Origin of the sequence: Streptomyces subrutilus, from assembly GCF_008704535.1 — a bacterium.
Taxonomy (GTDB): domain Bacteria; phylum Actinomycetota; class Actinomycetes; order Streptomycetales; family Streptomycetaceae; genus Streptomyces; species Streptomyces subrutilus.
Genome location: NZ_CP023701.1, coordinates 2,736,498 through 2,793,001 on the forward strand (window position 1 = coordinate 2,736,498; position 56,504 = coordinate 2,793,001).

Annotated in this window: 49 protein-coding genes, 2 tRNA genes and 1 riboswitch (2 of these 52 cut by a window edge); of the genes, 19 read left to right on the forward strand and 32 right to left on the reverse strand. The window is 73.9% G+C overall.

Annotation, left to right across the window (positions count from 1 at the left end; all coding sequences use genetic code 11):
- The 3 genes from CP968_RS11620 to CP968_RS11630 form a co-directional block, all read left to right on the forward strand.
- Positions 1 to 136, forward strand: the 3' end of a protein-coding gene (locus CP968_RS11620) for a GNAT family N-acetyltransferase (protein WP_150517938.1). It extends 362 nt beyond the left edge of the window; only the last 136 of its 498 coding nucleotides appear in the window; its start codon lies beyond the left edge, outside the window; it ends in the stop codon at positions 134 to 136.
- A gap of 41 nt (positions 137 to 177) precedes the next feature.
- Positions 178 to 311, forward strand: a riboswitch (cobalamin riboswitch).
- A gap of 165 nt (positions 312 to 476) precedes the next feature.
- Positions 477 to 2,873 carry a ribonucleoside-diphosphate reductase subunit alpha gene (locus CP968_RS11625; protein WP_150517939.1) on the forward strand — a complete coding sequence of 799 codons (2,397 nt, stop codon included), beginning with the start codon at positions 477 to 479 and terminating at the stop codon, positions 2,871 to 2,873.
- On the forward strand, positions 2,873 to 3,889 hold the full coding sequence (locus tag CP968_RS11630) for a ribonucleotide-diphosphate reductase subunit beta (protein ID WP_150517940.1): 1,017 nt from the start codon (positions 2,873 to 2,875) through the stop codon (positions 3,887 to 3,889). The genes CP968_RS11625 and CP968_RS11630 overlap by 1 nt, the downstream gene beginning before the upstream one ends.
- Here the strand turns inward: CP968_RS11630 and CP968_RS11635 are convergent.
- On the reverse strand, positions 3,886 to 4,152 hold the full coding sequence (locus tag CP968_RS11635; RefSeq protein ID WP_150517941.1) for a hypothetical protein: 267 nt from the start codon (positions 4,150 to 4,152) through the stop codon (positions 3,886 to 3,888). The two genes, CP968_RS11630 and CP968_RS11635, sit on opposite strands and share 4 nt — an antisense overlap.
- A gap of 81 nt (positions 4,153 to 4,233) precedes the next feature.
- Between CP968_RS11635 and CP968_RS11640 the strand changes: the two genes are divergently transcribed.
- Both CP968_RS11640 and CP968_RS11645 read left to right on the forward strand, forming a co-directional pair.
- Entirely contained in the window at positions 4,234 to 5,202 is a 969-nt protein-coding gene (locus CP968_RS11640) for a helix-turn-helix domain-containing protein (RefSeq protein ID WP_150517942.1), read from the forward strand.
- 162 nt (positions 5,203 to 5,364) lie between these two features.
- Positions 5,365 to 5,559: a hypothetical protein gene (locus CP968_RS11645; RefSeq protein WP_150517943.1), complete on the forward strand. Its 195-nt coding sequence runs from the start codon at positions 5,365 to 5,367 to the stop codon at positions 5,557 to 5,559.
- Positions 5,560 to 5,640: 81 nt separating this feature from the next.
- On the opposite strand, the gene def is transcribed toward CP968_RS11645, so the two are convergent.
- From def to CP968_RS11685, 8 genes are all read right to left on the reverse strand, one after another.
- Complete coding sequence (gene def, locus CP968_RS11650; RefSeq protein ID WP_150517944.1) at positions 5,641 to 6,279, reverse strand: peptide deformylase; 639 nt, start codon at positions 6,277 to 6,279, stop codon at positions 5,641 to 5,643.
- Between the two features lie 81 nt (positions 6,280 to 6,360).
- The gene (locus CP968_RS11655; RefSeq protein ID WP_150517945.1) at positions 6,361 to 7,368 is read right to left on the reverse strand and encodes a tetratricopeptide repeat protein; all 1,008 of its coding nucleotides are present in this window, start codon (positions 7,366 to 7,368) and stop codon (positions 6,361 to 6,363) included.
- Positions 7,369 to 7,499: 131 nt separating this feature from the next.
- Complete coding sequence (locus CP968_RS11660; protein ID WP_150517946.1) at positions 7,500 to 8,792, reverse strand: HD-GYP domain-containing protein; 1,293 nt, start codon at positions 8,790 to 8,792, stop codon at positions 7,500 to 7,502.
- Positions 8,789 to 10,297 carry an HD-GYP domain-containing protein gene (locus tag CP968_RS11665; protein WP_150517947.1) on the reverse strand — a complete coding sequence of 503 codons (1,509 nt, stop codon included), beginning with the start codon at positions 10,295 to 10,297 and terminating at the stop codon, positions 8,789 to 8,791. Before CP968_RS11665 ends, CP968_RS11660 begins: the two co-directional genes overlap by 4 nt.
- A gap of 210 nt (positions 10,298 to 10,507) precedes the next feature.
- Positions 10,508 to 10,813 carry a mycothiol system anti-sigma-R factor gene (gene rsrA, locus CP968_RS11670; protein ID WP_150517948.1) on the reverse strand — a complete coding sequence of 102 codons (306 nt, stop codon included), beginning with the start codon at positions 10,811 to 10,813 and terminating at the stop codon, positions 10,508 to 10,510.
- Positions 10,810 to 11,454, reverse strand: a complete 645-nt coding sequence (locus CP968_RS11675) for a sigma-70 family RNA polymerase sigma factor (RefSeq protein WP_030709911.1) — start codon at positions 11,452 to 11,454, stop codon at positions 10,810 to 10,812. The genes rsrA and CP968_RS11675 overlap by 4 nt, the downstream gene beginning before the upstream one ends.
- Before the next feature lie 333 nt (positions 11,455 to 11,787).
- Entirely contained in the window at positions 11,788 to 12,447 is a 660-nt protein-coding gene (locus CP968_RS11680; protein ID WP_150517950.1) for an alpha/beta hydrolase family protein, read from the reverse strand.
- Between the two features lie 60 nt (positions 12,448 to 12,507).
- Positions 12,508 to 13,323: an SOS response-associated peptidase gene (locus tag CP968_RS11685; RefSeq protein ID WP_150517951.1), complete on the reverse strand. Its 816-nt coding sequence runs from the start codon at positions 13,321 to 13,323 to the stop codon at positions 12,508 to 12,510.
- Positions 13,324 to 13,376: 53 nt separating this feature from the next.
- Between CP968_RS11685 and CP968_RS11690 the strand changes: the two genes are divergently transcribed.
- The 4 genes from CP968_RS11690 (at position 13,377) to CP968_RS11705 (ending at position 17,015) form a co-directional block, all read left to right on the forward strand.
- Positions 13,377 to 14,090: a M50 family metallopeptidase gene (locus CP968_RS11690; RefSeq protein WP_150517952.1), complete on the forward strand. Its 714-nt coding sequence runs from the start codon at positions 13,377 to 13,379 to the stop codon at positions 14,088 to 14,090.
- Between the two features lie 53 nt (positions 14,091 to 14,143).
- Complete coding sequence (aroA, locus tag CP968_RS11695) at positions 14,144 to 15,541, forward strand: 3-phosphoshikimate 1-carboxyvinyltransferase (RefSeq protein WP_150517953.1); 1,398 nt, start codon at positions 14,144 to 14,146, stop codon at positions 15,539 to 15,541.
- A gap of 8 nt (positions 15,542 to 15,549) precedes the next feature.
- Entirely contained in the window at positions 15,550 to 16,560 is a 1,011-nt protein-coding gene (gene rsgA, locus CP968_RS11700) for a ribosome small subunit-dependent GTPase A (RefSeq protein WP_150517954.1), read from the forward strand.
- A gap of 131 nt (positions 16,561 to 16,691) precedes the next feature.
- On the forward strand, positions 16,692 to 17,015 hold the full coding sequence (locus tag CP968_RS11705; RefSeq protein WP_150517955.1) for a DMT family transporter: 324 nt from the start codon (positions 16,692 to 16,694) through the stop codon (positions 17,013 to 17,015).
- Here the strand turns inward: CP968_RS11705 and CP968_RS11710 are convergent.
- Positions 16,981 to 17,520 carry a TetR/AcrR family transcriptional regulator gene (locus CP968_RS11710; RefSeq protein WP_150517956.1) on the reverse strand — a complete coding sequence of 180 codons (540 nt, stop codon included), beginning with the start codon at positions 17,518 to 17,520 and terminating at the stop codon, positions 16,981 to 16,983. The two genes, CP968_RS11705 and CP968_RS11710, sit on opposite strands and share 35 nt — an antisense overlap.
- A gap of 135 nt (positions 17,521 to 17,655) precedes the next feature.
- Here CP968_RS11710 and hisN point away from each other — a divergent pair, with 135 nt between their 5' ends.
- Complete coding sequence (gene hisN, locus CP968_RS11715) at positions 17,656 to 18,459, forward strand: histidinol-phosphatase (RefSeq protein ID WP_150517957.1); 804 nt, start codon at positions 17,656 to 17,658, stop codon at positions 18,457 to 18,459.
- A gap of 229 nt (positions 18,460 to 18,688) precedes the next feature.
- Complete coding sequence (locus tag CP968_RS11720; protein ID WP_150521868.1) at positions 18,689 to 19,084, forward strand: CBS domain-containing protein; 396 nt, start codon at positions 18,689 to 18,691, stop codon at positions 19,082 to 19,084.
- A gap of 74 nt (positions 19,085 to 19,158) precedes the next feature.
- Here CP968_RS11720 and CP968_RS11725 read toward each other — a convergent pair whose 3' ends face one another.
- Positions 19,159 to 20,628, reverse strand: coding sequence for a catalase (locus CP968_RS11725; protein ID WP_150517958.1), 1,470 nt, complete (start codon positions 20,626 to 20,628; stop codon positions 19,159 to 19,161).
- A gap of 129 nt (positions 20,629 to 20,757) precedes the next feature.
- Here CP968_RS11725 and CP968_RS11730 point away from each other — a divergent pair, with 129 nt between their 5' ends.
- Positions 20,758 to 21,174, forward strand: coding sequence for a Fur family transcriptional regulator (locus CP968_RS11730; RefSeq protein ID WP_150517959.1), 417 nt, complete (start codon positions 20,758 to 20,760; stop codon positions 21,172 to 21,174).
- Between the two features lie 121 nt (positions 21,175 to 21,295).
- On the opposite strand, the gene CP968_RS11735 is transcribed toward CP968_RS11730, so the two are convergent.
- From CP968_RS11735 to CP968_RS11750, 4 genes are all read right to left on the reverse strand, one after another.
- A tRNA-Met gene (locus tag CP968_RS11735) sits at positions 21,296 to 21,369 on the reverse strand.
- 102 nt (positions 21,370 to 21,471) lie between these two features.
- Positions 21,472 to 23,328 (reverse strand): tetratricopeptide repeat protein, encoded by a 1,857-nt coding sequence (locus CP968_RS11740; protein ID WP_150517960.1) that lies wholly within the window; start codon positions 23,326 to 23,328, stop codon positions 21,472 to 21,474.
- A gap of 214 nt (positions 23,329 to 23,542) precedes the next feature.
- Positions 23,543 to 23,616: transfer RNA gene (locus CP968_RS11745), tRNA-Met, on the reverse strand.
- An 86-nt stretch (positions 23,617 to 23,702) separates the two neighbouring features.
- Entirely contained in the window at positions 23,703 to 26,588 is a 2,886-nt protein-coding gene (locus CP968_RS11750; RefSeq protein ID WP_229886768.1) for a UPF0182 family membrane protein, read from the reverse strand.
- Between the two features lie 139 nt (positions 26,589 to 26,727).
- On the opposite strand from CP968_RS11750, the gene CP968_RS11755 reads away from it, so the two are divergent.
- Entirely contained in the window at positions 26,728 to 27,288 is a 561-nt protein-coding gene (locus tag CP968_RS11755; protein WP_150517962.1) for a PPA1309 family protein, read from the forward strand.
- A gap of 27 nt (positions 27,289 to 27,315) precedes the next feature.
- Here CP968_RS11755 and CP968_RS11760 read toward each other — a convergent pair whose 3' ends face one another.
- The 4 genes from CP968_RS11760 to CP968_RS11775 all read right to left on the reverse strand — a co-directional run bounded on the left by CP968_RS11760 (position 27,316) and on the right by CP968_RS11775 (position 30,616).
- Positions 27,316 to 28,407: a YlbL family protein gene (locus CP968_RS11760; protein WP_150517963.1), complete on the reverse strand. Its 1,092-nt coding sequence runs from the start codon at positions 28,405 to 28,407 to the stop codon at positions 27,316 to 27,318.
- Positions 28,408 to 28,503: 96 nt separating this feature from the next.
- Complete coding sequence (locus CP968_RS11765) at positions 28,504 to 28,710, reverse strand: hypothetical protein (RefSeq protein ID WP_150517964.1); 207 nt, start codon at positions 28,708 to 28,710, stop codon at positions 28,504 to 28,506.
- 164 nt (positions 28,711 to 28,874) lie between these two features.
- Positions 28,875 to 29,336, reverse strand: coding sequence for a molybdenum cofactor biosynthesis protein MoaE (locus CP968_RS11770; RefSeq protein WP_150517965.1), 462 nt, complete (start codon positions 29,334 to 29,336; stop codon positions 28,875 to 28,877).
- Positions 29,337 to 29,458: 122 nt separating this feature from the next.
- A complete protein-coding gene (locus tag CP968_RS11775; protein ID WP_189828979.1) occupies positions 29,459 to 30,616 on the reverse strand; it encodes an SDR family oxidoreductase in 1,158 nt (385 codons plus the stop codon).
- A 193-nt stretch (positions 30,617 to 30,809) separates the two neighbouring features.
- Between CP968_RS11775 and CP968_RS11780 the strand changes: the two genes are divergently transcribed.
- A complete protein-coding gene (locus CP968_RS11780) occupies positions 30,810 to 32,321 on the forward strand; it encodes a zinc-dependent metalloprotease (protein ID WP_150517966.1) in 1,512 nt (503 codons plus the stop codon).
- Positions 32,318 to 32,860, forward strand: coding sequence for an NUDIX hydrolase (locus CP968_RS11785; protein WP_150517967.1), 543 nt, complete (start codon positions 32,318 to 32,320; stop codon positions 32,858 to 32,860). The genes CP968_RS11780 and CP968_RS11785 overlap by 4 nt, the downstream gene beginning before the upstream one ends.
- A gap of 52 nt (positions 32,861 to 32,912) precedes the next feature.
- On the opposite strand, the gene CP968_RS11790 is transcribed toward CP968_RS11785, so the two are convergent.
- The 4 genes from CP968_RS11790 to CP968_RS11805 form a co-directional block, all read right to left on the reverse strand.
- On the reverse strand, positions 32,913 to 33,668 hold the full coding sequence (locus tag CP968_RS11790) for an AIM24 family protein (protein WP_150517968.1): 756 nt from the start codon (positions 33,666 to 33,668) through the stop codon (positions 32,913 to 32,915).
- Between the two features lie 16 nt (positions 33,669 to 33,684).
- A complete protein-coding gene (locus CP968_RS11795) occupies positions 33,685 to 34,365 on the reverse strand; it encodes an AIM24 family protein (protein WP_150521870.1) in 681 nt (226 codons plus the stop codon).
- Between the two features lie 20 nt (positions 34,366 to 34,385).
- Complete coding sequence (locus tag CP968_RS11800) at positions 34,386 to 36,029, reverse strand: TerD family protein (protein ID WP_150517969.1); 1,644 nt, start codon at positions 36,027 to 36,029, stop codon at positions 34,386 to 34,388.
- Between the two features lie 128 nt (positions 36,030 to 36,157).
- On the reverse strand, positions 36,158 to 36,754 hold the full coding sequence (locus tag CP968_RS11805) for a M48 metallopeptidase family protein (protein WP_167536793.1): 597 nt from the start codon (positions 36,752 to 36,754) through the stop codon (positions 36,158 to 36,160).
- Between the two features lie 245 nt (positions 36,755 to 36,999).
- On the opposite strand from CP968_RS11805, the gene CP968_RS11810 reads away from it, so the two are divergent.
- Both CP968_RS11810 and CP968_RS11815 read left to right on the forward strand, forming a co-directional pair.
- Complete coding sequence (locus CP968_RS11810; RefSeq protein WP_150517970.1) at positions 37,000 to 38,142, forward strand: ThiF family adenylyltransferase; 1,143 nt, start codon at positions 37,000 to 37,002, stop codon at positions 38,140 to 38,142.
- Positions 38,143 to 38,216: 74 nt separating this feature from the next.
- On the forward strand, positions 38,217 to 39,545 hold the full coding sequence (locus CP968_RS11815; protein WP_150517971.1) for an ABC1 kinase family protein: 1,329 nt from the start codon (positions 38,217 to 38,219) through the stop codon (positions 39,543 to 39,545).
- Positions 39,546 to 39,777: 232 nt separating this feature from the next.
- Here the strand turns inward: CP968_RS11815 and CP968_RS11820 are convergent, their stop codons facing one another.
- From CP968_RS11820 to CP968_RS11835, 4 genes are all read right to left on the reverse strand, one after another.
- The gene (locus CP968_RS11820; RefSeq protein WP_150517972.1) at positions 39,778 to 40,107 is read right to left on the reverse strand and encodes a hypothetical protein; all 330 of its coding nucleotides are present in this window, start codon (positions 40,105 to 40,107) and stop codon (positions 39,778 to 39,780) included.
- Entirely contained in the window at positions 40,104 to 40,475 is a 372-nt protein-coding gene (locus CP968_RS11825; protein ID WP_150517973.1) for a WhiB family transcriptional regulator, read from the reverse strand. Before CP968_RS11825 ends, CP968_RS11820 begins: the two co-directional genes overlap by 4 nt.
- A 180-nt stretch (positions 40,476 to 40,655) precedes the next feature.
- Positions 40,656 to 40,973: a hypothetical protein gene (locus CP968_RS11830; protein WP_373304101.1), complete on the reverse strand. Its 318-nt coding sequence runs from the start codon at positions 40,971 to 40,973 to the stop codon at positions 40,656 to 40,658.
- 166 nt (positions 40,974 to 41,139) lie between these two features.
- Entirely contained in the window at positions 41,140 to 43,305 is a 2,166-nt protein-coding gene (locus CP968_RS11835) for an ATP-dependent DNA helicase UvrD2 (RefSeq protein WP_150517974.1), read from the reverse strand.
- A 144-nt stretch (positions 43,306 to 43,449) separates the two neighbouring features.
- Here CP968_RS11835 and CP968_RS11840 point away from each other — a divergent pair, with 144 nt between their 5' ends.
- Positions 43,450 to 43,710, forward strand: coding sequence for a mycoredoxin (locus tag CP968_RS11840; protein WP_150517975.1), 261 nt, complete (start codon positions 43,450 to 43,452; stop codon positions 43,708 to 43,710).
- Positions 43,711 to 43,770: 60 nt separating this feature from the next.
- Here CP968_RS11840 and nudC read toward each other — a convergent pair whose 3' ends face one another.
- The 5 genes from nudC to CP968_RS11865 all read right to left on the reverse strand — a co-directional run bounded on the left by nudC (position 43,771) and on the right by CP968_RS11865 (position 54,025).
- Complete coding sequence (gene nudC, locus CP968_RS11845) at positions 43,771 to 44,706, reverse strand: NAD(+) diphosphatase (RefSeq protein WP_150517976.1); 936 nt, start codon at positions 44,704 to 44,706, stop codon at positions 43,771 to 43,773.
- 112 nt (positions 44,707 to 44,818) lie between these two features.
- Entirely contained in the window at positions 44,819 to 46,225 is a 1,407-nt protein-coding gene (locus CP968_RS11850) for a dipeptidase (protein ID WP_150517977.1), read from the reverse strand.
- A gap of 10 nt (positions 46,226 to 46,235) precedes the next feature.
- On the reverse strand, positions 46,236 to 49,955 hold the full coding sequence (locus CP968_RS11855) for an ATP-dependent DNA helicase (protein WP_150517978.1): 3,720 nt from the start codon (positions 49,953 to 49,955) through the stop codon (positions 46,236 to 46,238).
- A gap of 68 nt (positions 49,956 to 50,023) precedes the next feature.
- Positions 50,024 to 53,449: an ATP-dependent helicase gene (locus CP968_RS11860; protein WP_150517979.1), complete on the reverse strand. Its 3,426-nt coding sequence runs from the start codon at positions 53,447 to 53,449 to the stop codon at positions 50,024 to 50,026.
- A gap of 219 nt (positions 53,450 to 53,668) precedes the next feature.
- Positions 53,669 to 54,025 (reverse strand): MGMT family protein, encoded by a 357-nt coding sequence (locus CP968_RS11865; RefSeq protein ID WP_229886762.1) that lies wholly within the window; start codon positions 54,023 to 54,025, stop codon positions 53,669 to 53,671.
- Positions 54,026 to 54,192: 167 nt separating this feature from the next.
- Here CP968_RS11865 and CP968_RS11870 point away from each other — a divergent pair, with 167 nt between their 5' ends.
- On the forward strand, positions 54,193 to 56,504 hold the 5' portion of the coding sequence (locus CP968_RS11870) for a lysylphosphatidylglycerol synthase transmembrane domain-containing protein (RefSeq protein ID WP_373304102.1). The gene runs 484 nt beyond the window's last position; 2,312 of the gene's 2,796 nt are visible here — the first part of the coding sequence; its start codon is at positions 54,193 to 54,195; its stop codon lies off the right edge, out of view.

The following is a 56,504-nucleotide window of genomic DNA, read 5'->3' on the forward strand; positions in this document are numbered from 1 at the left end:
GGTGGTGCTGTCCACCCAGCAGGGCATGGAAGGGGCCCACCGGATCTACGTCCGGCTGGGCTTCACCCGTACTCCGGAGCGGGACTGGGCGCCGATCGACGACCTCCTGCTGCTCACGTACCGGCTGAACCTGTAGCCGCGCCGACACTACATGTGGGGGCTTCCACAGAGAGGCGCCCCCACATGTATGCTCAGGGCTGCTGTCGCCGCAGGGGAATCCGGTGTGAATCCGGAACTGTCCCGCAACGGTATGAAATGCACCCATCGGTGCATCCGCAAGTCCGAGGACCTGCCGACAGCGCACCCGGCTCGACCGAACCGGGTGCCGATACGTCCGGGCCTCGCGGTTGGGCCGGTGGACGCCATGCGGTGCACGTACCGCCCACCCTGTCGGGGTGTGCGCGTGCGCATCCCCGCGTGCGCCCCTCGCACCCCGCCCCGCCGAAGACCGGGCCGAGCGAGGGAGAGCTCCCGCCGTGACCATCGCGCCTTCCGCACCGCGCGCCGAGTCCGTTCCGTCCACGGTCCTCACGGGACCGGGCGAAGGTCCCGGGGCCGCGATCCTGCGCACCCTCACCGAGCTGACGGCCGACCTGCCGGACACCGACCCGGGCCGGGTCGCCGCCGCCGCGCTGCGCGGCCGCAGCTCCGTCGCGGACGAGGCGGAGCTGCGCGGCCTGGCCACCGAGGCGGCCGCCGGGCTGATCTCCGAGGACCCGGCCTACTCCCGGCTCGCGGCCCGGCTGCTGACGCTGGCCGTGGCCGAGGAGGCCGCCGGCCAGGGCGCCACCTCCTTCTCCGCCTCCGTCGCCGTCGGTCACCGCGAGGGCCTGATCGCCGACCGCACCGCCGCCTTCGTGGCGGCGCACGCGGCCCGCCTGGACTCGCTGGTCGAGCTGGCGCTCGCCGAGGGCGCCGACGACCGCTTCGGCTTCTTCGGCCTGCGGACCCTGCACAGCCGCTACCTGCTGCGCCACCCGATCACCCGCCAGGTCGTGGAGACCCCGCAGTTCTTCATGCTGCGCGTGGCCTGCGGTCTCGCGGAGGACGACAGCGTGCGCGCCGTCGAGGAAGTGGCCTCGCTGTACCGGCTGATGAGCCGCCTCGACTACCTGCCGTCCTCCCCCACCCTCTTCAACTCCGGCACCCGGCACCCGCAGATGTCCTCCTGCTACCTGCTGGACTCCCCGCTGGACGAGCTCGACTCGATCTACGACCGCTACCACCAGGTCGCGCGGCTGTCGAAGCACGCCGGCGGCATCGGCCTCTCGTACTCGCGCATCCGCGCCCGCGGTTCGCTGATCCGCGGCACCAACGGCCACTCCAACGGCATCGTGCCGTTCCTGAAGACCCTCGACGCCTCCGTCGCCGCCGTGAACCAGGGGGGCCGCCGCAAGGGCGCCGCCGCCGTCTACCTGGAGACCTGGCACGCGGACATCGAGGAGTTCCTGGAGCTGCGCGACAACACCGGCGAGGACCAGCGCCGCACGCACAACCTGAACCTCGCGCACTGGGTGCCGGACGAGTTCATGCGCCGCGTCAACGCCGACGCCCCGTGGTCGCTCTTCTCCCCCGCCGAGGTCCCGGAGCTGGTGGACCTGTGGGGCGAGGAGTTCGACGCCGCCTACCGCAAGGCCGAGGCGGACGGCCTGGCCCGCAAGACCATGCCCGCCCGCGAGCTGTACGGCCGGATGATGCGCACCCTCGCGCAGACCGGCCAGGGCTGGATGACCTTCAAGGACGCGTCCAACCGCACCGCGAACCAGACCGCCGAGCCGGGCACGGTCGTGCACTCGTCCAACCTGTGCACCGAGATCATCGAGGTCACCGACGACGGCGAGACGGCCGTCTGCAACCTCGGCTCGGTCAACCTGGGCGCGTTCGTCCTGACGGAGACGGGCGACATCGACTGGGAGCGGCTGGACGAGACCGTCCGCACCGCCGTGACCTTCCTCGACCGCGTGGTGGACATCAACTTCTACCCGACCGAGCAGGCCGGCCGCTCCAACGCCCGCTGGCGTCCGGTGGGTCTGGGCGCGATGGGCCTCCAGGACGTCTTCTTCAAGCTGAAGCTGCCGTTCGACTCCCCCGAGGCGAAGGCCCTGTCCACGAAGCTCTCCGAGCGGATCATGCTCGCCGCGTACGAGGCCTCCTGCGACCTCGCCGAGAAGAACGGCCCGCTGCCGGCCTGGGAGCAGACCCGGACCGCGCGCGGCGTCCTGCACCCCGACCACTACGACGTGGAGCGGAACTGGCCCGAGCGCTGGGACGCGCTGCGCGCCCGGATCGCCGCGACCGGCATGCGCAACTCGCTGCTGCTGGCCATCGCGCCGACGGCGACGATCGCCTCGATCGCGGGCGTGTACGAGTGCATCGAGCCGCAGGTCTCCAACCTGTTCAAGCGCGAGACGCTCAGCGGCGAGTTCCTCCAGGTCAACGCGTACCTGGTGGACGAGCTGAAGCGGCTCGGCGTATGGGACGCCCAGAGCCGCGAGGCGCTGCGCGAGGCCAGCGGGTCCGTGCAGGGCTTCGGCTGGATCCCGGCCGAGGTGCGCGAGCTGTACCGCACGGCGTGGGAGATCCCGCAGCGCGGTCTGATCGACATGGCGGCGGCCCGCACCCCCTACCTCGACCAGTCGCAGTCGCTGAACCTGTTCCTGGAGACGCCCACCATCGGCAAGCTCAGCTCGATGTACGCGTACGCCTGGAAGCAGGGCCTGAAGACCACCTACTACCTGCGCTCGCGCCCGGCGACGAAGATCGCCCGCGCCGCGCAGGCCACCACCCCGGTGGCGCTCCCGCAGGCCGCGGCCGACGCGGACGCGCTCGCCTGCTCCCTTGAGAACCCCGAGTCCTGCGAGGCCTGCCAGTAATGAGCTCCAACGACACCAAGAACCTCCTGGACCCGGGCTTCGAGCTCACGCTCCGTCCGATGCGCTACCCGGACTTCTACGAGCGCTACCGCGACGCGATCAAGAACACGTGGACGGTGGAGGAGGTCGACCTCCACTCGGACGTCGCCGACCTGGCGAAGCTGACCCCCTCCGAGCAGCACATGATCGGCCGGCTCGTGGCGTTCTTCGCGACGGGTGACTCGATCGTCTCGAACAACCTGGTGCTGACGCTCTACAAGCACGTCAACTCCCCGGAGGCGCGCCTGTACCTGTCGCGCCAGCTGTTCGAGGAGGCCGTGCACGTCCAGTTCTACCTGACGCTGCTCGACACCTACCTGCCCGACCCGGACGACCGCGCGGCGGCCTTCGACGCGGTCGAGGAGATCCCGTCGATCCGCGAGAAGGCGCAGTTCTGCTTCCGGTGGATGGACTCGGTCGAGAAGATCGACCGGCTGGAGACGGCCGCCGACCGGCGCCGCTTCCTGCTGAACCTGATCTGCTTCGCGGCGTGCATCGAGGGCCTGTTCTTCTACGGCGCCTTCGCGTACGTGTACTGGTTCCGTTCGCGCGGCCTGCTGCACGGTCTGGCCACCGGCACGAACTGGGTGTTCCGTGACGAGACCATGCACATGAACTTCGCGTTCGAGGTCGTGGACACGGTCCGCAAGGAGGAGCCGGAGCTCTTCGACGACGCCCTGCGGCAGCAGGTCACCGACATGCTGAAGGAGGCCGTGGAGGCGGAGCTGCAGTTCGGGCGCGACCTGTGCGGTGACGGCCTGCCGGGCATGAACACCGAGTCGATGCGCGAGTACCTGGAGTGCGTCGCGGACCAGCGCCTGGTGCGTCTGGGCTTCCCGCCGGTGTACGGCTCGCAGAACCCGTTCTCCTTCATGGAGCTGCAGGGCGTCCAGGAGCTGACGAACTTCTTCGAGCGGCGCCCGTCGGCCTACCAGGTCGCGGTCGAGGGCACGGTCGACCTGGACGAGGACTTCTAGGCCGCCCGCTCCCCCGCTCTTGCGGACGTCGGCGCCCGGTGCGCCGTGTGGCCCCGGTGCCGCGCGGCGGACCGGGCGCCGCCGCGCTGTGGGGACCGGTCCGCGGCCGGTGCGGGGCCCCGCCCCGGGGCCGCCGGCTCGCCGCGGGCCGCGGCGGCGAGCTGCCGGTCGATCCGGCGCTCGCGCAGGGCTCCGTACAGGGCCGGGGCGAGGAGCGGTGCGGCCAGGGCGAGGACGGTGAGGAGGTTCAGGAGCGTGTTCACGGCTCCACCCTCGCCGGGGCGGATCCCACCCGACAGTGGCAGGACCGTCATGGATCTACGAATTACTGCCACACTGGGGTCATGCTGAACAACGTGGCCGTGGCCGTGGCCAACGGGGTCGCCCCCTTCGAACTGGGCATCTTCTGCGAGGTCTTCGGGGTCGACCGGAGCGCGGTGGGCCTGCCCGTCTACGACTTCGCCGTCTGCGCGGCGGAGGACAACCCGCTCGCGGTCGGCGACGGCCACTACGGCCTCACCCTCCCCCACGGCCCCGACCGGCTGGAGGAGGCGGACCTGATCTGCCTGCCGGCCGACCGCGAGGCCCCCGTCCGCGACTACCCGGCCGCCCTGCTGGCCTCCCTGCACCGGGCCGTGGACCGCGGGGCACGGGTGCTCAGCGTGTGCAGCGGGGCGTTCGTGCTGGGCGCGGCGGGCCTGCTCGACGACCGGCGCTGCACCACCCACTGGATGCACGCCCCCGCGCTGGCCCGCCGCTTCCCGCGGGCCCGGGTCGACCCCGACGTGCTGTACGTGGACGAGGGCCCGGTGGTCACCTCCGCCGGCACCGCCTCCGGCATCGACGCCTGCCTGCACGTGGTCCGCCAGGAGCAGGGCGCCGAGGTGGCCAACACGATCGCCCGGCGGATGGTCGTGCCCCCGCACCGGGACGGCGGCCAGGCCCAGTACATCCGGCGGCCGCTGCCGCGCACCTCCTGCGACACGGTCGGCGCGGTGATCGGATGGATGGCCCGCCACCTCGACGGGGAGATCACCGTCGAGCAGCTCGCGGAGCGCGCCCACATGTCCCCCCGGACCTTCGCCCGCCGCTTCCTCCAGGAGACCGGGACCACCCCGTACCAGTGGGTGCTGCGCCAGCGGGTCCTGCTGGCCCAGGAGCTGCTGGAGGCCACGGACGAGACGGTCGACGCCATCGCGGGCCGCTGCGGCTTCGGCAACGCGGCCGCGCTGCGCCACCACTTCCTGCGCGCCCTGGGCACCACCCCGAACGCCTTCCGGCGCGCGTTCCGGGGGCCGCAGGCCGTCGCCTGACCGCGGTGACCGGATCTGGGCCTGGCCGAAAGACGGGGAACACTTGTCCCGAACCCGTCGCCTGGGTAGCCGGACGATGACGTACGGTGAACGGGCCTGGCCCAGGAAGCCCGCACCGCACTCGGGCCCCGCGCCTCACCACCACAGCCCAGGGGGGCCTGTATGTCCCGCACCGCCCGCATCCTCACCGCCGCCGCGTTCGCCGCGCTGCTCGTCGGGGGCGCGACCGGCGCCGCCTCCGCGGACAGCGGCTGGGGGTTCGCCGCGCCCGCTCCGGCCCGCTCCGCGCAGCCGCCGGCGGACAGCGGCTGGGGGGTCGCTCCCCCCGACAGCGGCTGGGGTTTCGTCCGGAAGTAGCCGGCGCCGTCCACGGCACGCGGCGGGGCCCCGCTCCGGATCGGAGCGGGGCCCCGCCGCGTGCCGTGGTGACCGGGGCCGCTACGCGTTCGGGACGGTCTCGTAGCGCGGGGTGCCCTCTTCCATCTGCCGCAGCGCGTCCTTGCGGTCCCGCTTCGAGAGCCGGTCGATGTACAGGTACCCGTACAGGTGGTCGGTCTCGTGCTGGAGGCAGCGGGCGAAGTAGCCGGTGCCGCGCACCTTGATCGGGTTGCCCTGCGCGTCCTGGCCGGTCACCTCGGCGTAGTCCGGGCGCGCCAGCGAGGCGTACGCCGTCGGCACGGACAGGCAGCCCTCGTTCGAGTCGTCCAGGACGCGGGTGCCGGCCGGCAGCTCGACGAGCTTCGGGTTGACCACGACACCGGTGTGCCGGTTGCCGTCGTCGTCGGGGCAGTCGTAGACGAAGACCTTGGCGTCCACACCGATCTGGTTCGCGGCCAGGCCCACGCCCTCGGCGGCCTTCTGGCTGGCGAACATGTCGTCGATCAGCCGCGCCAGCTCGTCGCCGAACTCGGTGACGTCCTTGCACTCCCGGTGCAGGACCGGGTTGCCGACCACCGTGATGGGACGGGCGGTGCCACGCTCGCGGTGGGCGAGCTCGCGCTCCGCGCAGTCCTCGGTGTCCACGACGTACCCGTCGTTCGCCACGGCCTCGACAACCTCGTTCTCCTGCTGCGCCATGTCCGCCGTACGCCTTCCGTAAGTCCGTCACCGGCGGCAGCCGACGGCCACCGATGTGCCCGTACAGCCTACGGGCACGACTCAGCAGACTTCTTCGAGATCCCGCCACTCACGGCTGCCCGGACTGTCCGCGACCCAGCCGTCGAGCAGCCCGCGCACCAGACCGGGCGGCGCCGCGATCCCGCACTCCCGCTCGGGCACCCACAGCGAACCGGATCCGGCCGTCCGGTGCCCCAGCGGCCCGGGGTGCCCCGGCTCGCTGTGGTCGTGCGGGTCCAGGTGCTCCCCGTCGCCCTCGTCGCTCGGCATCTCGCTCTCCGAGCAGGTCCGGCACAGCAGCCGCACCGACGAGGACCAGTCCTCGGCGGCGAACCCGGCGTCCGAGGCCAGCTGCTCCAGGGCGTCCCGGTCGGCCTCGGTGGCCGCCTCCAGCAGCACCACCCAGGTCGGCACCGGGGACGGCGCCCACAGCTCGATCTCGTCGAAGACCGGGTACGAGGGGCCGGCCGCGGTGACCCGCTCCCCGTGCGGCACCCCGTCGTGGAGCACCACCTCGCCCCAGCGCCGGCCGGACGACGGCAGCGGGATCGACAGGACCTCCAGCCGGGCCGGGTCCAGCCGGCGGCCCCAGACCACCTCGGCCTCGCCCTCGGGCGACAGCCGCACGGCCGCGCTGCCCAGCTCCATGCCGACCGGTTCGCCGCCGCCCTTGGAACGGTCGCCCGCGCCGTGCGGATCGCCGGGAACCTTGAGCCCGTACGCCTGCCAGGCCCGGCGGGCCAGCGGCCAGTCCTGCAGCGCCGTCGCCGCGATCCCGACGTTCCACCAGTCCGGCGCGCCCGCCTCCCGGTCCAGCAGGGCCACCGCGCGCAGGCCGGCCGACCGGGCCTGCTCCCAGTCGTGCCGGAACTTGTGGAGCAGGGCCAGATTGAACCAGGACTCGGACAGCCACGGTTCCAGGTCCGCCGCTCTCGTCAGCAGCGCTCCCGCGTCCTCGTACCGACCGTCGCCGATCAGCGTGAACGCGCGGTCGGTGGCCTGCCGCCACGAGGCGGAGGGCCGATGCCGTACCTTCCCGAAGATCCTCACGATTCCCGCCTGCCTGGGGGCACCGCCCAGCGGTCGCTGGGGGACAACGGTGCAGCCTTGCGGACACCCTCACGGACACTCTCACTGGCATCCAACCATGCCCGCTCGGACGGCCGCTCATTACCCATGGGTTACCCAGGAGCGACGGGAACAACTCTGTCACGGCCACCCCTGGCCAGAACCCTCGCCAGGGACTCCACCACCTCGGGCTGGTAGTCGTGGCCCGTGCCCAGCCGCAGCTGCTCCAGGGCGGCCAGTGAGCCGCCCGGGTGACCGCCCCCGGCGGACAGGTCGTCGTAGGCGTTGACCGCCCGCACGATGCGGGCGGCCACCGGCTGCTCCCGGTACGGCTCGGCCTGCCGCTCCACCACCACGGCGACCTCCGCGGGCACCCCGGTCTGCCGGGCCACCTCCCCGCCCAGGCCGGCGATGCGGCGGGCCTCGTCGGCCGGCAGCCCGGCGGTGGCGCCGTCCGGGACCGGGTCGACGAGGGACAGCTGCCCGATGTCGTGCATCAGCGCGGCGTACTCCACCACCGTGAGCTCCCGCTCCGACAGCCCGAGGTCCCGCCCCACGGCCCGGCTCAGGTCGGCGACCCGGCGCGCGTGCCCCGGCCGGGTGCAGCCGGCGATCTCGGTGGCGCGGGCCAGGGAGGTGATGGTCTGGCGGTAGGTGGTGCGGACGGCGGCGATCCGCCGGAAGGAGAGCTGGGTCAGCAGCAGGGGCACGCTGAGGACGGGCAGCGCCCACAGCCCGGCGACGGCCACGCCCAGGGCCATCACCACCCCGGTGGCGCAGATCGCGGAGCCGATGCCGAGCCGGGCGCGCAGCTCGTCGCGGAGCAGGGGCCCGTACGGCCATCCGGTCCGGGCCCGGGCGAGGGTGGCGGCCAGCACGGCGTCGCACAGGGCGGTCAGGCCCAGCAGGAGCAGCAGGAAGAGGACGAGGTACGGCCCCCGGCCGGCGCCGGGCCGGAGCAGGCCGGAGCCGTACAGCGGGGCGAAGCAGACGGCGGTGAAGGCGACGGTGAGCACCCGGCTCGCGACCTGGTCGACGTCGGGTCCGCGACCCCGGGCGATGTGCGGGACGGCCCCGGCGAGGGCGGCGGCGACCACGACCGCGATGACCTGGAGCACCCCGTGGTGGGTGGGCCGGCCGGCGTTCTCGCCCAGCAGGGCGTACGCGAGGGCCCCGGCGGAGCCCAGCGGGGCGGGCTGGCGGTCCTCGGCCGGGATCCGTCCGGCGGCCCCGGCGCGGTGGACCGTACCGCGGTCCCGGCGGGCGAGCTCGCCGACCGCGACCAGCGCGCCGAAGGCCAGGGCCGCGCCGGGGTCGGACACCCCGTTCCACAGGGTCGCGCCGAGGGCGGCCGCGGTGAGCAGTCCGGCGCCGGCGCGGACCGCCCACGCGGCGGCGCTCCTCACGCCCCGCCCCCCGGCCCGCGCCGCCCACGGCCGGGCGGCGCGGGGGCGGGCGGCCCGGCGGCGGCCTCCCGTGCCTGGGCCGGCAGCCCGGCCGCCCCGTCCGCGCCGGTCCCGGGAGCACCACCGGGGCCGGCTACGGCACCGGCACCGGGACCGGTCGTCTGCCGGTCCTCGTCGGAGGTGACCACGGGGTGCCACCCCTGCCGTGCGACGGCCCCGGTCAGCGCCCGCACCATCGCCGGGTCGAACTGCGCCCCCGCGCACCGCTCCAGCTCGGCCAGGGCGGTCGGCACCGGGCGGGCCCGGCTGTAGGAGCGGGTCGAGGTCATCGCGTCGAAGGCGTCGGCCACCGCCACCACCCGGGCCAGCACCGGGATCTGCTCCCCCCTCAGCCCGTACGGGTAGCCGGAGCCGTCGACGCGCTCGTGGTGGTGCAGGATCGCGGACCGGGCCTCCCCCAGGAAGCCGATGCCGCGCACCATCTCGTGCCCGTACTCGGGGTGCAGCTCGATGACCCTGCGCTCCTCCGGCGTGAGCGGGCCGTCCTTGCGCAGCAGCCGGGTGGGGACGCCGAGCTTGCCGACGTCGTGCAGGATGCCGGCGATGCGGACGACTTCGAGGCGCTCCTCGCCCATGCCCAGCTCGCGGGCGATCATCGCGGAGGCCTGCCCGACCCGCTCGCTGTGGCCGCGCGTGTAGCGGTCCTTGATGTCGACGGCCTGCACGAGGGCGCGGATGGTGGAGCGGTGGGCGGCGCGCTCGCGGTGGTACTGCGCGAACACCCAGCAGGAGATGTACATCGGCAGCAGGACCAGCAGGGCCGCCGGCAGTCCGTACGGGCTGCGCCACATGACGGCCATCATCAGCCCGGCCAGCCCGTGCACGCAGTGCGGCGCCAGGGACCGGGCCGGCAGCCCGCGCCAGGCGGTGGCGGCGGGCCGGCGTTCGGCGGTGGCCAGGACGCCCCCGTCGAGCGCGGTGAGCACCAGGCAGAAGGCGGTGGCGGCGGCCGCGGCCGGGAGCATCGCGTACGGGAAGTCGGCCCCCCAGCCGACCGGTCCCGGCCCTCCCGCGCCGCCGCCCGCGGAGACCGCGGATCCGGCGGCCCCGAGCGTCGCCGGGCCGCCCAGCAGGCCGTGGACGTGCCCCGCGACCCAGGCGGCCACCGCCTGCTGCGCGGCGTGCCACACCCGGCGGACGCCCGCGGGCCGTTGGACCACGGCTCCCGCGAGCCCGCCGGGCAGCGCCACGAGCGCGGCGGCGGCGGGGGGCAGCAGGAAGACGGCGGCCAGCAGCACGGGGAAGAAGGAGCCGACGTCCTCGGGGACGCGGCCGGCCGGCAGCGGGCAGAGCCGGACGAGTTCGCAGCCGAGGTAGAGGGCGGCCAGCAGGGCCACCGCGGGCCAGGGCGTGCCGCGGTCCAGGGTGGCGGGCGCGACGCACGCGGCGGCCGCGAGGAGGACGCAGAGGATGTAGCCGCGCGCCCCCGGCGGAAGTGCCCGCATGGCGCTCTCCTCCCCTGTGCCGTGCGCGCCTGGTACCGAATCGGACCGGCGCCGAATGGGGAGGATAAGCGGGGCCCCCGAGCCAAGTGGGCCACATATTCGCATTGCACCAAGCGGACGCCCCCGGATTAGCACCTTCGGGTGAACGAAGGGCCCTTCCGGGGGCGATGGTTCGAACGGCTGCGGCCGGGGCGGTCCTGGCGGGGCCGGTCAGCCGCCGGCGGGGTTGTCGGCGGTGACGTCGTGGTCCGGCACGGCCTGGCCCGAGCGGATCAGTTCGATCCGGCCCATCACCTTCGACCGCAGGTCGCTCGGCACGTCGTCCGACCCGCAGCAGCGCTTGACCAGCTTCTTCACGGCCTGCTCCAGGCCGTACTTCTCCAGGCAGGGATTGCATTCGCCGAAGTGCGTCTCGAACTTCGTGCAGTCACTGTCCGGCATCTCGTGGTCGAGGAACTCGTAGAGGTGGTCGAGCACCTCGGCGCACTCCGTCTCGTGCGGCTCTCCGCAACTCATGAGCCCGAGCCTTTCCGGTCGTTCGACTCCCCCGCGCCCGCGGGGACGAGCCCGCGCTCACGGGCGTAGTCCTCCAGCATTCCGCGGAGTTGACGGCGGCCACGGTGCAGTCGTGACATGACCGTACCGATGGGTGTCCCCATGATGTCCGCGATCTCCTTGTACGCAAAGCCCTCTACGTCGGCAAGATAGACCGCGATGCGGAACTCCTCCGGAATGGCCTGCAGGGCTTCTTTCACGTCCGAATCGGGCAGGTGGTCGAGCGCCTGCGATTCGGCGGAGCGCAGCCCCGTCGACATGTGCGATTCGGCGCGCGCCAGCTGCCAGTCCTCGATCTCCTCCGCCGCGCTGCGCTGGGGCTCGCGCTGCTTCTTGCGGTAGGAGTTGATGAACGTGTTGGTGAGGATGCGGTAGAGCCAGGCCTTCAGGTTGGTGCCCTCGCGGAACTGGTGGAACGACGCGTATGCCTTCGCGTACGTCTCCTGGACCAGGTCCTCGGCGTCGGCCGGATTGCGCGTCATGCGCAGCGCGGCCGAGTACATCTGGTCGAGGTAGCCGAGGGCGTCCCGCTCGAAGCGCGCGTTGCGCTCCGGGGTCGTCTCCTCCGCGTGGCCTTCGTCGGTCCCAGCGACAGGACCCACCTCCTCCGACAGCGTGGCGGCTCCGAAAGCGGATCCGCTCGAATCGGAGAATAGTCGACCTTCCCGGGCCTCCGCCGCCCGAAGCGAGCCGCGCTTCGGCCCGGGCAGCACCGTCCAGTCCAGGTCAGCGGCCTGCGGACGGTTCTGGCTGATGACCTGGGTCATGCGTGGCCTCTCCTCCGACGATTTTCCGTGCGTTCCGACATCCGGGACAACAGCGGGGGGCGGGCGGCGCATTCCCGCTGTCCGGCGGGGTTCCGGGCCTCCTCGGTCCCACCGGGCGCCGCCCGCGGGTGATCCGCGTCACGCCCCGCGCCCGGGCGCCGGAGTCCGTCAGGTCGTGCGGGCGGCGAGCCGCTCCAGCCAGTCCCCGACCGCGTCCGTGATCACCGCGAGGGCGGCCTCCTGGGTGGTGTCGGCCCGCTTGGGCACCGCGAAGGAGTGGTCGCCGTGCGCCACCTCGACGAGCTCGTACGGGTCCCGCGCGCCCGGCGCCGGGAACTCGCCGGGGCGGCCGAAAGCGTCCCGGCCCCCTTGGACCACCAGGGTGGGCCGGCCCGCCTCCAGCAGTTCCGCGGCCCGGGACTTCTCGGGGCGGCCGGGCGGGTGCAGCGGGAAGGCCAGGGCCAGCACCCCGGCCGCGTCCAGCCCGGCCGCGGTCCGGCAGGCCACCCGGGCCCCGGCGCTGCGTCCGCCGGCGACCACCGGCGGGCCGGGCCGTACCAGGGCCGGCCACAGGCCCCGCCAGCCCTCGTCGAGCACCTTGGGCGCGGCGGCGACCTTCCGGCCCGCGACCCGCCAGGGCTGCTCGACCAGGGCGACGGTGACGCCCCGGGGGGGCAGGGCGGCGGCCAGGGCCCGCAGGTCGCGGGCCTCGATGCCGCCGCCGGCTCCGTGGCCGACGGCGAGCACGAGGCGGGCGCCGCGGGCGGTGTGCCAGGTGATGCGGGCCTCGCCCGGCGGGGTGTCGACGGTCTCGGTGCGCGTGGTCATGCGCCGATCATGCCGGGCGCCGGGCCCGCGCACCCGCACCCGACAGGCCGGCGGGCCCGGTCAGAAGAGGGTGGCCTCCTCCGGCGCGGCCAGTTCGTCCAGCAGCTCGGGCCCGTTGTTGCGGACGTTGCTGACCGCGGTGGACACCGGGTAGGCCCGCATCAGTCCGCCCGGCGGCGGCGCCAGCAGGTCCCGCAGCTCGTCCGGGTCGGTGCGGGCCGGGTCCAGCCAGGCGTCCCAGCGGTCGGGGGTGAGCATCAGCGGCATCCGGGGGTGGATGTCGGCGAGCGAGGCGGGCCCCTCCTGCGGGGCCGCGGCCAGCGGTCCGGTCTCGGCCTCGGCGGTGATCACCGAGCAGGTCGCCCACCAGGCGAGCGGGTGGTCGTCGGGCAGGGTGCGGTCGCGCCAGAACTCGTATATCCCGGCCATGGCGAAGACCGAGCCGTCGGCGGGGAGCACGAAGTACGGCTGCTTGCGGGCCCGCTTCTTCTTCCCCTCGACCTCCAACTGCCGTTCGTCGTGGGCGGTGACCCACTCGTAGTAGCCGTCGGCGGGGACGATGCAGCGCCGCTGGGCGAAGGGCCGGCGGAAGGACGGCTTCTCGTGCACGGTCTCGGACCGGGCGTTGATCATCCGGGCGGCGCCGGCGGGGTCCTTGGCCCAGGAGGGCACCAGCCCCCACTTCAGGACGCGGAGCTGGCGAACCGGACGGGGGTCCGGCGCGTCCTTCAGGGGACGGTCGAGGACGACGAGGACCTCTTTCGTCGGCGCCACGTTCCAGTCGGGTGCCAGGGCCTCTTCCGGCTCCCACTTCTCGACGCCGAAGACCTGCGCCAGGTCCTCGGCTCCACGACTCGCTGCATACCGTCCGCACATGGCTGCCACACTGCCATGGCACCCGACCACCACCGCAAGGAGTCCGCCCCTTCATGGACAGCAGCACGACGGCCGGCCTGTGGGACCGGCTCACGGGGATACAGACCGCGCCCGACCTGTGGCTGGTGGTCGTGACGGGGGTGGCCGCGCTGGCGGCCGTGGGGCCGCGCCCGCTGTGGCGGCTCTCGCGCAACGCCGTCACCATCGCGCACGAGGGCGGGCACGGCCTGCTGGCGCTGCTGACCGGACGGCGTCTGGACGGGATACGGCTGCACTCCGACACCAGCGGCGTCACCGTCAGCCGCGGCCGTCCCACCGGCCTCGGGATGGTCCTGACGGCCGCCGCCGGGTACACGGCGCCCTCGCTGCTCGGACTCGGCGGGGCCGCGCTGCTGTCCGCGCACCGGATCACCCTGCTGCTGTGGGCGGCGACCGCCCTGCTCCTGGCCATGCTGGTGATGATCCGCAACGCCTACGGGGCGCTCACCGTGGTGCTGACCGGCGGCGCGTTCCTGCTCGTCTCCTGGCTGGCGCCGGCCGAGGTGCAGGCGCTGTTCGCGTACGCGGTGGTGTGGTTCCTGCTGCTCGGCGGGGTCCGGCCGGTCTTCGAGCTCCAGGCCAAGCGGCGCCACGGCGGAGCCCCCGATTCGGACGCGGACCAGCTGGGGCGGCTCACACACGTCCCTCCCGTGGTCTGGCTCCTCCTGTTCCACGTGGTCGCGCTCTGTTCGCTGCTCGGCGGCGGGCGCTGGCTGCTCGGTCTCTGAGACGGCCCCGCGATCAAGATCTGGGGCGGGGCGGAGCCACTAAAGTGGGGGCCATGACCGAGACCCCCGCGCTCCCCGCCCTCTGGCCCGCTCCGCTCGCCGAAGCGGCCGTACACGCCACCGTCACGGTGCCCGGGTCCAAATCGGTCACCAACCGGGCCCTGGTGCTCGCCTCGCTGGCCGCCGAGCCCGGCTGGGTGCGGCGCCCGCTGCGCTCGCGCGATTCCCAGCTGATGGCCGACGCCCTGCGCGCCATGGGCGTGGGCATCGAGGAGACCGTCTCCTCGGCCTCCGGCGGGGACGACGCCGGGGGCGAGGCCTGGCGGATCATCCCGGCGGCCCTGCACGGCCCGGCCACGGTCGACGTGGGCAACGCGGGCACGGTCATGCGCTTCCTGCCGCCCGTCGCCACCCTCGCCGCGGGCGACATCCGCTTCGACGGCGACCCCCGTTCCTACGAGCGCCCCCTCGGCCAGGTCATCACCGCCCTGCGCACCCTGGGCGCCCGCATCGACGACGACGGCCGCGGGGCGCTCCCGCTGACCGTGCAGGGCGGCGGGGCGCTGGAGGGCGGGGTCGTCGAGATCGACGCGACCAACTCCTCGCAGTTCGTCTCCGCGCTGCTGCTCTCCGCCCCGCGCTTCAACCAGGGCGTCGAGGTGCGGCACGTGGGCACCAACCTGCCGTCGATGCCGCACATCCGGATGACGGTGGAGATGCTGCGCGCGGCGGGCGCGCAGGTCGACACCCCCGAGGCGGGCGGCGAGAAGGACGTGTGGCGGGTGACGCCCGGCGCGCTGCTGGGCCGCGACATGATCGTGGAGCCCGACCTGTCCAACGCCCAGCCCTTCCTGGCGGCCGCCCTGATCACCGGCGGCACGGTCACCGTCCGGGACTGGCCGCGCCGCACCACCCAGCCGGGTGACGCGCTGCGCCGCATCTTCACCGAGATGGGCGGCTCCTGCGAGCTGACCGACGCCGGCCTGGTCTTCACCGGCACCGGCAAGATCCACGGCATCGACGTGGACCTGGGCGAGGTCGGCGAGCTCACCCCGGGCATCGCGGCGGTGGCGGCCCTGGCCGACTCGGAGTCGGTCCTGCGCGGGGTCCAGCACCTGCGGCTGCACGAGACCGACCGGCTGGCGGCGCTGACCCGGGAGATCAACGCGCTCGGCGGCGACGTCACCGAGACCGCGGACGGGCTGCACATCCGCCCGCGCCCGCTGCACGGCGGCACCTTCCACACCTATGACGACCACCGGATGGCCACCGCGGGCGCGGTGATCGGCCTGGCGGTGGACGGGGTGCTCATCGAGAACGTGGCGACCACGGCGAAGACCCTGCCGGACTTCCCGGCCATGTGGGCGGAGCTGCTCGCGGGCGACGCCGCGGTGTCCGGGGCCGCGGTGACCGGGGGCTCCGCGGGCCCCGGAGCGGGTGCGGGAGCGTAGGGCACGTCATGCGCAGGTACGGCAAGAACACCGACGAGGACGACATCCGCTCCCGCCCCAACCCCAAGGGCAACCGGCCGCGGACGAACATCCGGCCCAAGCACGAGGACGCCTCCGAGGGCTTCGTCCTCACCGTCGACCGGGGCAGGCTGACCTGCCTGGTCGGCAACCGCACCGTGCACGCCATGAAGTCCAGGGAGCTGGGCCGCAAGGCGGCGGTGGTGGGGGACCTGGTCTGGATCGTCGGTGACCTGTCCGGCAAGAAGGACACCCTGGCGCGGATCGTGCGGATCGAGGAGCGCAAGTCGGTCCTGCGGCGCACCGCGGACGACGACGACCCGTACGAGCGCGTGGTCGTGGCCAACGCCGACCAGCTGGCCATCGTCACGGCCCTGGCCGATCCGGAGCCCCGGCCCCGGATGATCGACCGCTGCCTGGTGGCCGCGTACGACGCCGGGCTGGAGCCCCTGCTGGTGCTCACCAAGTCCGACCTGACCTCCGCCGACAAGATCCTGGAGATCTACTCGACGCTCGGCGTGAACTACGTGGTGACCAACCGCGAGGAGCTGGCCACCGGCGACGCGGCCGACCGGGTGCGCGAGCGGCTCAACGGCCGGATCACCGCCTTCGTCGGCCACTCGGGCGTCGGCAAGACCACCCTGGTGAACTCGCTGGTCGCCGAGGACCGCAAGCGCGCCACCGGTCATGTCAACGCGGTCACCGGCCGCGGCCGGCACACCACCACCTCGGCGCTCGCCCTGCCGCTGCCCTCGGGCGACGGCTGGGTCATCGACACGCCGGGCGTGCGGTCCTTCGGCCTGCACCACGTGGACCCGTCCCGGGTGATCCTGGCCTTCCCCGACCTGGTGCCGGGGACGGAGGAGTGCCCGCGGGCGTGCAGCCACGACGAGCCCGACTGCGCGCTCGACAAGTGGGTGGAGGACGGCCACGCGGACCCGGCGCGGCTGTACTCGCTGCGGCGGCTGCTGGAGACGCGGGAGCGCCGCGAGGGCGACTGACGCGGGGCGCCGGGTGCGGCGGGGGCCCGTGTGACGTTTGGCGGGCACCCCGTCTGGTGAATGCATCACCGCACCGAGTGACACGGGGTACGAGCCGGGACGTGTCACGTGACCGCGGGGAGCGTTCTCTCATGGCGTGGCTGCTGGTGGTGGTCGCCGGACTCCTGGAGACCGGTTTCGCGGTGTGCCTCAAGCTGTCCCACGGCTTCACCCGGCTGTGGCCGACCGTCGCCTTCGCGTGCTTCGCGCTCGGCAGCTTCGGCCTGCTGACGCTGGCGCTGAAGAAGCTCGACGTGGGCCCGGCGTACGCGGTGTGGACCGGCATCGGGGCGGCCGGCACGGCGATCTACGGGATGATCTTCCTCGGCGACCTGGTCTCCACGCTCAAGCTCGTCTCGATCTCGCTGGTGATCCTGGGGGTCATCGGGCTGCAGCTCTCCGGTTCGGCTCACTGAGCAGCCGCAGCAGCTCCCCCGCGCCCGGTTCCTCCCCGGGCGCGACCACGTAGGACAGGGCGAGCCGTACGACGAGCTCGCACCGCCGGGCGCCCCCGGCCGGGGCGAGCGCCGCGACGGCCCGGTCACGGACGGCGCGGGCCAGTTCGCCGGGCCCCGGAGCCCGGCCGGGTGCGGGGAGCGCGGCGTCCCGGGCGCCGGTGAGCAGGGCCCGCAGCAGGGGGTGGGCTCCGGCCGCGCGCACGGTCCACTCCGCGACCGCCGCGAGCCGCTCGGCGTCACTGCCCGGGGCGGCCAGGGCCCGGTCGACCCCGTCGAGGTAGCGGCCGGTCTCCAGCCGGACCAGGGCGCGGCCGAGGCCGGCCTTGCCGCCGAACTCGTTGTAGAGGGTCTGCCGGGACACTCCGGCGGCGGCGGCCACGTCCACCATCCGCACGGCCGGCCAGGGACGGGCGGCGAGCGCCGCCACGGCCGCGTCCAGCAAGGACTCCCGGGCTGCCGGCATCGTCGTCCCCCCGCTGGGCCTTGCGGGCCGTCCGCCGGGCTTCCCCGGCCGGCCCCCTCCGCCAGAGTTGACGGGCCGCCAGGTCCTGTCAAGGGCGCGTCGGGCGGGGGTGACGGGCCGCGATATCGTTCGGCCATGTCCGAGTATGACGATGACCTGCGCCTTGCCCTCGAACTCGCCGACGCGGCGGACGCCGTCACGATGGAGCGGTTCCGTGCCCTCGACCTGGTGGTCGAGACCAAGCCGGACATGACCCCGGTGAGCGAGGCGGACAAGGCGGCCGAGGAGGCCGTCCGGGCCGGCATCGCGGCGGCCCGCCCCGGCGACGCGATCCTGGGCGAGGAGTACGGCCTGCGGGGCAGCGGTCCGCGCCGCTGGGTCGTCGACCCGATCGACGGCACCAAGAACTACGTGCGGGGGGTGCCCGTGTGGGCCACCCTGGTCTCGCTGACGGTCGAGGGCGCCGACGGCGTCTTCCGTCCGGTCGTCGGCGTGGTGTCCGCGCCGGCGCTGGGCCGGCGCTGGTGGGCGGCGCAGGGCGGCGGCGCGTACGCGGGGGGCGCGCTGGGCGCGACGACCGCGATCGGAGTCTCGAAGGTGGCCGGGCTGGGCGACGCCTCGTTCGCGTTCTCCTCGCTGGGCGGCTGGGAGGAGCAGGGCCGGCTCGACGGCTTCCTGGAGCTGACCCGGGCCTGCTGGCGCACCCGCGGCTACGGCGATTTCTGGCCGTACATGATGGTCGCGGAGGGCTCGATCGACCTGTGCGCCGAGCCGGAGCTCAACCTGTGGGACATGGCCGCGCTCGCGGTCGTCGTCGAGGAGGCCGGCGGCCGCTTCACCAGCCTGGACGGAGTGGACGGCGTGCACGGCGGGAACGCCGCCGCGTCGAACGGCCTGCTGCACGAGGAGATGCTGGCCCTGCTGCGGCCGCGCGCCTGATCCGTCCGCGCGCCCGGCGGCGCCCGTCCGGCCCGCGCGCCCGATCCGCACGCCGCCGTACGCGGGCGCGCACCCGCGCCGCACCGCGCACTACGCGCCTCCTTGCTGCCCTCGCGGGTCCGTGGGAGTCTGGGAATCCCCCCGCTTGTGCCTTTGTGAATCGTTTCTCGAAGCACCGTCGGAGGCACCCACCCAGGCGGGGGGACACACCCAGGAGGTGGCTCCCTTCATGCTCGTCCGCGAAGCAATGAGCACCGTCGTCCTCACCCTCGGGCCCGCGCACACCCTCCGCCAGGCGGCCTGCCTGATGTCGGGCCGGCGCGTCGGCGCGGCCGTCGTCCTCGATCCCGAGCACAGCGGGATCGGCATCCTGACCGAGCGCGACATCCTCAACTCGATCGGCGCGGGGCACGATCCCGACCGCGAGACCGTGGGTGCGCACACCACGAACAACGTGGTGTTCTGCACTCCGGAGGCCACCGTGCAGGAGGCCGCCGAGGCCATGGCCCACGGGGGCTTCCGGCACCTGATCGTGCTGGAGCACGGCGGCCCGGTGGGCATCGTCTCCGTCCGGGACGTGATCCGCTGCTGGGCCCCGGCCCGGCGCAGCGCCGTCCCCGCGTAGCGGTCCGGGTACGTCGCCGGGCCGCCACCCCCGGAGGGGCGGCGGCCCGGCGACGTACGACGGCAAGCGGTCGGTCAGCCGCGGAGGGCCTGGACCGCGGCGTCCAGCCGCTTGCCGAAGTCGCCGTCCGCCTGGCGGAAGTTGTTGATCGCCCGCTCGGCGATGTCGTCGCGCGACACCTTGGCGATGAAGCCGGCCAGGTTCTCGACCAGCCGGGCCTTCTCGTCGTCCGAGTAGAGGCGGTAGAGGGTGCCGGCCTGGACGAAGTCGTTGTCCTCGCGGTGCACCGGCGCGGCGTGGTTGCCCGTGCCCCCGGTGAGGGAGACCGGCTGCCACAGCGGGCGGTCGGTCTGGTGGGGGCCGCCGAAGCTGTTCGGCTCGTAGTTCTTCGCGCCCTTGTGGCGGCCGTCGTACAGCGCGCCGTCGCGGGAGTGGGTGCGCGCCTCGGTGGCGTGCGGGCGGTTCACCGGCAGGTGGTCGGCGTTGATGCCGACGCGGTAGCGGTGGGCGTCGCCGTAGCCGAAGAGGCGGCCCTGGAGCATCTTGTCCGGGGACGGGCCGATACCGGGGACGAAGTGCGCCGGGGAGAAGATCGACTGCTCGACCTCGGCGAAGACGTTCTCCGGGTTGCGGTTGAGCTCCAGCTTGCCGATCTCGATCGGCGGGTAGTCCTCGTGCGGCCACACCTTGGTGAGGTCGAACGGGTTGAAGCGGTACTCGGCGGCCTCGGCCGCCGGCATGACCTGCACCTGCACGGTCCAGGACGGGAAGTCGCCGCGCTCGATGGACTCGCGCAGGTCGCGCTGGTGGGAGTCCGGGTCCTCGCCGGCGAGCCGGTTGGCCTCGGCCTGGGTGAGGTTCTTGATGCCCTGGTCGGTCTTGAAGTGGTACTTGACCCAGAAGACCTCGCCGGCCTCGTTGTTCCACTGGAACGTGTGCGAGCCGTAGCCGTTCATGTGGCGGTAGGACGCCGGGATGCCGCGGTCGCCGAAGAGCCAGGTCACCTGGTGGGTGGACTCGGGGGACAGGCCCCAGAAGTCCCAGACGTTGTCCGCCTCCTGCGAGCCGGTGTACGGGTCGCGCTTCTGGGTGTGGATGAAGTCCGGGAACTTGATGGCGTCCTTGATGAAGAACACCGGGGTGTTGTTGCCGACGAGGTCGTAGTTGCCCTCTTCGGTGTAGAACTTCAGCGCCCAGCCACGGGGGTCGCGCACCGCGTCCGCGCTGCCGAGGTTGCCCGCGACGGTGGAGAAGCGCAGGAAGGTCCCGGTCTCCTTGCCGACCTCGGACAGGAACTTCGCCCGGGTCCACCGGGAGACGTCCCGGGTCAGGGTGAAGGTGCCGTAGGCACCGGCGCCGCGGGCGTGCACCACGCGCTCCGGGATCCGCTCGCGGTTGAAGTGCGCGAGCTTCTCCAGCAGCAGCTGGTCCTGGACGAGTACGGGGCCGCCGACGCCGGCGGTCTCGCTGTTCTGGTTGTCCGCGACCGGGGCTCCGGCCTCCGTGGTGAGCGGTCCCTGCGTCACGTGCGCCTCCTGCGTCATGCCTGCGTGTCCTGTCCTCGATCGTGCCGTACCCGATCCTACAATGGACATTGTCTAAGTCAAGCAAGCATCCAAGTCCACACCGGTTCGGGAGTTACACCGAATCGCCTCGCTGTTAGGCTGGCGTCCATGAGTGACCTGCTGGAACGACTTCGCGGACGCGGTTGGCGCATGACGGCGCAGCGGCGTGTCGTGGCCGAGGTGCTCGACGGTGACCACGTGCACCTGACGGCGGACGAGGTGCACGCGCGCGCCGTGACCAAACTGCCCGAGATCTCCCGCGCGACCGTCTACAACACCCTCGGAGAACTCGTCACGCTCGGCGAGGTCCTGGAAGTGTCCACGGACCGTCGCGCCAAGCGCTACGACCCCAACGCCCACCGGCCGCACCACCACCTGGTGTGCGCGCGGTGCGGCGCCATCCGCGACGTCCACCCGGGCGGCAACCCGCTGGCCGACCTGCCGGACACCGAGCGCTTCGGCTTCGTCGTCTCCACCGTCGAGGTGACCTACCGCGGCGTCTGCCCGAACTGCGCGGGCGCCTGAACCGTCCCCGGACGCGCGGAGGGCCCCGATCCCACGGATCGGGGCCCTCCGCGCATCGCGCGTGCGACCGGAAACGACCCGAGGCCCGGATCTCTGTGAGATCCGGGCCTCGGGCCTTCAGTAGCGGGGACAGGATTTGAACCTGCGACCTCTGGGTTATGAGCCCAGCGAGCTACCGAGCTGCTCCACCCCGCGTCGGTAAACCTCACTCTACGGGGACGCGGACGACAGAAGCAAATCGGGTGACGCCGCAGGTCACGGCGGCGTCCGACGGCGTCCGACGGCTCTGCCCGCCGGTCAGGCGGACAGCTCCTCGGCCAGGGCCTCGCGCAGTCGCGCCGCCCGCTCCGAGACCTCCGCCGGGCCCAGCTCCATCGCCCGCACGCACCATTTCTGCCCCTCCGCCAGGTCGCCGTGGCGGGCCGCCAGCAGGCCCAGCCGCAGCGCGGCCCGGCCGTGCCCGGCCACCGCGGCGCGGGTCCACCACAGGGCCGCCTCGGGCTCGCTCCCCTCGCGGGCCAGCAGCAGCCCGAGGTTGAACGCGCCGTTGCGGGAGCCGGCCTCGGCCGCCTCCCGGTACCAGCGCGCGGCCACCCGCATGTCCCCGCGGGCGGCCGCCAGCATCCCGACCCGCACCTGCGCCCGGCGGTGCCCCAGCTCGGCGGCCCGCTCGTACCACTCCTCGCTCTCGGTCCGCCCGCCCCCGCCCGCCGGCTCGCCCAGCGCCACCGGCTCCGGCGGCGGCGACAGCGACTCCAGCAGCGCGGCCAGCCGGAAGGCGGCCTCCGCGCTCCCGCCGCCCGCGGCGCACCGCAGGTGCCGCTCCGCCGCCCGCTCCTCGCCGTCGCGCACCAGCGCGATGCCGACCTGGAGCGCGGCGTCGGTGTGCCCCGCCGACGCGGCCCGCTCGTACCATTTCAGCGCGGTGCGGTCCTCGTCCCGGCTGGCGAACAGGATGCCCAGGTTGAACGCGGCGTCCACGCTGCCCGCCTCGGCGGCCTTCGAGAACCACGGCTCGGCGCCCGCCGCGTCCCCGCCCTGCAGCAGCAGGATGGCCAGCGCGTTGGCCGCCTCGCGGTGGCCCGCGTAGGCCGCCCGCCGGTACCACTGCTCGGCCTGCGCGGTCCGGTCCTGGGCGACGCACAGCAGGGCGAGGTTGTACGCCCCGTTCTGGTCGCCCGCGTCCATGGCGGTGCGGTACCAGCGCTCCGCGGTCTGCGTCTCCCCGCGCGCGGCGTGCAGGGCGCCGAGCGCGTTCGCCGCGTTCCCGTCGCCGTCCTGGGCCGCCCGGTGCCACCACGTCGCGGCGCTCTCCTCGTCCCCGGCGTCGCGCAGCAGGAAGCCGAGCGCGCACGCGGCCCGGGCCTCGCCCTGCTTGGCCGAGGTGAGGTACCAGCGCCCCGCCTCCTTGAGCTCCCCGCGCGCCTCCAGCAGCGCGCCCAGGTGCAGGGCGGCGCGGCGGTGCCCGCGCGCGGCGGCCTGGCGGTACCACTGCTCCGCCTCGGCCGGATCGCCCTTGCGCAGGTGCCGGGCCAGCCGGTAGGCCGCCTCGCGGTGGCCCTGCTCGGCGGCCGCGCGGAACCAGCGCTCGATGCCCTTGTCCCCCCGGTGCTCCAGCAGGTCGGCCAGCCCGTACGCGCCCAGGGCGTGGCCGGATTCCGCCGCCTGGCGCAGCCAGTACTCGGCGGCGGGCTCGTCCCCGCGCTCGCGGAAGTGGCGGCCCAGGGCGTGGGCGGCGGGCGCGGATCCGGCCACGGCCGCGACGCGCCACCAGCCGGCCGCCTCGTCCGGGTAGCCGCGCTGGTGCAGCAGGACGCCGAGGTTGTTCGCGGCGGCCCGGTCCCCCTCGCCGGTGGCGCCGCGCAGGTAGGGCTCGGCCGCGTCCAGGTCGCCGCGGCGCAGCAGGAGCGCGCCGAGCACGCTCATGGCCCCGGGGTCGCCCTTGTCGGCGGCCACCCGGTGCCGGGCTTCGAGCTCGGCGTCGCTCGCCGCGTCGGTCTCGGCGAACACGTCCTCCGCGAAATCCGCATCGGTCGGTGCGGTCTGCGCGACAACGGCCGGAGCCGCCCCGCCGGCCTCTGTGCCCGATTCGGACTCCGCCCTCACAAACCGCCCTGTCTCCAGCAGAGTTGACCTGTCCCCCATAAATCCCATCGTCGCATCACCTGCTACCCGCGTACACCTGGTATGTCGCAGCCAGTGAGGTCACTACAGCGTTTTGTCGACATGCCCACAGATAGCCAAGTCAAACACGCTCCGCCCCCAACTCATCCGTCTCAGCTACCGCGCGTCCGCCCCCGGACACACCCCGCCACACCCGGACATGACGAAGGCCCGGATCACATAGGATCCGGGCCTTCGTCTTCAGTAGCGGGGACAGGATTTGAACCTGCGACCTCTGGGTTATGAGCCCAGCGAGCTACCGAGCTGCTCCACCCCGCGTCGGTGAAACCACAGTATCACGGGCGCGGGACGGGTCCGTACCGACGGTCGGGCCGCGGCGGGGTGCCGCGGCCCGACCGGCACGGCTAGCCGCCCGGGGCGGGGGTCGGGGCCGTCAGCTTCGCCTCCGCGTCGATCGCCCGCTGGAGCGCCGCCTTGATCTCCTCCTGCGCCTTGCCGAACGCGGTCCAGTCGCCGGACGTACGGGCCTTCTCGGCGTCCTCGATGGCCTTCTGCGCATCGGCGAGGGCCGCCTTGACCGTCGGGTCCTGGGTGGTCGGCGGCTGGACGGTGCCCTCGCCCGGCGGCTGGGTCGGCGGCACCGGGACGGTCGGGGCCTCGGCCCCGAAGACCACGTTCAGCGCCTTCTCCAGCGTGTCCTCGAAGGCGGTCTGGCCGCCGTAGGTCACGAGCACCTTGCGCAGCAGCGGGTACTTGAGGCCCGAACTGCGCACGTACACGGGCTCCACGTAGAGCATGCCGCCGTCGAGCGGGACCGTGAGCAGGTTTCCGTACTCGACCTCCGAGTCGCCGCCGCGCAGCAGGCGGATGGATTCGGCGATCTTCGGTTCGGACTGGAACTTGCTCTGGACCTGCTTGGGACCGTCGACCGGCTTGCTGGTCGGCAGCTTCAGCACGCTGATCTTGCCGTAGTCCGGGGTGCCCGGGTCGGCGTTGACCGCCATGAAGGCGCTCAGGTTGTCGCGCTCGTTCGGCGTGAACGTCGTCGTGAGCGAGAAGACCTGGTCCTTCTCCGTCTGGCCCGGCATCTTCATCGACAGGTAGTACGGCGGGACCGCCGTACCGGCCTTGGTGGTCGGGTCGTCCGGGACGGCCCAGGCCTCGCTGCCGCTGAGGAAGGTCTGCGGGTCGGTGACGTGGTAGCGGGTGAGCAGCTCGCGCTGGACCTTGAAGAGGTCCTGCGGGTAGCGCAGGTGGTCCATGAGCGGCTTGGAGATGTCGCTCTTGGGCTTCACCGTGCCCGGGAACGCCTTCATCCAGGTCTTCAGGACCGGGTCCTGCGTGTCCCACTGGTACAGGTCGACCGTGCCGTCGTACGCGTCGACGGTGGCCTTCACCGAGTTGCGGATGTAGTTGACCTGGTTCTCCTGCGCCACCACCGCGCGCTGGCTGTTGGTCAGCGAGTCCGCGGTGCTCTGGCCCAGCGTGGTGCGCGAGGCGTAGGGGTAGCCGTTGGTCGTCGTGTACGCGTCGACGATCCACTTGACCTTGCCGTCGACGACCGCCGGGTAGGGGGCGCCGTCGATGGTCAGCCACGGCGCGACGGCCTCGACGCGCTCCTTGGGCGTGCGGTTGTACAGGATGCGCGAGCCCTCGCCGATGGCCCCGGAGTAGAGGATCTGCGGCTCGCTGAAGGTCAGCGCGTACGCCGCCCGGTTGACCGGGTTGTCGAGGCTGACTCCGGAGTTGCCCTTGTAGCTGGTCTCCTTCTCACCCTTGTCGTCCGAGTAGTCGAGCTCCTTCTGCGGTCCGCCGACGATCGAGTACTGCTTCGTCTGCTCGCCGTAGTAGATGCGCTGCTCGAAGTCCGTGCCGAACATGCCCTTGGAGGGCAGGTCGGACTGGGTGAAGTCGGGGGCGCCGTCCTTGACGGTGGTGCCCTTGGCCGCGACCACGCCGTAGCCGTGCGTGTACTTGAAGTGGTCGTTGATCCAGTTGTTCTTCGGGATGCCGCCGATGTTCAGCTCGCGCAGCCCGATGACCGTGTCCTGGCCGCTGTAGCGGTCCACGGCGAGGGTGGACGGGAAGGCGTAGTAGCCCTTGACCTGCTGGAGCTGCTGGAACGCCGGCGAGACGATGTTCGGGTCGAGCAGCCGGACGCTGGCGGTGGTGTCGGCGGCCTGGCGCAGCTTGGCCTTGTCCGTCCCCGCGGCCGGCACGCCCGGGTAGTCCTTGACCTCGGAGCCGGCGATGCCGTAGGCGTCCCGCGTCGCCTTGATGTTCTTCTGGACGTACGGGGATTCCTTGGCCTGCTCGTTCGGCTGGACCTGGAACTTCTGCACGATGGCCGGGTAGAGCCCGCCGATCAGGATCGCCGAGAGGACCATCAGGCCGAAGCCGATGACCGGCAGCTGCCAGGTGCGGCGCCACAGCGTCGCGAAGAACAGCACGGCGCAGATGGCGGCGATGGCGACGAGGATGGTCTTCGCCGGCAGGTAGGCGTTGGCGTCGACGTAGCGCAGGCCGGTCCAGTTGTCGGCCGCCTTGAAGTCGCTGGACTTCACGGCGAGGCCGTACCGGTCGAGCCAGTACGCGACCGCCTTGAGCGAGACGAACAGGCCCAGCAGCACCGAGAGGTGCCCGGTCGCCGCCGCGGTGGCCCGGGCGCCCGGGCTGGTCACGCGCAGACCGCCGTACAGGTAGTGCACGACGGCCGCGGCGATCACCGACAGCACGACCGCGGCGAAGCCGAAGCCGAGCAGGAAGCGGTACCAGGGCAGGTCGAAGGTGTAGAACGACACGTCCAGGCCGAACTGCGGGTCCTTCTGGCCGAAGGGCACCCCGTTCACGTACATCAGCCAGGTCTTCCACTGGCCGGCGGCCGACGCGCCCGCGATCAGGCCGACCAGCACCGCGATGCCCAGCAGCAGCCACTTCTTGAACGGGGCGACGCTCATCCGGTAGCGGTCGAGGCTCTGCTGCTCCATCGACATGGCGCTGAGCGGCGGCCGCAGCCGGTGGGCGAGCCAGATGTTGAACCCGACGGCGCCCGCCATCAGCAGGCCGAAGACGGCGAAGAGGCCGATCTTCGTCCACAGGGTGGTCGTGAAGACGGTGGAGTACTTCACGGAACGGAACCAGAGCCAGTCGGTCCAGAAGCCCGCGAACATGATGAAGAGCATGGCCAGGACGGCCAGTACGCCCAAGGTCATCAGGAGAGTCCGGGCGCGCCGGGAGGGGCGGCCGACTCTCATCCGTGGCCCGGAGGGGCCTCCGCCGCGGTCCGGCATCTGGAAAGCCAAGGTGCGCACCTCGAAAGTCGCTGGGTCTGGTATCGGACGGGCCCCCGATCGTAGAGCCCACTCATGCAACTTACTGAGGCTTTAGTCAGTTCCCGGTAATCGGTGGAAAGGAGGCAGGATGTTGTCCATGTCCAACCTTTCGCCTTCCCCCGGCACCCCGATGGCCGCCGGCCCGCTGACCCGCGCCTGTCTCGAAATCGACGAGTACGCGGCCGGTCTCGGCTGGGACAAGCCCGCGCGGCTGTTCGCGCTCGTCGACACCGCCCGCCTCAAGAAGCAGGAGCCGCGCCTCGCGAGCCAGCTCGGCCTCGACCGGGACGACGCCGGCCAGTCCTCCTTCACCCCCATCGAACAGGAGCAGGTCCCGGCCGGGACGCCGCTCGACAAGTTCCTGGGCACCATCGCCTGGCCCGACGCGGTCGTCGGTTGCGCGCTGACGGTGGAGCGGCTGATGCTGCCGCCGTCGGCGGAGGCCTCCGTACCGGAGGGGCTGAACGACAAGCAGCTGGCCAAGTGGGTCGCCGCGCACCCCGAGCGCCAGGAGGTCCGCCTGACGGTGGCCGTGCTGCGCGACGGCTCGCGCGAGTCGGCCGTGCGGCTGCGGGAGAAGGACGCCGCGACGGAGGTCCTCACCGGCGGGAACCTGGTGCCCGGCCTGGCCGAGGCGCTGGCCGCGACCTTCTCGTAGGGCCGCGGGCGGGGCGGGCGGGACCGGTCAGGGCTTGGCGGCGCAGCTCGGCAGCCCGGCCGTGTCCCCCTTGCCGATCTTCTCCAGGGCGGCCGTGGCGTCGCCGATGGTGGAGACCTTCACCAGCGTGAGCCCGTCGGGCACGTCCCGGGACGCGGCCGCGCAGTTGTCGGCGGGCGTCAGGAAGTACCGGGCGCCGGCCTGGCGGGCGCCGATGGTCTTCATCTGGATGCCGCCGATCGGACCGACCTTGCCGGCGTCGTCGATGGTCCCGGTGCCGGCGACGAACCTGCCGCCGGTGAGGTCCTCGGGGCTCAGCTTGTCGACGATGCCGAGGGCGAACATCAGGCCGGCGCTGGGGCCGCCGACGTCGGCGAGCTTGATGTCGATGGCGAACGGGAAGGTGTGGTCGGTGCCGGCCCGGATGCCGACGATCGCGTGGCCGTCGCCCTCCGCCTTGGCCGAGGTGATGGTGACCTTGGTGGAGCCGACGGGCTCGCGGTTCGCCTTCGCCGCCTCGGCGGCCGCGGCGGCGGGCACGATGGTGAACTCCACCGGCTCGCCCGCCTTGTGCAGGGTGACGAGCTTGGCCACGTCCTCGGGCGCCTTGACCGGGGTGCCGTCCACGGCCTGGATCACGTCGCCGGCGTGCAGCTTGCCCTCGGAGGGGCTGCCCTTGACCACCGAGGCGACGATCACGCGGGCGGTCACCGGGATGCCGAGCTGCCGGAGCGCGGCGACCTTGGCGCTCGCCTGCGACTGCGTGAACTCCTCGGCGTTCTCCTGCGTGGACTGCTCGTCCGTCTTGCCGTCCGGGTAGATGTTCTCGTGCGGGACGACGATGTTGTCGCCGGCCAGCCAGCCGTAGACCGCTTCCAGCAGGTTCATGTCGTAGTCCGCGCCGGTGACCCGGACCGTCGTCATGTTGAGGTGGCCGCTGGTCGGGTAGGTCTTGCGCCCCGAGATGTTGAGGACGGGCTCGCCGTGCGCATCGCCCAGGGTGTTCACCGTGGGACCGGGACTCATCTCGGAGTACGGCACCTTGACGAAGACGCCCGCGCAGAGCAGCGCGAACAGCACGAGGGTGGATGCGAGCATCGTCGCGGTGCGGCGTGGCATGGTTCCGACAGTACGGGACGGTCCTGACGGGCGGCCCCCGGGGCCGGTCCGTACGGGGCCCGTACGGGGAAGTCTCAGCGGATTCTCACGGGACGCTCAGACGGCGTCGGAACCGGAGTGGCCGGCGTGTGCCTCTGCCTTCACCTTGACCTCGTCGGCCTTGCCCATGGCTTCACGGAAACGTGCGTAGCCGGCGAGTTCGGATATGTCCCCCTGCGTGCGGTCGCGCGCCGCCCAGCTGCCCCATATCGCCGCTCCGATCGCGGCGAACAGCGGAATCAGCAACCACGCCAGTGACGCCATGGGCGTGCCTCCCTGTCCCGGTGTGCGTGTCGTTGTGGCTTCAACGCTCGTGCCCGGAAAGGGGTTACGCAAATCGAGGGCGTGTTGCGCGGCCGAACGGGTGCGAGGTTACCCCCTCGCGGGTCACGCCCGTCGTCCGGGGTTCGCTGCCGGCGGGCCGGGTGTCAGCAGGCGCCGACCCATTCCTCCGTGCCGTCCGCGAAGGTCTGGTGCTTCCAGATCGGCACCTCGTGCTTGAGGTCGTCGATCAGCATCCGGCAGGCCTCGAATGCCTCGCCGCGGTGGGCGCAGGAGACGGCCACGACGACCGCCAGGTCACCGACGGCCAGGTCGCCCACCCGGTGCACGGCGGCCAGGGCGCGGACCGGGAACTTGGCCGCGACCCGCTCGGCGACGCGGCGCATCTCCGCCTCGGCCGTGGGGTGGCAGGAGTAGCCCAGCCCGTGGACGTCGGCGCCGCCGTCGTGGTCGCGCACCGTGCCGACGAAGAGCGTCGTCCCGCCGGTCGCGTCGTCGCCGACGGCCCGGAAGACCTCGTCGATCGAGAGCGGGGTGTCGCGGATGTCGAGCAGGCGGATGGGGTCCGGAGCGGCCTGCTCGCCGGGGTGGTCGAAGTGCGGTGCCATACCGTCCATCGTGCCCTAGCCGCCGACCCCGGTGGAATAGCCGATTCGCCCGGTGCGCGCCGTCCGCTTTGGGAGCCTCCTACAGGAACGCTCCGGTGGCGGCCCGGGGCGCCGGGCTCCGGTCAGATGCCCCGCCGTCGGCGGGCGCGCCGGACCGCCGCCGCCGCGCCCAGCAGGGCGACCGTCGCGCCGGCCGCGCCGGCGGCCGTGGCGGCGTCCTTGCGGCCCAGGCGGCGGCCCGCGACCGTGTGCCGGCCCGCGACCTCCTGGAGCAGCTCGGCGAGCACCTCCTCGTTGGTCCAGCGGGGCCGCCAGCCCGCCGCGTGCAGCCCGCTGACGCTGACCACCCACGGGTGCATGGTGTACGCCAGGTCCCCGGCCGGGGACGGAGTCAGGCCGATCCGGTGCAGCCGGGCCGCGGCGCCCAGGGCGACGGCCGAGGGCAGCTCCATCCGGCGGATGCCGCTGAGCTCCTCGACCTCCTCCTGCTCCAGCCAGCCCTCGCAGCCCACGGCCAGCTCGCCCTCGACCTTCTCCAGGGCGGCGTACTCCAGGGCGCTGACCAGGTCCTCCACGTGGCAGAACTGCCAGGTGGGCCGGGAGCCGGCCACGACCAGCAGGCGCGGGGACTCGAAGTACCGGGTCAGGGCCGTGTCGGTGCCGCCGACCAGGACCGCGGGCCGGACCACGGTGACGTTGAGCCCCGGGTGCGCGCGGGGGGCGCGGCGGCCCAGGCGTTCGATCTCCAGCAGGTCGCCCACGCCGGTGGCCTCGGCGGTGGCCCGCAGCTCGGAGTCCTCGGACAGCGGGATGTCATTGTCCGGCAGGGCCCCGTAGACCATCGCGGAGGTGCAGAGCACGACCCGGTGCACGCCGGCCGCGGCGGCGGCCGTCAGCACGGTCTGGGTGCCGCGCACGTTGTACGCGGTCCGGGCCGCCGGGTCGCGCTCCAGGTCGAGGTCGAGGGCCAGGTGCACCACGACGTCCGCGCCGCGCAGCTTCTCGGCGATGGCCGGGTCCCGTACGTCCAGCACGTGCCAGTGCGCCTCCGCGCAGTCGCCGCGCCGCTCGTCGATGGCGACGACCTGCTTGACCTCGTCGGAGGCCGCCAGCCGGGCCACCAGGGCGGCGCCGACGCCCGACGCGGCGCCGGTCACGGCGATCACGGGGCCTCTCGCGGCCGGGTTTCGCGGCTGGCGAACGCCGTGGGCGCTGTCACCGTATTCGGGGCGGATGTCGGCGTCGTCGGTCGCGCGAACCTGCGGATCTGGGGAACTCACCGGGCGTCTCCAGCGGTTGTCTTCAGTGGGGACGCGCCGTGACGCGTACCCACCAGGTGATGTCCATCCTGCCGCAGCCCAGGAGTCGGCGGAGCACCGAGCCCGTAAGCCGGGCGGGGTGTCTACGCTGGGTGGTGTTGTCGGACCATTGCCCGTCGGCTCCCGCCGGCGGCCCTACGAGCCGAGGAAACCCGTGAGCGACACCCCATTCGGATTCGGCCTTCCGCCCGAGGAGCCGGAGGACGGCGACCAGGGCAAGAAGAAGGGCGATCAGGGCGGCCAGGGCGGCCCGGCGAATCCGTTCGGGTTCCCCGGCATGGGCCTGCCGGGCGGCGCCGGCGGCCCCGGCGGGGCGGACAATCCGTTCGCCGCGATGTTCGGTGCGATGAACCCGAACGACCTGGGGGCGGCCTTCCAGCAGCTCGGCCAGATGCTCAGCTACGAGGGCGGTCCCGTCAACTGGGACATGGCCAAGGACATCGCCCGCCAGACCGTCGCCCAGGGCACGGCGGACGGCGTGAAGGACGCCAGCGTCGGCGTCGCCGAGAAGTCGGCGGTCCAGGAGGCGGTGCGCCTCGCCGACCACTGGCTCGACGGGGTCACCTCGCTGCCCTCCGGCGCCGCGACCGCCGTGGCCTGGAGCCGCGCCGAGTGGGTCGAGGCGACCCTGCCGGCGTGGAAGGAGCTCGTGGACCCGGTCGCCGAGCGCGTCGGGGCGGCGATGGGCGGGGTGCTGCCCGAGGAGATGCAGGCCATGGCGGGCCCGCTGCTGGGCATGATGCGCTCCATGGGCGGCGCCATGTTCGGCCAGCAGATCGGCCAGGCCGTGGGCACGCTGGCGGGCGAGGTCGTCGGCTCCACGGACATCGGGCTGCCGCTGGGGCCCGGCGGCAAGGCGGCGCTGCTGCCGCTGAACATCGAGGGCTTCGGCAAGGACCTGGGCGTCCCGCAGGACGAGGTCCGGCTCTACCTGGCGCTGCGCGAGGCGGCCCACGCGCGGCTCTTCGCGCACGTGCCGTGGCTGCGCTCGCACCTGTTCGGCGCGGTCGAGGGCTACGCCCGCGGCATCACCGTCGACACCTCCAAGCTGGAGGAAGCGGTCGGCCAGCTCGACCCGTCCAACCCCGAGCAGTTGCAGGAGGCCCTCGCGGGCGGCATGTTCCAGCCGCAGGACACTCCGGAGCAGAAGGCCTCGCTGGCCCGCCTGGAGACGGCCCTCGCGCTGGTCGAGGGCTGGGTCGACGCGGTGGTGCACGAGGCCGCCAAGCCCCGGCTGACCTCGGCGGACGCGATGCGCGAGACCATGCGCCGACGGCGCGCCTCGGGCGGCCCGGCGGAGCAGACCTTCGCGACGCTGATCGGGCTGGAGCTTCGGCCGCGCCGGCTGCGCGACGCCTCGCGCCTGTGGGCCTCGCTGACGGACGCGCGCGGCGTGGACGGCCGCGACGGCCTGTGGGAGCACCCGGACATGCTGCCCACCGCCTCCGACCTGGACGACCCGGACGGCTTCGTCCACCGCGAGCAGCCGGACTTCTCCGAGATCGACAAGATGCTCGGCGAGGCGGCCGAGAAGCGCGCGGGCCGGTCGCCGCAGGGCGAGGGGCCGGCGGACGCACCGCAGGACGGCGCCCCCGGCAGCGCCGCGGACGCCGAGGACGGCCGCGGCGGCAAGGGCGAGGGCGACGAGGGCGACGGGAAGAAGTGAGCCTGCACGACGACGCGGTCCTCGTCCTGAAGCGCTACGAGGACCAGCCCGAGCTGCGCGACCTGTACCTGGAGCACCTGGCGGCCCACCCGGACGGGGTCTACAAGCCGTGCACGGCCGGGCACGTCACCGGCAGCGCGCTGGTGGTGGACCCGGAGGGCCGGCGCGTGCTGCTGACCCTGCACCGGAAGCTGGGCATGTGGTTGCAGATGGGCGGCCACTGCGAGCCCGGTGACGCCACGCTCGCGGAGGCGGCGCTGCGCGAGGCCGTCGAGGAGTCGGGCATCGCCTCCGGGCTGACCCTGCTGGCCGGCGGCCCGGTACGGCTGGACCGGCACCCGATCCCCGCGCCGTGCAACTGGCACCTGGACGTGCAGTACGCGGCGCTGGCCCCGGCCGGCTCGGTGGCGGAGATCAGCGAGGAGTCGCTGGACCTGCGCTGGTTCCCGTACGCGGAGGTGGCGGCGGTGGCCGACACCTCGGTGGTGCGGCTGCTGGAGGCGACCCTGACACGGCTCGGCGACACCCCCGGCCGCTGAGGCACCGGCCGCGGCGGGGGCGGTCCCGGCTCGGGACGGCCCCCGCCGTGGGCTAGTTCCAGGCGTTGTTCTGGTTCTGCGCGTGGGCGCCGTGCTGGCCCATCCCGAACTGGGCCGCCGCGCCCTGGCCCGGCTGGGCGTTCTGCGGCGGCAGCGCCTCGCTGGGCTGGACCAGGGCGAAGCCGGTGCCCAGGAAGCTCAGCTCCCACCCCTCGCCGGTGTTGCCGCGGCGCCGCCAGACCCCGCTGGAGTGGGTCTGGGCCTGCATCTGCACCCGCAGCGAGGTCGACCAGGCGACGATGGCGTCCGCGTCGGCGTTCACGTACTTGTCCGGGGTGACCTGCATCATCAGCGGCTGCCCGGAGGTCATCAGCGCGACCTTGCCGCGGCCGGTGATGTTGAGCTGGTACTTGCCGGAGCCGGAGATCCCGTACTGGCTGTCCACGGCGATGACCTCGGTGTGCAGGGCGGAGTCCAGGGCCAGCACGTAGCTGCTGTCCACGGTCAGGCCGTCTTGGTCCACGTCGACCACGTGGACGTACTGGGCCAGGTTGGCCAGGTAGACGGTGCCCTGCCCGGAGCAGCGCATCAGGTCGAGGCCCTCGCCGGTGCGGCTGCGGGCGCCGCGCTGGTTCGCGCTCTGGTACTCGCCGTCGAAGTCGATGATCCCCTGGTAGGCGACCATCGCCCCCTTGCGGGCGAGGACGTCGTCGGAGCCGGTCAGCGAGACCCGCAGCAGCTGCGGGTTCTGGACCGCGTACCGCTCCTGGGACTGTGCCTCCGCGTGGGCGAAAAGTGAGCTCTGCATGTGTTCCCGCTCCCCCTCAGCCCCGGGTCCGGAGCCGGTCGGTGCTGTCCTCGCTGGGCTGGACGACGACGATGCCCTGGCCGGAGAAGGCCATCTGGTAGGCCTCTCCGCTGCCCCGGCCGATCATCGACGAGGCCTTGAAACTGCGTTTGCCCTTGACCTTGAGGTTCGGGGACCAGGCGACGAGCGCGTCCGGGTCCACGTACGTCTCGTCCTCGCCGCGTCCGCAGTCGACGACGATCGGCGTGCCCCGGGAGGTGATCGCCACCCAGCCGGTGCCGGACACCTGCACGTTGAACAGGCCCTGACCGGCGAACTTGGCCATGCCCTTGACCCGCTCGACGCCCCACTGGAGGTGCGCGTCGAAGGCGAGCAGGTTGGTGCCGTTGACCGAGAGGGCGTCGTCGGCGAGGTTGATGACGACCACGTCCGCGCCGTAGTCGGCGAGGTAGAGCAGGCCGTCGCCGGTGCACTTCATCAGCGGGGCGCCCTCGCCGGTGAGCCACTGCGAGGCCATCTGCCGGACGGCCGGCGGGTTGGGCTCGTACTGGACGAAGCCCTCGTAGGCGACCATCGAGCCGGTGCGGGCGAAGAGGTCCTGGCCGCTCCGCATGGCGACCTTGAGCATGGCCCGGCCGTGGTTCTCCATGCGGGCCGTGACGGGGGTCGGGGCGTAGCCCGCGAGCTGCTGGTTCATTGCGTTCATGACGGGCTCCCTCAGACCTCGTACGGCTGGACGACGATGAAGTTGCCGGGAGCGCCGCGGAACTGGAGGTTCACGGTCTCCCCGCTGTGACCGGGGTAGGCGTTGCGGCGCAGCCTGACCTGGCTGGAGATGATCACCTGCGAGGCGGCGGACCAGGCGACGACGGCGTTGCTGTCCGCGAAGGTGGTCGGGGTGACGGGCAGGACGACCGGCACGCCGTGGGTCTTGACGATCACCGTGCCGGTGCCCTGGAACTGCATGGTGAACAGGGCCCCGCCGGGGATGCCGTGGCCCTCGATGCGGCGGACCTCGTGCTGGAGGGACTCGTCGAAGGCGAGCACGTTCTCGGCGGAGACGCAGATGGCGTCGCCCTGGAGCTCGATGGCGTGCAGGTGGGCGCCGGTCTCGGCGAGGAAGACCTGGCCGCGGCCGGTGCAGCGCATGAGCTGCAGCTCCTGGCCGGTGGCGTTGCCGACGATGCGGCCGGCGAAGCCCGCGCCCTTGTAGCCGAAGTCCACCTTGCCCTGGTAGAGCACCATGCTGCCCTGGCGGGCGAGGACGCCCTGGCCGCCCATGGACAGGTCGACGCGCATGAGCTGCTGGTTCTGCGGGGTCCAGCGGGCGCCGGTGGGCGCTTCCTTGTACGGCTGGAGGGCCGCGGCGAGTCCGGCGCCGGGGCCGGCCGCAGGAGCGGGCCCGGGCTGGTGGCCGTGGCCGGGGAGCTGGCCGTGGGAGGGCTGGTGGCCGTACACCGGCTGCTGACCGTAGGGCGCGGGGGCCGGGGCGGGCGGCGGGACCTGGCCGGGGTACTGGCCCGGGACCTGCCCGTACGAGGGCTGCTGCGGCTGCCCGTACGGCGCGGGGGGCGGCGCGGCGAGCGGCGCGGCCAGGGTGGGTGCGCTGTGGACCGGCGCGGGGGGCGCGGGCTGGTGGTACGGCAGGGGCTGCTGGGCCGGTGCGGGCGCGGGGGCACCGAAGGACGGCGCGGGGGCCGGCGGCTGCGGGGCGGGGGCCTGCGGGGCCGGGGCGCCGAAGGACGGGGCGGGCGCCGGGGCGGCGGCCTGCGCGGGCGGGGCGAAGCCGGGGGCCGCGCCCTGGGCGGGGAGCTGCGGCTCGGGCTGCGGCTCCTCGGCGACCTCGCCGCCGAAGTTGCGCAGCAGCGCGTCGAGCCCGCCGTCGAAGCCCTGGCCGACGGCGGCGAAGCGCCACACGTCCTTGAGGTAGAAGTCGCCGAGCATGACGGCCCGCTCGGTGGTGAACTCGGAGCCCGTGAACGCGTACCGGACGACCTCTTCGCCACCGGCGACGACGCGGATGTATCCGGGCCCGACCTGCGACATCTGCCCGGCGCCGTCGATGGTGGCGGTGAAGGACAGCTTGTGGATCGAGGCGGGGACGCGATCCAGCGTGACCCGGAAGGATTCGGTGTCGCCGGCCTGCGGGCCGAGCTGCTGGATGGACTCCTCCGGCGATTTCGGCTGGTTGAAGAAGACGAAGTACCGGTCGTCCGAGAGCCGCTCGTCGGCGTCGAGGCCGAAGCAGCTGATGTCGAAGGCGAGTCCGGGTCCGGAGATCTGGACGCCCACGTACAGGTCGGTACCCGCCGTCAGATCACTGATCTTGGCCTTGTGGCCGCGTTGGAATTCCCTGGCCATGCGTACGACCGTCCCCCATCCCGACTGTGAACACGTGCGGCTCAGGCTAACGGCAATGGCCGACATCCGGCCAAGTCGGTACCGACCCGGTACACAACGCCGTCCGTGCCCCCGGGGCGGGCGGCGGGTCAGTCGCCGGAGCGGTCCGCGGGGCCCCCGTCGGCGTCCTCGCCGGCGCCGTCGCGGGGTGCGGAGGGGTCCGCGGGGGCGGTGGGCAGGCGCTCGGCGGCGACCACGCCCTCCAGGTAGCCGCGGGCCCGTTCGGTGCGCGGGTAGGCCTCCAGCAGCTGCCAGAAGTCCGGGCCGTGGCCGGGTACGAGGAGGTGGGCCAGCTCGTGGAGGAGCACGTAGTCGACCACGTACTCGGGCATGCCCTGGAGGCGGTGCGAGAGCCGGATGCTGCCCTCGGCCGGGGTGCAGGAGCCCCAGCGGGTGTTCTGGTTGGTGACCCAGCGGACGGTGCGGGGGCGGGCGCGGGCGGCGAAGTACTGCTCGGACAGCCGGTCGGCGCGCTCGGTCAGCTCCGCGTCCCCGAGGGTCCGCTTGCTCTCCTGCGCGGCCAGCTTGTCGAGCATCACGCCCACCCAGCGGCGCTCCTCGGCCTCGGACATCCGGGCAGGGATGAGGACGACCGTACGGTCACCCTCGCGGTAGGCGGATACGGTCCTGCGGCGGCGCGCGCTCCGGCGGACTTCGACGGCGCGCTGGGGTGGGTCGGCGGACACGCCATGACGGTACCCGGTCGCCGTCGCGGAAGTCCCGCGCGTCCGGGGTTCGAACACGGTCGGTTCGGAGCCGGTCCCCGGATCGGCCGCCGTCCGCATCCGAATTCTTCATCAGATATGACCGATACCCGCCGCCTGTGGACAACTTTCCGCACCCGGGGCGGCGGGAGGGCAGTGTGGCGGGGACGGGAAGCGGTGGCCGGGTGCGGTGACCGGGATGAGGCGACCGGGATGAGGGGGCGGCGGTGTATCCGAAGGTGAAGCCCGCGCTGGCGCGGGCCTGGCGGGATCTGCGGACGGTGCAGTTCGGGGTGACGCCCGCGCACGCGGTGGTGTTCGGGCCGGTGGACACGGCGACGGGGTCGCTCATCGACCGGATCGACGGGACGCGCGGGATGGAGCTGCTGCGGGCGGAGGCCGCGGGGATGGGGCTGCCGGACGGGCAGGCCGACGAGCTGGTCCGGCGGCTGGCGCGGGCCGGTGTGCTCGACGACGCCACCGCCGGCGGTCCGCGGGCCCAGGCCGTCCGGCAGCGGCCGGAGGCACTGGAGCGGCTGGGGCCGGATCTGGGCTCGCTCTCCCTGGTGCGCCGGGAGCCGGGCGGCGACCTGCGGGGTGTCGCCGCGCGCCGGGCGCTGCGGGTGCAGGTGCGCGGGAGCGGCCGGGTGGGGGCCGTGATCGCCGCGGTCCTGTCGGGTGCCGGCGTGGGCCGGGTCGACGTCCTGGACGGGGGCCGGGTGGAACCGGGGGACGTGGCGCCGGGCGGGCTGGGGGCCGCGGGCGTGGGCCGGCTGCGGGCGGAGGCGGCGGCCCGGCTGGTGCGCGAGGCGGCGCCCGGGCGGGCGCCGCGGACCGGGGAGGACGGGGGCCCGGAGCCGGGGCTGGCCCTGGTGGTGGTCGCTCCGCGGGACGGGCTGCACGCCTGGGCCCCCGATCCGGAGACGGCCGCGGGCTGGGTCGCCTCGGGCGTTCCGCACCTCTACGCGGGGGTGCTGGAGGGCACGGGGCTGGTGGGCCCGCTGGTCCTGCCGGGGGCCACCGGGTGCGCGGGGTGCATGGAGCGCGACCGGGTGGAGCGGGACGCGGCCTGGCCGCGGATGCTGGTGCAGTGGCGTTCCGCGCACCGCCGCAGGGCGACCGCCGCCTGTGATCTGGGGCTGTCCACGGCGACCGCCGGTCTGGCCGCCGCCCATGCGCTGTCGTTCCTGGACGGGGAGCTGCCCGCGTCGACCGGTGCCCGCTGGGAGGCGGCCCTGCCGGGCCTGCACTGGGAGCACGCGCCGGTGCGTGCGCATCCCGGCTGTCCGTGCGGGGCGGGTGCCGGGCGGCCAGCGGCGCTCGAGCGGACGGGAGGAGGATCGGGAGCGGACCGTCCCACGGGCCCATGACAGGATGCGTGGGGTCCGAGGGGTCTTCGTGAACCGCCGCTTGCGGCGCGGCTGTCTGGGAAATGGAGGGGCGCATGTCTGATCTTCCCCGGAAGGCGGTCACCCGTACCGTCAAGCTGGCCGCGCTGCCGCTCGGCTTCGCGGGCCGGGCCACGTGGGGCCTGGGCAAGCGGATCGGGGGCAAGTCGGCGGAGATCGTGGCGCGCGAGCTCCAGCAGCGCACCGCCGAGCAGCTCTTCAAGACGCTCGGTGAGCTGAAGGGCGGGGCCATGAAGTTCGGCCAGGCCCTGTCCGTCTTCGAATCGGCCCTCCCCGAGGAGGTCGCGGGCCCCTACCGGGCCGCGCTGACCAAGCTGCAGGAGGCCGCTCCGCCGCTGCCCGCCTCGACCGTGCACCAGGTGCTGGCGGAGCGGCTCGGGGCCGACTGGCGGGAGCTGTTCGAGGAGTTCGAGGACAAGCCGGCGGCTGCGGCCTCGATCGGGCAGGTGCACCGGGCGGTGTGGCACGACGGCCGTCAGGTGGCGGTCAAGGTCCAGTACCCGGGGGCCGGCGAGGCGCTGCTCTCGGACCTGAAGCAGCTGGCCCGCTTCGCCGGGCTGCTGGGCCCGCTGATCCCGGGCATGGAGATCAAGCCGCTGATCAAGGAGTTGCGCGACCGGGTCGCGGAGGAGCTGGACTACGAGCTGGAGGCCGAGGCGCAGCGCACCCACGCGGACGCGTTCGACGGCGATCCCGACGTGGTCGTGCCGGACGTCGTGCACCAGGGCGACCAGGTCCTGGTGACCGAGTGGATGGAGGGGACGCCGCTGTCGGAGGTGATCGCCGACGGCACGCAGGAGGAGCGCGACCGCGCCGGGCAGTTGCTGGCCCGATTCCTCTTCTCCGGCCCCGCCCGCACCGGGCTGCTGCACGCGGATCCGCACCCGGGCAACTTCCGGCTGATATCGGGCCCGGAGGGCCGGATGCGGCTGGGCGTGCTGGACTTCGGCACGGTGGACCGGCTGCCCGGCGGCTGGCCCAAGCCCATCGGCCGGTCCCTGCGGATGACGCTGGACGGCGACGCCGAGGGGGTCTACGGGCACCTGTGCGCCGAGGGGTTCGTGAAGGGGTCCGTCGAGCTGGACCCGGACGCGGTGCTGGACTACCTGAAGCCGATCATCGAGCCGGCCGAGGCGGAGGAGTTCACCTTCACCCGGCCGTGGCTGCGCGGCCAGGCGGCCCGGATCGCCGACCCCCGCTCCCCCGCGCACCAGCTGGGGCGGCAGATCAACCTGCCGCCGTCCTACCTGCTGATCCACCGGGTGACGCTGAGCACCATCGGGGTGCTGTGCCAGCTGGGCGCGACGGTGCGGCTGCGCGAGGAGCTGGACTCCTGGCTGCCGGGCTTCGCGTCTGCCGAGTGACCCCGTAGCGCGGTCGCGGACGCGGTCCGCGGGGCCGCGGCGGGCGGGACGGCCGGTCGTCGCGGCGGCGGGCGGCGGGCTCCACGGGCGGGCGGCGGCTCCGTGCGGGCCCGGCGTCCCGCCTCCGCGCGGACCGGCGGGCGCTCGAACGCACCGGGGGGACCGGTCCGTGCGGACCGGTCCCCCCGGGTTCTTCGTGTGCGGTTGCCCGGCCGGCGGTGCGCCGGCCGGGTCAGTGCATGACGGCGCGGGCGAGGGCCCGCCGGGCGCGCAGCGAGACGCGCTCGGCTCGCCGCTGCATGCGGCGGGCGGAGACCAGGCGCAGGGCGTGACGCTCGGCGTCCACCTCGCGCATGCGGTCGTCCATATGGGCACGGGCCAGGGCTTCTGGGATGAGTTGCATTTCGCGGGTCCTGTTCTGGCGCGAGGTCATCGCACCGGCGGTGATGAAGTCTGCGTGGGCGGCGCCGTGCGGCTGCTCGCTCGTGGTGTGGGGGGTCATGAGGGCCTGCTTCAAGGGGTCGTGCGTGAGGGGGCGGTCGATGGTTCCGATGGCGGTCATGCCGTGACGACCGGGTTCTTGCGCGGACGGCCACGGGGACGCTTGCGGGCTACGACCACACCCTGGACGAAGAGCTCGCCACCCCAGACGCCCCAGGGCTCGCGGCGCTCGGTCGCCCCGGCGAGGCAGGCCTCGACCAGCGGGCAGGTGCGGCAGAGCGACTTGGCGTATTCGACGTCGGCCGGGGACTCGGCGAAGAAGACCTCGGGGTCGAAGGTGCGGCAGGGAACCGGGACGCCGAGGTTCTCGATGGCGTCGTCGAGCGCGGTCAGCGCGGTGAGCGGGGTCAAGGCGGGGTCCTCCGGGACTGCGGGCGGGGAGATCGTGTGGGTCTGCGTGACGGACGGGGCGTGCGCTTCGAGTTGCACGGTGGTTTCTTCCTCGTCTTGGTGGCTAGTCGTTCCGGCCGGTCGGCCGGTCTCGGCTGGTACCTGGTTCTGCCAGTCCCGAGGCCCCTTCGCTCCGTCGTCCCCGTTCGGGGACAAACAGAAGGGCCGCGGATCCCGGGTGGGGTTCCGCGGCCCTGAAGGCGCCGGCCTGATCACACGTCAGGCTGGATCACTCCAGGGTTCGAGCCCGCGGAAGGCCCACATCAGGTGGTGCTGCTGCTTCGTCTGCTTCGTCTTGGCTCCGGCACCGGCTGCGGCCGCAAACCCATAGGCGCCGTGCGCCTGGGCTTCCAGTACTGCCACCGGTGCCTGGATCGGTCGCTCATTGCGCTCGCTGACCGGAAGGGTCGCCAGGAGGGCGGGGCTGCCGGCGGAAATCGCGGACAGACCGGTACCCAGGGCGGAGACGGAACCGAGCAGGCAGGAAGCGTCGACCGAGCGATCGGTCATTTTGGTGAAGGTCATGAAGCTGGCCACTGGTCTCGCCTCCTCTCGGCGTCTCGGGGAGCGGCCCGAAGGCCCGTCCCGTGCGTATTCGGATAAGTACAGCACGGACCCGGGGCTTCGGAGAAGCCACCGTTTCCGTTGTTAAGAACCTATGGGGCTGCGCGGGGCATGTGCAAACTATTTTTCCGACGATTTTCTACGCGTCGTCAGCATCCTGGCTCCCAGGTTCCTGACCTGCACAGATGGCCAGAACATCGACTCCGTAGCGGTCGAGCTTCCGGCCGCCGACCCCGGAGATCATCGAGAGCTCTCCCGGCTCGCCCGGAGCGGCCTCCGCGATGGCCATCAGCGTCTTGTCCGTGAAGACGCAGTACGCGGGCACGCCCTGGTCCTGGGACTGGGCGGCGCGCCACTCGCGCAGCCGTTCGTAGAGCCCCTCGTCCATGTCGGACGGGCAGTCCTCGCAGCGCATCAGCTTCAGCTCGCCGGCCTCGGTCAGCGTCCTGCCGCAGACGCGGCACAGGACCGGCCCGCGGCGGCCGCGCTTGCGGGCCCCTCCCTCGGCCGCGGGGCCCTTCCCCGCGCCCCGGGCCGCGGAGCCGGGCCGCAGGCCGCTCAGGAAGCGGCTGGGGCGCCTGGAGGGCCGGCCGCCCGGGGCGCGGGAGAGCGCCCAGGAGAGGTTCAGGTGCAGCCGCGCCCGGGTGACGCCGACGTAGAGCAGCCGGCGCTCCTCCTCGACCTGCTCGTCGGTCTTGGCGTAGGTGATCGGCATCATGCCGTCGGTCAGGCCCACGAGGAACACGGCGTCCCACTCCAGGCCCTTCGCCGCGTGCAGCGAGGCGAGGGTGACGCCCTGGACGGTCGGGGCGTGCTGGGCGGCCTTGCGCTCGTCCAGCTCGACCGTCAGGTCGGCCAGGGTGGCGCCGGGCCGGGCCCGGGCGAAGTCCTCGGCGAGCCGGACCAGTGCGGCCACCGACTCCCACTGGTCGCGCACCGCGCCGGACCCGGCGGGCGGCTGGGCGGCCCAGCCGGTGGAGCTGAGCACGGCCCGCACCTGGGAGCCGAGCTCGACGACGTCGTCGAGCAGCGGGTCGTTCCCGCCGGAGCGGGCCGCTCCGCGCAGGGCGAGGATCGCCTTCTGCACCTCGTTGCGCTCGAAGAAGCGCTCCGCCCCGCGCAGCTGGTAGGGCACGCCGGCGTCGGCGAGGGCCTGCTCGTAGACCTCGGACTGGGCGTTGATGCGGTAGAGGACGGCGATCTCGCCGGCCGGGACGCCCGCCGCGACCAGGTCGCGGATGCGCCGGGCGACGCCCTCGGCCTCGGCGGGCTCGTCCGGGTACTCGGCGTAGACCGGCTCGGGGCCGGCCTCGCGCTGGGAGACCAGCTCCAGCCGGTGCTCGGCGACCCGGCCGCCGGCCTGGTTCAGCAGCCCGTTGGCCAGGTGGACGACCTGCGGGGTGGAGCGGTAGTCGCGGACCAGCTTGACCACGGTGGCCCGCGGATAGCGGGTGCGGAAGTTCAGCAGGTGGTCGGGGGTGGCGCCGGTGAAGGAGTAGATGGTCTGGCTGGCGTCGCCGACGACGCACAGGCTGTCGCGCTCGCCCAGCCACAGGTCGAGCAGCCGCTGTTGGAGCGGGCTGACGTCCTGGTACTCGTCCACGACGAAGTGCTGGTACTGGGTGCGGATCTGCTCGGCGATGTCGTGGCGGTCCTGGAGGATGCCGACGGTCAGCAGCAGCACGTCCTCGAAGTCGATCATGCCGCGGTCGCGCTTGAGCTGCTCGTACATGCCGTAGACCTGGGCGATCTCGGCCGGATCACGGGGGGTCTCGCGGCCCGCCTTCAGGGCGGCCGCCGGATAGTCGGCGGGCACGGTCTGGGTGACCTTGGCCCATTCGATCTCGCCCGTGACGTCGCGCAGCTCGTTGCGGTCGAGCCGGACGCGGCAGCGCGCCCCGGCCTCCGCGACGAACTGGACCTTGCGCTCCAGCAGGCGCGGCACGTCCCCGCCGACCGCCCTCGGCCAGAAGTACTGGAGCTGGCGCAGGGCGGCGGAGTGGAAGGTGCGGGCCTGGACCCCGCCCGCGCCGAGGCCGCGCAGCCGGCCCCGCATCTCACCGGCGGCGCGGTTGGTGAAGGTGACGGCCAGCACGCTGGCCGGCATGAGCTGCCCGGACCGGACCCCGTACGCGATGCGGTGGGTGATCGCGCGGGTCTTGCCGGTACCGGCGCCGGCCAGCACGCACACCGGACCGCGCAGGGTGGTCGCGACCTCGCGCTGCTCCGGGTCGAGGCCCAGGAGCACCGCGTCGGCCGAGTCCGCGACGGCGGGGAAGGACGGGGAGTGCGTTGCTGATGTCACCCCGCCATGCTGCCAGGTCGGGTGGGCCGGACGGGAAAACCGTCCACAGGGTGCCCGCGTCCGTCGTACTTATGGGAATGGCGGGGCGGTCGCGTACGTTCCTGTAGTCGGACCGACCGGGACCGCCACGAAGGAGAGCGCAGCATGCAGGACACGGGCACCGTCACGATGTACAGCACGACCTGGTGCGGTTACTGCCGCCGGCTCAAGAGCCAGATGGACCGCGAGGGCATCGCGTACAACGAGATCAACATCGAGCACGACCCGGAGTCCGCCGCCTTCGTGGAGAAGGCGAACGGCGGCAACCAGACCGTTCCCACCGTGCTCGTGAAGTCCGCCTCGGGCACCGAGGCGGTCATGACGAACCCCTCCCTCGCCCAGGTGAAGCAGGCCCTCGCCGTCTGACATCCCGCCGTGCGCACGGAGCGGCCCCCGCCACGGCGGGGGCCTTCTGCCGTGGTGGGCCTACGCGGTCGGGCGGGGCAGGGGTTCGCCGTACCAGAGTTCGACGAGGCGGGCCGCGATGGAGATGCCCGACGGGGGCAGGACCTCGCCCGTCTCGATCGCCCGGCGCAGGTCCGCGCGGGAGAACCAGCGGGCCTCCTGGATCTCCTCGCCGTCCACCGTGATCTCGGAGGTGGTGGCGCGGGCCGTGAAGCCGAGCATCAGGCTGTACGGGAACGGCCAGGGCTGGCTGGCCACGTACGCGACCTCGCCGACCTTGACGCCCGCCTCCTCCCACACCTCGCGGATGACGGACTGCTCGATCGCCTCGCCCGGCTCCACGAAGCCCGCGAGGGTGGAGAAGCGGCCCTCCGGCCAGTGCACCTGGCGGCCCAGCAGCGCGCGGTCGTGCTCGTCCGTGACCAGCATGATCACGGCCGGGTCGGTGCGGGGGTAGTGCTCGGCCCCGCAGCCCGGGCAGCGGCGGATGTGGCCGGCGGCCGCGACCACCGTGCGCTCGCCGCAGCGGGAGCAGAAGCGGTGCATGCGCTGCCAGTTCTCCAGCGCCACCGCGTGCACCATCAGTCCGGCGTCGCGCGGGCCCAGCAGCAGGCCGGCCTCGCGCAGCCCGGCGGGGCGGGCGGACTGGTCCATCCGGCCCGGCAGCGAGTCCTTCTGCAGCGCGAAGTACCGTACGCCGTCCTCGTCGGTGCCCAGGAAGTAGCGGTGGGTCTCGGTGACCGGGGCCTCGAAGGCCGGGGTCATCACGATGGCGGTGCCGCCGTCGGGGGTGTCGTCGATCAGGACCTGGCCGCCGGAGACGACGAAGACGCGGGTGCTCGGGTGGCTCCACGCCGCGGCGAGCCACGCCTCGTCCAGGCGGTGGTGCGCGGCGCGGTCGATTCCGCTGGGCGCGGCGAGCGAGAGCGGGCGCTCGGGCTCGGTATGGGTGCTCACGGGTACTTCCAACTCCCCCGGTGGTGGGACAGGGCGGGCTCGGCAGGGCGGTGCGGGACTGGGGTGCCGCGGGGCGGGCGGGGCGCCCGCGCCGCGGCGGCGCGCGGACGGCTCAGGCGGGTGCGCGGTGGGTGGCGGCCAGGTCGCCCCAGAGGTAGGCGGCGGTCTCGACGCCCTTGAGGAGCAGGTCCAGCTCGACCTTCTCGTTGGGCGCGTGCCAGCCGTCGGAGGGTACGGAGATGCCGAGGAAGAGCACGGGCGCGCCCAGGACGTCCTGGAGGTCGGCCGCCGGTCCGGAGCCGCCCTCGCGGGTGAAGCGGACCTTCTGGCCGAAGGCGCGGCCCATGGAGCGCACGACGGACTGGAGCGCCGGGTGGTCGAGCGGGGTGAGGCAGGGGCGGGTCGGGGCGCCGAAGGTGATGGAGTGGCGGATTCCGGCCGGGACGAGCCCCTCGACCCATTCCTGGACGGCGACCTCGACCTGGTACGGGTCCTGCCCGGACACCAGCCGGAACGAGAGCTTCACGTGGGCGGAGGCGGGCACGATGGTCTTGCCGCCGGGGCCCTGGTAGCCGCCGCCGATGCCGTTGACCTCGGCGGTCGGGCGGGCCCAGACCCGTTCCAGGGTGGAGTAGCCCGCCTCGCCGGCCGTGGCGTGCGACTTGGCGGTGCGCAGCCACTCGGCCTCGTCGAAGGGCAGTTCGGCGATGAGGGCGCGCTCGGCGTCGGTGAGGTCGGCGATGCCGTCGTAGAAGCCGGGGATCGTCACGCGCCCGTCGGCGTCGTGCAGGGCGGCGACGACGCGGGCGGCGACGGTGGCCGGGTTGGGCACGGCCCCGCCGAAGGCGCCGGAGTGGATGTCCTGGTCCGGGCCCTGGAAGTCGATCTCGCAGTCGGCGACGCCGCGCATGCCGGTGCAGACGGTGGGGGTGGTCTCGGACCACATGCCGGTGTCGGAGACGATCACGACGTCGGCGGCGAGCTCGGCGGCGCGGGCCTCGACGAGGTCGCGGAAGTGGACGGACCCGGACTCCTCCTCGCCCTCGACGATCAGCTTGAGGTGCACGGCGGGGGCGGGGGCGCCGGTGGCCGCGAGGTGGGCGCGCACGCCCAGGGTGTGGAAGAACACCTGGCCCTTGTCGTCGGCGGCGCCGCGCCCGTACATCCGGCCGTCCTGGACCACCGGCTCGAAGGGGTCGGTGCGCCAGCCGTCGGCGAGGGCGGCGGGCTGGACGTCGTGGTGCCCGTACACGAGGACGGTCGGGGCCTGCGGGTCCTCGCTCGGCCAGTGCGCGTACACGGCCGGGGCGCCCGGCGTCTCCCAGACCTCGGCGACCGGGAAGCCGGTCTCCTTGAGCTTCGCGGCGAGCCATTCGGCGCTGCGGCGTACGTCTCCGGCGTGCTCGGGCTGCGCCGAGACCGAGGGGATGCGGAGCCATTCGGCGAGGTCGTCGAGGAAGGCGGCGCGGTGGGTGTCGATGTACGTACGGACGACGCTGTCCGGCGGGGTGTCGCTCATGCCCACGAGCCTAGCCGCCTGTTCCGGGGTCGCCGTTCGAGCCCGGTTCGCCTTGGAGGATCGCCTCAAGGCCGGCCCGGTCGGGGAGGTCGCGGGGGCGGATCACGCGGCCGCTGCGGACGTGCAGGAAGACGGCCGCGACCCGGTCCAGCGGGGTGCCGGTGGCTTCCGCCCAGGCCAGGCGGTAGACGGCGAGCTGGAGCGGATCGGCCTCGGTGGTCCGGCCGGTCTTCCAGTCGACGATCTCGTACGAGCCGTCCGGGTCGCGGTAGACGGCGTCGATGCGGCCCCGGACGACCCGGCCGGCCAGGGTGACCTGGACGGGGGCCTCCATGCGGTGCGGGGGCCGGTCGGCGTACGGGCTGCGCTCGAAGGCGGCCTTGAGGGAGGCGAGATCGGCCTCGTCGGCGATGTCCTGGTCGGAGCCGGGCAGCTCGGTGGCGGGGTCGAGGACGTCGAGCATCGGGAGCGGGAGCTCGTCGAAGCGGGACTCGACCCAGGCGTGGAAGCGGGTGCCCTGGCGGGCGGCCGGCTGGGGGGGCTGGGGCATGGGGCGGGCGAGGTCGCGGGCGAAGCGCTGCTCGTCGGCGGCGAGCCGCAGCAGCTGGCTGGCGGAGAGCGCGGCGGGCAGCTCCACGTCCCGCACGGCGGCGCGGGCACGGCGCAGCTCGCCCTCCAGGGCGTCGAGGTCGCGGTCCCAGGAGGCGACGGCCCGCGCCTCCTCGGCGGACAGCCCGCCCGCAGCGCCGCCCTCGCCCGCGCCCCGGCCGCCCGGGCCCGGCACCGCCCAGGGCCCGGCGGCCCAGGGCTCGGCGGCCCAGGGGTCATCGACCCACGGGTCATCGGCCCGGGGGGCGTCGGCGGACGGCTCGGTGCCGGTGCCGGTGCCGGTGCCGGTGGTGGTGCGGGGGTGCGGGAGGGCTGCGTCGGAGGCTCCGGGGCCCTCGGCCCAGGGCTCGCCGGCCCACGGGTCGTCGTCGTCGGAGGCCGCCTCGGCGGGGGTCGCCGTGGTGGTGCGGCCGCGGCCGGGAGCGGGCTCGTCGGCCCACGGGTCCTCGGCCCACGGGTCGTCCGCGGGCGGTTCGGCGCGGGTGGTGCGGGGGTGCGGGAGGGCGGGGGTGGGCGGGGTGGTTTCCGGGGGGCGGGGTTCGTCCTCGTGGGCCGGGTCCTCGCAGTGCGGCGGCCACAGGTACCCGTCGGGGTCCTCCGGGGCCGGCGGCGGGGCCGCGAGGTGGGCTTCGACCAGGGCCGCCGCCGCGCGCCGCCGCCGCAGGGAGTCCGGGTCCAGCGGCAGCGGCCAGGAGCGGTCGGCCTCGGACACGGCGGACAGCGCCGGGTTCTCCGCGTCGGCGTCCGGCTCGGGCGCCCAGGCCTCGATCTCCCCGTACCCGGCCGCGCAGTGCCCGTACAGCGCGGTGAGGAACGCGGACGGCCCGCGCCGCTTCTTCTGGCTCGGCCCCCACCAGTGGCCCGAGGCCAGCAGGAGGGAGCGGGGCCGGGTGAACGTCACGTAGCCGAGGCGGAGCTCCTCCACGGCCTTGTGGTCCTTGAGGGCGGCCTTGAAGGACTTCAGGCCGGCCGAGGTCCAGGCGGGGTCGCCGGGCAGGGTCGGGGCGTCGCCGCGCAGGGCGTACGGGAGGACCTTGGCGTACGAGGTCCAGGCCTCCGGGGGCTTCTCCTTCGGGAAGGAGCCGGCGCACAGGTCGGGGACGACGACCACGTCCCACTCCAGGCCCTTGGACTTGTGCGCGGTCAGCACCTTGACCGTGTTCTCCCCGCCGGGCAGGGCGTGGTCCAGGCCCTTCTCGTACTGGGCGGCCGTCCGCAGGAAGGCCAGGAAGGCGAGCAGCGAGGCCTGGCCGTCGAGGGCGGCGAAGCCCGCGGCGACGTCCATGAAGTTCGACAGGGTCTCGCGGCGGCGGGCCGCGAGCGCGTGCGGGGAGGCGGACAGCTCCACTTCCAGGCCGGTCGCCGTCAGGACCCGGTGCAGTACGTCCATCAGCGGGTCGGCGAGCGAGCGCCGCAGGTCGCGCAGCTCCTGGGCGAGGTGGGCGAAGCGGACCCGGGCCTCGGCCGAGAACGGCAGGTCGTCGGGGGTCGCGCCGGCGCCGTCGAGGAAGGTCTCCAGCGCGTCGGCCAGCGAGACGACCTCGGCCGGGTCCACCCCCTCCACGGCCGCCGCGAGCCGCTCGTCGGCGTCGGTGCCACCGCCGCCGGGGGCCCGGCCGACGAGCAGCCGTGCCCGCCGGCCCAGCAGCGCGAGGTCGCGCGCCCCGATCCGCCAGCGCGGGCCGATGAGGAGCCGGACCAGGGAGGCGTTGGCGCCCGGGTCCTGGAGGACCTCGCAGACCGCGACGAGGTCGGCGACCTCGGGCAGGTGCAGGAGCCCGGACAGGCCGACCACCTCGACCGGGACGTCGCGGTCGACCAGGACGGCCTGGATCCGCGCGAAGTCCCCGGCGGAACGGCACAGGACGGCGATCTCGCGCGGCTCCGTGCCGGTGCGGACCAGGTGGGCGACGGAGTCGGCGAGCCAGTCCAGCTCCTCGGCGTGCGTGGGGAGCAGGGCGCAGCGCACCAGCCCGTCGCGCTCGGCGCCCGGGGCCGGGCGCAGCGCCTCGACGCCCTCGTGCAGGGCGCGCAGGGGGGCGGCGAGGCCGTTGGCCAGGTCCAGGAGGCGGCCGCCGCTGCGCCGGTTCTCGCTGAGGGAGAAGCGGGTGGCGGGGCTGCCGTCGGCGTGCGGGAAGTGGGCGGGGAAGTCGTCGAGGTTGGCGACGGAGGCGCCGCGCCACCCGTAGATGGCCTGGCAGGGGTCGCCGACGGCGGTGACGGCGTGCCCGCTGCCCGCGCCGAAGAGCCCGGACAGCAGCAGCCGCTGGGCGACGGAGGTGTCCTGGTACTCGTCGAGCAGGACCACCCGGAACTCCTCGCGCAGCAGCGCCCCGACCTCGGGGCGGGTGGTGGCGAGCTGCGCGGAGAGGGCTATCTGGTCGCTGAAGTCGAAGAGGTCGCGGGAGCGCTTGGCCGTGCGGTAGCGGGCGACGAGCTCCAGCAGTTCGAGGCGGCCGCGGACGGCCTCCGGCACCTTGCGCAGGTCCTCGTTGGTGAGCCGGGTGCCGGCGAGGGTGTCGAGCAGAGCGGTGTCCCAGGCGCGCAGCCGGTCCGGGGGGACGAGGTGTTCGGAGAGCTCGGCGTCGAGCGCGAGCAGGTCGCCGACCAGGTCGGGGACGGACTTGGTGAGCGAGGGGTACGGGCCCGGGGCCTCGCGCAGCACCTTCGCGGCGAGCTGGAAGCGGGTGGCGTCGGCGAGGAGTCGGGCGCTGGGCTCCAGGCCGATGCGCAGGCCGTGGTCCTTCAGCAGCTGTCCGGCGAAGGCGTGGTAGGTGGCGATCCGCGGCTCGCCGCCGGCGGTCGCGGCGTCGGCCGGGGAGGGGTCCGGGTCGGTGATGCCGGCCCGCGCCAGGGCCTTGCGCACGCGCTCGGCGAGCTCGCCGGCGGCCTTGTTGGTGAACGTCAGGCCGAGGACCTGCTCGGGCGCGACCACGCCGGTGCCCACCAGCCAGACCACGCGGGCGGCCATGACGGTGGTCTTGCCGGAGCCGGCGCCGGCGACGATGACCTGCGGGGCGGGCGGGGCGGTGACGCAGGCCAGCTGTTCGGGCGTGAAGGGGATGCCGAGGAGCTCTTTGAGCTGCTCGGGGTCGGTGAGGACGGACGGGCGCGCGGACACCCCGAAAGGCTAGCCGCCCCCGCCGACAGTCCCGTCCGGCCGCGGTGCGGGCCGGTGGCCGGGCGGGCTCATTCCACGGTCTGGCGGCCCTCGGGGCGGGCGCTGCAGGCGGCGCGGAAGGAGCAGTGGTCGCAGTGCCGGCCGGTGGCGGGCGCGAAGCGCTCGTCGAGGACGCGTCCGGCGGCGGTGGCGAGCAGGTCGCCGACCCAGGTGCCGTCGAGCGGCTGCTGCGCCTGCACCTTCGGGACCTCGTCGCCGCCCTCGCGGGCGGGGGCGCCCTGCCGGAGCTGGACCAGTTCGGCGCCGCCGGGCCGCGGGCGCGAGCCGTCGAAGACCTCGTCGACGGCGCCCTCGCGGACGGCGAGCTGGTAGACGGCGAGCTGCGGGTGGCGGGCGACCTCGTCCTTGGTGGGCGCGGCCCTGCCGGTCTTGAAGTCGACGACGTACGCACGGCCCTGCGGGTCCGCCTCGACGCGGTCCATGGAGCCGCGGACGCGGACGGCGTAGGGGCCCGCGTCGAGCGTGACGTCGAACTCGTGCTCGGTGGCGACGGCCGACCGGCCCCCGCGGTCGGTGGTGTGCCAGCGCAGGAAGCGCTCCAGGGCGGCGCGGGCGTTCTCCTTCTCCTGGGCGGACTTCCAGGGGGCGTCGAAGGCGAGGGCGTCCCAGACGGTGTCGAGCCGCTCCATCAGGACGGCCAGGTCGGCGGGGGTGCGGCCGGAGGCGACCTCGTCGGCGAGGACGTGGACCACGTTGCCGAAGCCCTGGGCGGCGGTGGACGGGGCGTCGGCCTTGACCTCGCGGCCCAGGAACCACTGGAGGGAGCAGGTGTTGGCGAGCTGGTCCAGCGCGCTGCCGGAGAGGGCGACGGGCCGGTCGCGGTCGCGGAGCGGGACGGTGCTGCGGGTGGGCTCGTACAGGCCCCACCAGCGCTGCGGGTGCGCGGCGGGCACCAGCGGGCGGTCCTCGTCGTCGGTGAGCGCGGCGAGGCGGGCGAGGCGGCGGGCGGCCGCGTCGCGCAGGGCGGGCGAGGCGTCCGGGTCGACGGTGGTGGCGCGGAGCTCGGCGACGAGCGCGGGGACGGCGAGGGGCCGGCGGGGGCGGCCGGAGACGTCCTTGGGCGGTACGCCCAGCTCGTTCAGGAAGCGGGAGGGCTGGTCGCCGTCTTCGGCGGGGGCCTTCACGGCGGTGACGACGAGGCGGTCGCGGGCGCGGGTGGCGGCGACGTAGAACAGCCGGCGCTCCTCGGCGAGGAGCGCGCCGGGGGTGAGCGGTTCGGCGAGGCCGTCGCGGCCGATCCGGTCGGCCTCCAGGAGGGACCCGCGGCGGCGCAGGTCGGGCCAGAGGCCCTCCTGGACGCCGGCGACGACGACGAGGGACCACTCCAGGCCCTTGGAGCGGTGGGCGGTCATCAGCCGAACGGCGTCGGAGCGCACCGCGCGGCCGGTGAGGGTGTCGGCGGCGATGTCCTCGGCTTCGAGCTGTTCGAGGAAGTTGAGGGCGCCGCGGCCGCCGGTGCGTTCCTCGGCGCGGGCGGCGGTGTCGAAGAGCGCGCAGACGGCGTCGAGGTCGCGGTCGGCGTTGCGGCCGGAGGCGCCGCCTCTGCGGGCGCGGCGTTCCAGGCGCTGCGGCCAGGGGGTGCCGTCCCAGAGGGTCCACAGGGCCTCTTCGGCGGTGCCGCCGCCGTGGAGGAGCTCGCGGGTCTTGCGCAGGAGGAGGCCGAGGCGCTGGGCGCCGCGGGCGTAGGCGGGGTCGTGGGCGGTGAGCCGTTCGGGCTCGGCGAGGGCGCGGGCGAGCAGGACGTCGGAGGGCGCGGGCACCTTGACGCCGGCGGCGCGCTCCTCGTCGCGCAGGGCCCGGCCGAGGCGGCGCAGGTCGGCGGCGTCCATCCCGCCGAGCGGCGAGGCGAGCAGCACGAGCGCGTCCTCCACCCCGACCCACCCGCCGCCGACGGCACCGCCCACCGGGTCGCCTGCGGTGGGCTCGGGGGGCTCGGGGGCGGTGCCCGCGACGGGGTCGGCCGCGTCGGCAACGGGGCCGGCGGGCTCGGCCGCGGCGGGCCCGGCCGGCTCGGCGGCCGGTTCCGGGGCCGGCTCGGCGGCCGTGCCCGGGGCCGGGTCGGCGGCCGTGCCCGGGGCCGGGTCCGTTGCGGGCGGGGTGGCCGTCAGGCGGAGGGCCGTCAGGAGCGGGGAGACCGCCGGTTCGTGGCGCAGGGGGGTGCCCGCGGCGTCCGTCTCGGCCGGGACCCCCGCCGTGATCAGGGCGCGCCGCATCGCCGGGAGGGTGCGGCCGCCGGAGCGGACGAGGACGGCCATGTCCCCCCACGGCACCCCGTCCTCCAGGTGGGCCCGGCGCAGGACGTCGGCGATGTTGTCCAGCTCCGCCCCCGCCGTCGGGTACGTGTACACCTCGGCCCGGCCGCCCTCCCGTGCCGGCCGCAGCTCCCGGTGGGCCTTCACGGCGGCGGACGGCAGCCGCGGCAGCGGCATGCGGGTGGTCAGCAGGCGGGTGGCGGACAGCAGGGCCGAGCCCGAGCGGCGGCCCGTGGTCAGGGCGCGCACCGCCGCGCCCGGGAAGGCCGCCTCGAAGTCGAGGACGTTGTTGATGTCGGCGCCGCGGAAGGCGTAGATCGACTGGTCCGGGTCGCCGAAGGCGATCAGCGTGCCGCCGGCGCCGCTGAGGGCCCGCAGCAGGCGCAGCTGGGAGGCGTCGGTGTCCTGGTACTCGTCCACCAGGATCACGTCGTAGGCACGGGCCAGGGCCGGGGTTCGCTCCGCCAGCAGGACCGCGCGGTGGAGCAGCTCCGCGTAGTCCAGGGTGCCCTGCATGTCCAGGACGTCCAGGTATTCGGAGAGGAAGGCCGCCGCCGCCTTCCAGTCCGGGCGGCCGATGCGCGTGGCGAAGGAGTCGAGGGCGGCCGGGCCCAGGCCCAGTTCGCGGGCGCGGGCCAGTACGGCGCGGACCTCGTCGGCGAAGCCGCGCGTGGTCAGGGCGGCCCGCAGGTCGTCCGGCCAGCGGATGGAGCGGATGCGGCGCTGCCCCTCCAGGAGGGTGCGGACCATCACGTCCTGTTCGGGGCCGGACAGCAGCCGCAGCGGGTCGGCGAAGAGGTCGGTGTCCTGGTGGGCGCGGACCAGGCCATAGCAGAAGGAGTGGAAGGTGGTGGCCTGCGGGGCGCGGGCGCCGCCGAGCCGCAGGGCGGCGCGGTCGCGGAGCTCGACGGCCGCCTTGCGGCTGAAGGTGAGGATGAGCACGCGGGCGGGGTCGGTGCCCGCCTCGACCCGGGCGGCCGCGGATTCGACCAGCGTGGTGGTCTTGCCGGTGCCCGGTCCGGCGAGGACCAAGAGGGGTCCGCCGGTGTGGTCAACCACGGCGCGCTGCGCTGCGTCCAGAACAGGGGGACCGGCCCGCTCCGGCCCCGAGCGCACCAGACGGTACGCGTCAGGGGTCCGCGTACGCCGCCGTTCGGTGCGGTCGGAGGAAGAGGTGATCACGTGAGCTGCCGGTCCTGGTGGGTCTGCGGGCGGTACGGGTACGGGTCGGGGCGCGGGCGGGTGCACGGGGGCCGCGGGCCGCGCCCCTTCGGCCCCGGCCGGGGCCGAAGGGGCAACGCTACGTCAACCGGGCGGTGCGGCGCAGTTCCCCCGCGTCCCCCGTACGGGCCTGGGCCCGGGCACTCGACCGCCCGTTCAGGCCGCGCATGGCCGAAGCTGTCAGGTGTGAGCCTCGTCGCGCGTGCCGTCCTGTCCGGGGTCCCGGTTCCCGTCCCAGCGCGCCCGCCGCATGTCGAGCCGGGGCTCCCCGGCGGCCGTCAGGCGCAGCGGAGTGGCCTCGGTCCGGTAGTGCTCCAGGGCGCGCGGCTCGCTGCCGGGCAGCGGCAGGCCGTCCGCCCGCACCACCCGCCACCAGGGCACGCCGCCCCCGTACAGGGCCATGACGCGGCCGACTTGACGCGGTCCGCCCTCGCCGAGCCACTCGGCGACGTCGCCGTACGTCATCACCCGGCCGGGCGGAATCCGCTCGGCCGCCTCCAGCACGCGCTCCGCGTAGGCGGGCAGCTCCTCGTTCATTCCGCACATGGTGCAGCACATCGGCCGCCCGCCGGCGGAGGACCTGCTTCCGCACCGGCGCGCACCCTGATGCCCCGCTCCCCCGTCCGTCCGTGCCACCATCTTCCGGGCGGTGACTGGTGATACGTGATCAAGAAGAGACGGAAGTGACGACGAAGGAGCAGGGTGTGAGCCCTCCGGACGGCGCGGATTCGGACGACGGCGCGCGCCCCGACGACGGCCCCGCCCCGCGCCCGGACCACCGGCGCCCGAACGGCGACCGCGAGGACCCCGGGGCCGACGGCGAGCCCGGTGGCGCGGCCGGCGCGGGCCGTGCGGCCCGTCCCGACGACCGCGAGGACCCCGGGGCCGGTGACGGGCCCGACGGGCCGCACGGGCGCGGGGCCACGGCCGCCGACCGGGTCGAAGGCGACGAACCGCTGCTCGCGGCCCGCGTCCACCGGCCGTCCGACCTGGTACGGCTGCTCGCCGGCATCCTCGGCATCGCCGTCGTCCTCGCCATCGCCGCCTTCGCCCACGGCACCACCGTGGGCCTGGAGGAGGACATCACCAAGGGCACCGGCCAGGCCCCGGACCTGCTGATCAAGGTCGCCGCGCTGGTCTCCAGCATCGCCGTGCTCCTGCTCCCCGTCGCCTTCGCCATCGAACGGCTGATCAAGCGCGACGGGCTGCGCATCGCCGACGGCGTGCTCGCCGCGGTCCTGGCCCACGGGGTGACGCTCGCCACGGACCTGTGGGTCTCGCGGGCCGCCTCCGGCACCATCCAGGACGCCCTGACCCGCTCCGCCGGGGCCGGCGGGGCCCTGACCGACCCGGTGCACGGCTACCTGGCACCCGTGATCGCGTACATGACGGCCGTGGGCATGACCCGCCGGCCCCGCTGGCGGGTCGCACTGTGGGTGGTCCTGCTGCTGGACGCCTTCGCGATGCTGGTCGGCGGCTACACCACCCCCTTCTCGATCATCCTGACGGTGCTGATCGGCTGGAGCGTCGCGTACGCGACCCTGTACGCGGTCGGCTCGCCGAACGTGCGCCCCACCGGGCAGACGCTCCTCGCGGGCCTGCGCCGGGTCGGCTTCCATCCGGTCAGCGCCATGCGCGCGGAGGGCCCGGACGGCCCCGAGGCCTCCGAGGTGAGCGACCGGGGCCGGCGCTACCACGTCACCCTGGAGGACGGGCCGCCGCTCGACGTCACCGTCGTCGACCGCGAACAGCAGGCCCAGGGCTTCTTCTACCGGGTGTGGCGCCGGGTCACGCTGCGCGGCATCACCACCCGGCGCAGCCTCCAGTCGCTGCGCCAGGCGCTGGAGCAGGAGGCGCTGCTGGCGTACGCGGCGATCGCGGCCGGGGCGAACGCGCCGAAGCTGATCGCCACCTCCGAGCTGGGCCCGGACGCCGTGATGCTCGTCTACGAGCACCTGGGCGGCCGGACCCTGGACGCCACCGCCGACGAGGAGATCACCGACGCCCTGACCCGCGACGCGTGGGAGCAGGTACGGGCCCTGCAGTCGCGGCGGATCGCGCACCGGCGGCTCACCGGGGACGCCCTGGTGGTGGATCGTTCCGGCAGCGTCGTCCTGACCGACCTGCGGGGCGGTGAGATCGCGGCGGGCGACCTGGTGCTGCGGATGGACATCGCGCAGCTGCTGACCACGCTCGGCCTGCGGGTCGGCGCGGAGCGGTCGGTGGCCTCGGCCGTGTCGGTGCTCGGACCGGACGCGGTGGCGGACTGCCTGCCGCTGCTCCAGCCGATCGCGCTGAGCCGCTCCACCCGGGCCACCCTGCGCCGGCTGGCGCGGGAGCGGGCGGAGCGGGAGCGGGAGGCCGTGTTGGAGTCCTCGCGGGCGGCGAAGGCGGCGCGCGAGGCGGACGCGGCGGCGCAGGCGGCGACGTCGGCCTCCGCGGAGCGCAAGGCCGAGAAGCGGGCGCTGGACGACGCGCTGGACGGGGCCCGGGAGGAGGACCTGCTGAGCCAGATCCGGCGGCAGGTGCTGCTGATCCGCCCGCAGGCGCCGGTGGAGCCGGCCCGGCTGGAGCGGATCCGGCCGCGGACGCTGGTGTCGTTCATCGCGGGCGCGTTCGGTGCGTACTTCCTGCTGACGCAGTTGGCGCACGTGGAGTTCGGGACGCTGATCGACGAGGCGCAGTGGGGCTGGGTCGGGGCGGCGCTGGCGTTCTCGGCGCTGACGTACTTCGCGGCGGCGATGAGCCTGCTGGGCTTCGTGCCCGAGCGGGTGTCGTTCCTGCGGACCGTGGTCGCGCAGGTGGCGGGCTCGTTCGTGAAGCTGGTGGCGCCGGCGGCGGTCGGCGGTGTCGCGCTGAACACCCGCTTCCTGCAGCGCGCGGGGGTCAGGCCGGGGCTCGCGGTCGCGAGCGTGGGCGCCTCGCAGCTGTTCGGGCTGGCCAGCCACATCCTGCTGCTGCTGTCCTTCGGCTACCTGACCGGGACCGAGAAGACCCCGGAGATGACCCCGTCCCG

Excerpts from the sequence above, each read along its gene's own strand:
- CP968_RS11630 (WP_150517940.1), top strand. The coding sequence starts at position 2,873 with ATGAGCTCCAACGACACCAAGAACCTCCTGGACCCGGGCTTCGAGCTC.
- CP968_RS11640 (WP_150517942.1), top strand. The coding sequence starts at position 4,234 with ATGCTGAACAACGTGGCCGTGGCCGTGGCCAACGGGGTCGCCCCCTTC.
- CP968_RS11645 (WP_150517943.1), top strand. The coding sequence starts at position 5,365 with ATGTCCCGCACCGCCCGCATCCTCACCGCCGCCGCGTTCGCCGCGCTG.
- def (WP_150517944.1), bottom strand. The coding sequence starts at position 6,279 with ATGGCGCAGCAGGAGAACGAGGTTGTCGAGGCCGTGGCGAACGACGGG.
- CP968_RS11665 (WP_150517947.1), bottom strand. The coding sequence starts at position 10,297 with ATGCGGGCACTTCCGCCGGGGGCGCGCGGCTACATCCTCTGCGTCCTC.
- rsrA (WP_150517948.1), bottom strand. The coding sequence starts at position 10,813 with ATGAGTTGCGGAGAGCCGCACGAGACGGAGTGCGCCGAGGTGCTCGAC.
- CP968_RS11680 (WP_150517950.1), bottom strand. The coding sequence starts at position 12,447 with ATGACCACGCGCACCGAGACCGTCGACACCCCGCCGGGCGAGGCCCGC.
- CP968_RS11685 (WP_150517951.1), bottom strand. The coding sequence starts at position 13,323 with ATGTGCGGACGGTATGCAGCGAGTCGTGGAGCCGAGGACCTGGCGCAG.
- CP968_RS11690 (WP_150517952.1), top strand. The coding sequence starts at position 13,377 with ATGGACAGCAGCACGACGGCCGGCCTGTGGGACCGGCTCACGGGGATA.
- aroA (WP_150517953.1), top strand. The coding sequence starts at position 14,144 with ATGACCGAGACCCCCGCGCTCCCCGCCCTCTGGCCCGCTCCGCTCGCC.
- rsgA (WP_150517954.1), top strand. The coding sequence starts at position 15,550 with ATGCGCAGGTACGGCAAGAACACCGACGAGGACGACATCCGCTCCCGC.
- CP968_RS11705 (WP_150517955.1), top strand. The coding sequence starts at position 16,692 with ATGGCGTGGCTGCTGGTGGTGGTCGCCGGACTCCTGGAGACCGGTTTC.
- CP968_RS11710 (WP_150517956.1), bottom strand. The coding sequence starts at position 17,520 with ATGCCGGCAGCCCGGGAGTCCTTGCTGGACGCGGCCGTGGCGGCGCTC.
- hisN (WP_150517957.1), top strand. The coding sequence starts at position 17,656 with ATGTCCGAGTATGACGATGACCTGCGCCTTGCCCTCGAACTCGCCGAC.
- CP968_RS11720 (WP_150521868.1), top strand. The coding sequence starts at position 18,689 with ATGCTCGTCCGCGAAGCAATGAGCACCGTCGTCCTCACCCTCGGGCCC.
- CP968_RS11725 (WP_150517958.1), bottom strand. The coding sequence starts at position 20,628 with ATGACGCAGGAGGCGCACGTGACGCAGGGACCGCTCACCACGGAGGCC.
- CP968_RS11730 (WP_150517959.1), top strand. The coding sequence starts at position 20,758 with ATGAGTGACCTGCTGGAACGACTTCGCGGACGCGGTTGGCGCATGACG.
- CP968_RS11740 (WP_150517960.1), bottom strand. The coding sequence starts at position 23,328 with ATGGGATTTATGGGGGACAGGTCAACTCTGCTGGAGACAGGGCGGTTT.
- CP968_RS11750 (WP_229886768.1), bottom strand. The coding sequence starts at position 26,588 with ATGCCGGACCGCGGCGGAGGCCCCTCCGGGCCACGGATGAGAGTCGGC.
- CP968_RS11755 (WP_150517962.1), top strand. The coding sequence starts at position 26,728 with ATGTCCAACCTTTCGCCTTCCCCCGGCACCCCGATGGCCGCCGGCCCG.
- CP968_RS11760 (WP_150517963.1), bottom strand. The coding sequence starts at position 28,407 with ATGCCACGCCGCACCGCGACGATGCTCGCATCCACCCTCGTGCTGTTC.
- CP968_RS11765 (WP_150517964.1), bottom strand. The coding sequence starts at position 28,710 with ATGGCGTCACTGGCGTGGTTGCTGATTCCGCTGTTCGCCGCGATCGGA.
- CP968_RS11770 (WP_150517965.1), bottom strand. The coding sequence starts at position 29,336 with ATGGCACCGCACTTCGACCACCCCGGCGAGCAGGCCGCTCCGGACCCC.
- CP968_RS11790 (WP_150517968.1), bottom strand. The coding sequence starts at position 33,668 with ATGCAGAGCTCACTTTTCGCCCACGCGGAGGCACAGTCCCAGGAGCGG.
- CP968_RS11795 (WP_150521870.1), bottom strand. The coding sequence starts at position 34,365 with ATGAACCAGCAGCTCGCGGGCTACGCCCCGACCCCCGTCACGGCCCGC.
- CP968_RS11800 (WP_150517969.1), bottom strand. The coding sequence starts at position 36,029 with ATGGCCAGGGAATTCCAACGCGGCCACAAGGCCAAGATCAGTGATCTG.
- CP968_RS11815 (WP_150517971.1), top strand. The coding sequence starts at position 38,217 with ATGTCTGATCTTCCCCGGAAGGCGGTCACCCGTACCGTCAAGCTGGCC.
- CP968_RS11820 (WP_150517972.1), bottom strand. The coding sequence starts at position 40,107 with ATGACCGCCATCGGAACCATCGACCGCCCCCTCACGCACGACCCCTTG.
- CP968_RS11840 (WP_150517975.1), top strand. The coding sequence starts at position 43,450 with ATGCAGGACACGGGCACCGTCACGATGTACAGCACGACCTGGTGCGGT.
- CP968_RS11850 (WP_150517977.1), bottom strand. The coding sequence starts at position 46,225 with ATGAGCGACACCCCGCCGGACAGCGTCGTCCGTACGTACATCGACACC.
- CP968_RS11865 (WP_229886762.1), bottom strand. The coding sequence starts at position 54,025 with ATGAACGAGGAGCTGCCCGCCTACGCGGAGCGCGTGCTGGAGGCGGCC.